41 protein-coding genes are annotated in these 43,641 nt (G+C 61.9%); 28 read left to right on the top strand and 13 right to left on the bottom strand.

Going from position 1 to position 43,641, the window contains the following annotated elements:
* Positions 1 to 214: 214 nt before the first annotated feature.
* The 9 genes from D1646_RS04315 to D1646_RS04275 all read left to right on the top strand — a co-directional run bounded on the left by D1646_RS04315 (position 215) and on the right by D1646_RS04275 (position 11,282).
* Complete coding sequence (locus D1646_RS04315) at positions 215 to 1,993, top strand: ATP-binding protein (RefSeq protein ID WP_160635267.1); 1,779 nt, start codon at positions 215 to 217, stop codon at positions 1,991 to 1,993.
* Complete coding sequence (locus D1646_RS04310; RefSeq protein WP_160635266.1) at positions 1,983 to 3,305, top strand: hypothetical protein; 1,323 nt, start codon at positions 1,983 to 1,985, stop codon at positions 3,303 to 3,305. Before D1646_RS04315 ends, D1646_RS04310 begins: the two co-directional genes overlap by 11 nt.
* 4 nt (positions 3,306 to 3,309) lie before the next feature.
* The gene (locus tag D1646_RS04305) at positions 3,310 to 4,125 is read left to right on the top strand and encodes a hypothetical protein (protein WP_160635265.1); all 816 of its coding nucleotides are present in this window, start codon (positions 3,310 to 3,312) and stop codon (positions 4,123 to 4,125) included.
* 80 nt (positions 4,126 to 4,205) lie between these two features.
* Complete coding sequence (gene murI, locus D1646_RS04300; RefSeq protein WP_160635264.1) at positions 4,206 to 5,027, top strand: glutamate racemase; 822 nt, start codon at positions 4,206 to 4,208, stop codon at positions 5,025 to 5,027.
* A gap of 37 nt (positions 5,028 to 5,064) precedes the next feature.
* Positions 5,065 to 6,180, top strand: coding sequence for a class I SAM-dependent RNA methyltransferase (locus D1646_RS04295; RefSeq protein WP_347565128.1), 1,116 nt, complete (start codon positions 5,065 to 5,067; stop codon positions 6,178 to 6,180).
* On the top strand, positions 6,177 to 7,103 hold the full coding sequence (locus D1646_RS04290; protein ID WP_160635262.1) for a YegS/Rv2252/BmrU family lipid kinase: 927 nt from the start codon (positions 6,177 to 6,179) through the stop codon (positions 7,101 to 7,103). The genes D1646_RS04295 and D1646_RS04290 overlap by 4 nt, the downstream gene beginning before the upstream one ends.
* A 117-nt stretch (positions 7,104 to 7,220) precedes the next feature.
* On the top strand, positions 7,221 to 8,234 hold the full coding sequence (asnA, locus tag D1646_RS04285) for an aspartate--ammonia ligase (RefSeq protein ID WP_160635261.1): 1,014 nt from the start codon (positions 7,221 to 7,223) through the stop codon (positions 8,232 to 8,234).
* On the top strand, positions 8,231 to 8,905 hold the full coding sequence (locus D1646_RS04280; RefSeq protein ID WP_160635260.1) for a methionine synthase: 675 nt from the start codon (positions 8,231 to 8,233) through the stop codon (positions 8,903 to 8,905). The genes asnA and D1646_RS04280 overlap by 4 nt, the downstream gene beginning before the upstream one ends.
* On the top strand, positions 8,892 to 11,282 hold the full coding sequence (locus D1646_RS04275) for a homocysteine S-methyltransferase family protein (RefSeq protein WP_160635259.1): 2,391 nt from the start codon (positions 8,892 to 8,894) through the stop codon (positions 11,280 to 11,282). Before D1646_RS04280 ends, D1646_RS04275 begins: the two co-directional genes overlap by 14 nt.
* 25 nt (positions 11,283 to 11,307) lie before the next feature.
* Here the strand turns inward: D1646_RS04275 and D1646_RS04270 are convergent, their stop codons facing one another.
* On the bottom strand, positions 11,308 to 11,787 hold the full coding sequence (locus tag D1646_RS04270; protein ID WP_160635258.1) for an SLOG family protein: 480 nt from the start codon (positions 11,785 to 11,787) through the stop codon (positions 11,308 to 11,310).
* Between the two features lie 140 nt (positions 11,788 to 11,927).
* Between D1646_RS04270 and D1646_RS04265 the strand changes: the two genes are divergently transcribed.
* The 4 genes from D1646_RS04265 to D1646_RS04250 all read left to right on the top strand — a co-directional run bounded on the left by D1646_RS04265 (position 11,928) and on the right by D1646_RS04250 (position 15,635).
* Positions 11,928 to 12,248, top strand: a complete 321-nt coding sequence (locus D1646_RS04265; protein WP_347565127.1) for a helix-turn-helix transcriptional regulator — start codon at positions 11,928 to 11,930, stop codon at positions 12,246 to 12,248.
* Between the two features lie 109 nt (positions 12,249 to 12,357).
* Positions 12,358 to 13,326: a glycoside hydrolase family 25 protein gene (locus tag D1646_RS04260; RefSeq protein ID WP_160635257.1), complete on the top strand. Its 969-nt coding sequence runs from the start codon at positions 12,358 to 12,360 to the stop codon at positions 13,324 to 13,326.
* A gap of 47 nt (positions 13,327 to 13,373) precedes the next feature.
* Positions 13,374 to 14,702, top strand: coding sequence for an HD domain-containing protein (locus tag D1646_RS04255; protein ID WP_160635256.1), 1,329 nt, complete (start codon positions 13,374 to 13,376; stop codon positions 14,700 to 14,702).
* A 126-nt stretch (positions 14,703 to 14,828) separates the two neighbouring features.
* The gene (locus D1646_RS04250) at positions 14,829 to 15,635 is read left to right on the top strand and encodes an HAD-IIA family hydrolase (protein ID WP_243154013.1); all 807 of its coding nucleotides are present in this window, start codon (positions 14,829 to 14,831) and stop codon (positions 15,633 to 15,635) included.
* 289 nt (positions 15,636 to 15,924) lie between these two features.
* On the opposite strand, the gene D1646_RS04245 is transcribed toward D1646_RS04250, so the two are convergent.
* The 9 genes from D1646_RS04245 to D1646_RS04205 form a co-directional block, all read right to left on the bottom strand.
* Positions 15,925 to 17,136, bottom strand: a complete 1,212-nt coding sequence (locus D1646_RS04245; protein WP_160635255.1) for an ion transporter — start codon at positions 17,134 to 17,136, stop codon at positions 15,925 to 15,927.
* Positions 17,137 to 17,182: 46 nt separating this feature from the next.
* Entirely contained in the window at positions 17,183 to 18,424 is a 1,242-nt protein-coding gene (locus tag D1646_RS04240) for a transglutaminase domain-containing protein (RefSeq protein ID WP_160635254.1), read from the bottom strand.
* Between the two features lie 141 nt (positions 18,425 to 18,565).
* Complete coding sequence (locus D1646_RS04235; protein WP_160635253.1) at positions 18,566 to 19,594, bottom strand: aminotransferase class I/II-fold pyridoxal phosphate-dependent enzyme; 1,029 nt, start codon at positions 19,592 to 19,594, stop codon at positions 18,566 to 18,568.
* Positions 19,595 to 19,606: 12 nt separating this feature from the next.
* Entirely contained in the window at positions 19,607 to 22,315 is a 2,709-nt protein-coding gene (gene pheT / locus D1646_RS04230) for a phenylalanine--tRNA ligase subunit beta (protein ID WP_160635252.1), read from the bottom strand.
* Positions 22,316 to 22,350: 35 nt separating this feature from the next.
* Positions 22,351 to 22,710: an Imm51 family immunity protein gene (locus D1646_RS04225; protein WP_160635251.1), complete on the bottom strand. Its 360-nt coding sequence runs from the start codon at positions 22,708 to 22,710 to the stop codon at positions 22,351 to 22,353.
* A 14-nt stretch (positions 22,711 to 22,724) separates the two neighbouring features.
* On the bottom strand, positions 22,725 to 23,750 hold the full coding sequence (gene pheS / locus D1646_RS04220) for a phenylalanine--tRNA ligase subunit alpha (protein WP_160635250.1): 1,026 nt from the start codon (positions 23,748 to 23,750) through the stop codon (positions 22,725 to 22,727).
* Between the two features lie 12 nt (positions 23,751 to 23,762).
* Positions 23,763 to 23,978, bottom strand: a complete 216-nt coding sequence (locus tag D1646_RS04215) for a hypothetical protein (RefSeq protein WP_160635249.1) — start codon at positions 23,976 to 23,978, stop codon at positions 23,763 to 23,765.
* A complete protein-coding gene (locus tag D1646_RS04210) occupies positions 23,975 to 24,586 on the bottom strand; it encodes a DUF1349 domain-containing protein (protein ID WP_160635248.1) in 612 nt (203 codons plus the stop codon). Before D1646_RS04210 ends, D1646_RS04215 begins: the two co-directional genes overlap by 4 nt.
* Positions 24,587 to 24,599: 13 nt before the next feature.
* Complete coding sequence (locus tag D1646_RS04205; RefSeq protein ID WP_160635247.1) at positions 24,600 to 25,649, bottom strand: polysaccharide deacetylase family protein; 1,050 nt, start codon at positions 25,647 to 25,649, stop codon at positions 24,600 to 24,602.
* A 437-nt stretch (positions 25,650 to 26,086) separates the two neighbouring features.
* Here D1646_RS04205 and D1646_RS04200 point away from each other — a divergent pair, with 437 nt between their 5' ends.
* The 11 genes from D1646_RS04200 (at position 26,087) to groL (ending at position 36,696) form a co-directional block, all read left to right on the top strand.
* Positions 26,087 to 26,815, top strand: coding sequence for an ATP-binding cassette domain-containing protein (locus D1646_RS04200; RefSeq protein WP_160635246.1), 729 nt, complete (start codon positions 26,087 to 26,089; stop codon positions 26,813 to 26,815).
* 262 nt (positions 26,816 to 27,077) lie between these two features.
* The gene (locus D1646_RS04195; protein WP_160635245.1) at positions 27,078 to 27,995 is read left to right on the top strand and encodes a SufD family Fe-S cluster assembly protein; all 918 of its coding nucleotides are present in this window, start codon (positions 27,078 to 27,080) and stop codon (positions 27,993 to 27,995) included.
* Positions 27,995 to 28,441: a hypothetical protein gene (locus D1646_RS04190; protein WP_160635244.1), complete on the top strand. Its 447-nt coding sequence runs from the start codon at positions 27,995 to 27,997 to the stop codon at positions 28,439 to 28,441. The genes D1646_RS04195 and D1646_RS04190 overlap by 1 nt, the downstream gene beginning before the upstream one ends.
* A gap of 12 nt (positions 28,442 to 28,453) precedes the next feature.
* On the top strand, positions 28,454 to 30,160 hold the full coding sequence (locus tag D1646_RS04185) for an NAD(P)H-hydrate dehydratase (RefSeq protein WP_160635243.1): 1,707 nt from the start codon (positions 28,454 to 28,456) through the stop codon (positions 30,158 to 30,160).
* Positions 30,161 to 30,179: 19 nt separating this feature from the next.
* Positions 30,180 to 30,761, top strand: a complete 582-nt coding sequence (locus tag D1646_RS04180) for a hypothetical protein (protein WP_347565126.1) — start codon at positions 30,180 to 30,182, stop codon at positions 30,759 to 30,761.
* A 42-nt stretch (positions 30,762 to 30,803) separates the two neighbouring features.
* Positions 30,804 to 31,934, top strand: a complete 1,131-nt coding sequence (gene alr, locus D1646_RS04175; RefSeq protein WP_160635242.1) for an alanine racemase — start codon at positions 30,804 to 30,806, stop codon at positions 31,932 to 31,934.
* Between the two features lie 320 nt (positions 31,935 to 32,254).
* Complete coding sequence (locus D1646_RS04170) at positions 32,255 to 32,620, top strand: type II toxin-antitoxin system PemK/MazF family toxin (RefSeq protein ID WP_160635241.1); 366 nt, start codon at positions 32,255 to 32,257, stop codon at positions 32,618 to 32,620.
* 84 nt (positions 32,621 to 32,704) lie between these two features.
* Positions 32,705 to 33,244 carry a hypothetical protein gene (locus D1646_RS04165; protein WP_160635240.1) on the top strand — a complete coding sequence of 180 codons (540 nt, stop codon included), beginning with the start codon at positions 32,705 to 32,707 and terminating at the stop codon, positions 33,242 to 33,244.
* Between the two features lie 37 nt (positions 33,245 to 33,281).
* Complete coding sequence (locus tag D1646_RS04160) at positions 33,282 to 34,490, top strand: RtcB family protein (RefSeq protein ID WP_160635239.1); 1,209 nt, start codon at positions 33,282 to 33,284, stop codon at positions 34,488 to 34,490.
* 210 nt (positions 34,491 to 34,700) lie between these two features.
* Positions 34,701 to 34,985, top strand: coding sequence for a co-chaperone GroES (locus D1646_RS04155; RefSeq protein ID WP_160635238.1), 285 nt, complete (start codon positions 34,701 to 34,703; stop codon positions 34,983 to 34,985).
* 85 nt (positions 34,986 to 35,070) lie between these two features.
* Complete coding sequence (gene groL / locus D1646_RS04150) at positions 35,071 to 36,696, top strand: chaperonin GroEL (RefSeq protein WP_160635237.1); 1,626 nt, start codon at positions 35,071 to 35,073, stop codon at positions 36,694 to 36,696.
* 66 nt (positions 36,697 to 36,762) lie between these two features.
* On the opposite strand, the gene D1646_RS04145 is transcribed toward groL, so the two are convergent.
* Complete coding sequence (locus D1646_RS04145) at positions 36,763 to 38,202, bottom strand: serpin family protein (RefSeq protein WP_160635269.1); 1,440 nt, start codon at positions 38,200 to 38,202, stop codon at positions 36,763 to 36,765.
* Positions 38,203 to 38,341: 139 nt separating this feature from the next.
* The gene (locus tag D1646_RS04140; protein WP_160635236.1) at positions 38,342 to 38,617 is read right to left on the bottom strand and encodes a late competence development ComFB family protein; all 276 of its coding nucleotides are present in this window, start codon (positions 38,615 to 38,617) and stop codon (positions 38,342 to 38,344) included.
* A 209-nt stretch (positions 38,618 to 38,826) separates the two neighbouring features.
* Between D1646_RS04140 and D1646_RS04135 the strand changes: the two genes are divergently transcribed.
* The 4 genes from D1646_RS04135 (at position 38,827) to D1646_RS04120 (ending at position 42,225) form a co-directional block, all read left to right on the top strand.
* A complete protein-coding gene (locus D1646_RS04135) occupies positions 38,827 to 40,347 on the top strand; it encodes a DUF1538 domain-containing protein (RefSeq protein WP_243154012.1) in 1,521 nt (506 codons plus the stop codon).
* Between the two features lie 15 nt (positions 40,348 to 40,362).
* On the top strand, positions 40,363 to 41,025 hold the full coding sequence (locus tag D1646_RS04130; RefSeq protein WP_160635235.1) for a hypothetical protein: 663 nt from the start codon (positions 40,363 to 40,365) through the stop codon (positions 41,023 to 41,025).
* Between the two features lie 48 nt (positions 41,026 to 41,073).
* Positions 41,074 to 41,643 carry a GNAT family N-acetyltransferase gene (locus tag D1646_RS04125; protein WP_160635234.1) on the top strand — a complete coding sequence of 190 codons (570 nt, stop codon included), beginning with the start codon at positions 41,074 to 41,076 and terminating at the stop codon, positions 41,641 to 41,643.
* Positions 41,644 to 41,796: 153 nt separating this feature from the next.
* A complete protein-coding gene (locus tag D1646_RS04120) occupies positions 41,797 to 42,225 on the top strand; it encodes an RNHCP domain-containing protein (protein ID WP_160635233.1) in 429 nt (142 codons plus the stop codon).
* 667 nt (positions 42,226 to 42,892) lie between these two features.
* On the opposite strand, the gene D1646_RS04115 is transcribed toward D1646_RS04120, so the two are convergent.
* Positions 42,893 to 43,558, bottom strand: a complete 666-nt coding sequence (locus tag D1646_RS04115; protein ID WP_160635232.1) for a hypothetical protein — start codon at positions 43,556 to 43,558, stop codon at positions 42,893 to 42,895.
* Positions 43,559 to 43,641 lie beyond the last annotated feature (83 nt).

The following is a 43,641-nucleotide window of genomic DNA, read 5'->3' as shown; positions in this document are numbered from 1 at the left end:
CTGCCGTTGACAATCCCCCGCCTTCGCTTCGCTCAGGGGCCCCCTTTGCCAAAGGGGGCAAGCGGCTTCGCCGCTTGGGGGCCCTGCGAAGCAGGGCCCATCCCTCGTCCCGCCCCAGTGTACGCACTGGAGAGCCCCCGTTGCCAAATGGTGCTGAGCAGCTGATGCCGCAGCGTATTTTTTGCACGAAAAATAACAGAGGGGAGGGTCCCGAATGCTCCGCAGTCTGCATATGAAGCTGGTTATGATTATGGTCCTGCTGATTATGTCCCTGATGATGATAGTGGGGGCCTTCCTCATCAACTCGGTGACCGCCTTTTATCTGGAGGACTTTTACAGTCAAATGTCCGATGTATTCCAAGACCCGCTGCTCTACCACGACCTGACAACCCCCTCCGGCGAGGAGGAGGACGGGGCGCGGCAGATGTTCCAGGTGCTGGAGGCCTACGCCGGCGAGCTGGGGGTTGACAACCGCAACCGGAAGCTGTACATCCTTGACGGCAGCGGTCTGTGCCTGGTCTCCCCCGACGGGGAGGAGGCGCAGCTGGACTACACGGAAAATCTGGTCTTTGCGCTGACCACCGGCCTGGAGACGGGGGAGGCGGGGGACGAGAGCAGTCTGACCCAGGACTTCATGGACGTGGCCATCCCCATCCACCGGGGCGGGGAGAGCTATATCATCTACATCCTGGACAACAAGGCCACCTCCAACGACCTGACCAACCAGATGCTGGTGCTGATTATTGAGGCGCTGGCCTTTGGACTGGTCATCTCCATCCTCCTCTCCTTCCTGCTGTCTAAGACCATGGTGACCCCCATTCAGAAGCTGACCGAGGGGGCCATGCGGGTTGCGGAGCGGGACTTTTCCCGGAAAATCGAGGTGCTGTCCCAGGACGAGATCGGCGTACTCACCGATACCTTCAACGATATGGCCGGCCAGCTCCAGGACACCCTGCGCCAGGTGGAGAACGAGCGCAACAAGCTGGACACCCTGTTTCTCCACATGACCGACGGGGTTGTGGCCTTTTCCCGGGAGGGGACGGTGATCCACTCCAACCCCGCCGCCTCCCGGATGCTCCGCCGCACCATCGGGCCCGAGACCACCTTTGAGGAGCTGTTTACCGGGGGGGCGACCCTGGACCAGGTCCTCACCGCCGACGACCACCTGGAGGAGGAGCGGCAGGTGCGGGACAGCTTTTTCCAGCTGCTGATGGCCCCCTTTGACCGGGGCCGGGCAGGCGGAGGCGCTCTGGTGGTCCTCCACGACGTCACCGAGCAGCGGAAGAACGAGGAGATGCGCCGGGAGTTTGTGGCCAACGTCTCCCACGAGCTGCGAACCCCCCTGACCAACATCCGCTCCTACGCCGAGACCCTCACCGACAACGCAGGAGAGCTGCCGCCGGATATGGAGAAGAAGTTTCTGGGGGTCATCCTCAACGAGAGCGACCGCATGACCCACATCGTCCAGGACCTGCTGACCCTGTCCCGGTTCGACTCGGAGCGCAGCGAGCTGAAGCTGGCCCGCTTCCCCTTCGGCGAGGCGGTGCGGGATATCTACAACGCCGTCTATATGGAGTCCCAGAAGCACGACCACACTCTGACTCTGGATATCGAGCCCGACCTGCCCGAGATTCTGGCCGACCGGGAGCGTATCCTTCAGGTGATGATGAATATTGTCTCAAACTCCATCAAATATACTCCTAACGGGGGACACATTGACATTTACGCCGGACGGAAGCGGAACCGGGTCTGGATGATTGTGGACGATGACGGCATCGGCATCCCCGAGGAGGACCGCCCCCGCATTTTTGAGCGGTTTTACCGGGTTGACAAGGCCCGCTCCCGCCAGTCGGGGGGCACCGGTCTGGGGCTGTCCATCGCCAAAGAGATTGTGGAGCGCCACCGCGGCCAGATCACCCTGCTGGACAAAGAGCAGCCGGGGCTGGCCATCCGGCTGGAGCTGAATATTGAGGGACCGGGCTATGGACAATAGGAAACGCCGGGCCATTGAGCTGGCCAAGGACGTACTCATTGTGCTGCTCACCTGCTCCGCCCTGTGGCTGGTGGCCCAGACCCCCCTGGTAGGACCCCTGAGCGGGCTGTTCCGGGAGGAGGGGATTCAGGCCGCCCCAGGCCAGAGCCAGAGCGTCAGCCGGGGCACCGGCGCGGTACCGCTGGCAATGGCGGTAAATCTGCCGGCCAGCTCTGAGCTGGAGTCCGGAGAGGTGCGCTGGGGGATCCGCTACGACCAGGGGACCTGCCAGGAGCTGTTCCAGCAGGTGGCCGGCCCTCTGGTAGAGGCGCTGTCCAGCGCGGGAGCCCCCGAGGCCGTCAGCCGGGGGCATTGGGAGCGGGCCCTGACTGAAATGCAGAGCGTGTATATGGACTTTCAGGGGGAGGTCCCTCTGCCCGTGCTGCTGGGCTGGCTGTCGGGGAGCGAGACCGGCCTGACCGCCAGCGTCCGCCGCATTGTGCTCACGGTGTGGGAGGACGGGGTCGACCTGTACTACCAGGACGTGGGGGACGGGCGGTATTACCGCTGCCGGTCCGAGGTGGCCGACCCCTTCTCCCTGGCTGAGGCTCTGTCTGGCGTGACCGGCAACGGGGCCTTCTACGCCTTTGAGTCGGAGCTCTACCAGGAGCTGGACCCGGATACCCTGCTGCTGCCCCAGGCCCCGGCCCCCATGATCTACACCGCCTCTAACCCCGTGGCGGGACAGGGGGCCCTCCAGTCCCTGGTCCAAGATCTGGGCTTCTCCCTGAACTCCACCAGCTTCTACTCCACCGACGAGCAGGTGGCCCGCAGCGGGGACGACAGCGTCCGTCTGTCCGACCGGGGCGTGGCCCAGTACCTGTACGAGGGCCGGAGCGAGAGCGGCCTATTCCCTGTAATAAGCCAGGGGGAGAGCGGCGCTTTGTTCAACAGCGTGGAGACCTGCCGCCAGCTGGCCCTGTCGGTGACGGCCAGTCGCTGCGGGGAGGCCCGGCTCTATCTGCTGTCGGTGTCGGAGCGGCCCGAGGGCTGGGAGATCGAGTTTGGATACAGTCTGAACGGCGTTCCGGTCCAGCTGGAGGGAAACTGTGCCGCCCGCTTTCTGGTGGAGCGGGGACAGATTGTCCAGTTTGTCATCTGCCTGCGCAGCTACGCCGCCAGCGGGACCACCTCCCTGGTGCTTCCCCCCCGGCAGGCGGCGGCGGCGCTGGTGGCCCAGGGACTGGAGGGGGAGGAGCTGCTGCTCACCTACGACGACAGCGGCGAGGACACGGTGACCGCCGGCTGGTCGGCCCGGGACAGGGAGGACTGACGCCATGCCTTGGAGCAAGCTGAAAAATATCATTCTGGCCATTCTGGCGGTGACCAACCTGTGTCTGCTGGTGCTGGTGGCCGGCCAGGCCCTGCGGAGCGGTCGAATGCGGGAGCAGGCCCGGGAGAACGCCATTCTCTTTTTGCGGAACCGGGGGGTCGAGGTAGATGAGAGCATGATCCCCCAGAAGATGAACCTGCCGCCGCTGACGGTGGAGCGGGATCTGGAGGGGGAGGAGCGCACCGCCTCCGCCCTGCTGGGAGGTGCGGTGACTGCCGAGTCCCGGGGGGGCGAGGTGTACCGCTACTATAATCAGTCCGGGGCCGTCCAGTTCCACAGCGACGGCACCTTCTCCGCCCAGCTGGACCCCAGCGCCTTCCCCCTGGGCGCGGACCGGGCGGCGGGCTGTCTGGAGCTGATGGGGAAGGTGGGTTTCACCGGGACGATTTTAGAGGAGAAGGGGGACGACCTGGTCTTTCGCCAGACCTGGCAGGACTGGCCTCTGTTTACCCAACAGGTGGTGCTGGTGTGCAGGCAGGGCAGCCTGTCCGCCATCACCGCGGGCCGCTTGCTGGTGGGCCGTCCCCAGGAGGACGCCGGACGCCAGACCATTTCGGTGGCTACCGCTCTCATTGACTTCCTCAACGGGGTCAGCACCCTGGGAGACGTGTGCAACCGCATTGACGCCATTGAACCGGGCTATGTCACCGCCGTCTCCCTCACCGGGCCCACTGTACTGACGCCGGTGTGGCGGATGACCACCGACACCGGCGCCTATCAGCTGGACCTGGTCACCGGCGGAGTGAGCCGGGCCGCCTGAATCCGCCATAATGAAACCCCGGGCGGCATATCCTGTAGGGTGCGGCGTCCCAGAGGCGCCGCCGGCAAGGAGGACCGCTCATGTCAGAACGAAACCGCCCCATTGGCATCCTGGACTCCGGGATCGGGGGCTTCACCGTGGCGAGACAGGTACAGAAGCTGCTGCCCCGGGAAGATCTGCTCTACTTCGGCGACGGGGCCCACATCCCCTACGGCAACCACACCCGGGAGACCGTGGCGGCCCTGGCCCGGTATATGTTTGACTTTTTAGAACGGCGGCAGGTGAAGGCCATCCTAGCGGCCTGCAACACCATCTCCTGTGTGGTAGACCAGTGCCCCGCCTCCTGCCCCGTGTTCAGCGCCGTTCAGGCGGGGGCGGACGGTGCGGCCCGGCTGGGGGCGGCCAAGGTGGGGGTCATCTCCACTGTGCTGACCCACAACAGCCGCATTTACCCGGAAAAAATCCTGGCCCAGAGCCCTCAGACCAGAGTGGTGCTCAGCTGCGGCTGTCCCGACCTGGCCCGGATGGTGGAGCACAGCCTGGGGGACCCGGCGGGGATGGACCGGGTGGAGGGGGAGCTGCGCCGGGAACTGGCCCCCCTGGTACAGGAGGGGGTGGACTGCTGTGTGCTGGGCTGTACCCACTACCCTCTGGCGGCGGACCGCATCCACAAGCTATACCCCCGCCTGGCCCTGGTGGACCCGGCGGAGGAAATAGCCCGGACGCTGAAAACATACCTGGAGCGGGCAGGGCTGGAAAATCCCCAGGAGAAGGCCGGGACCCTGACCATATACACCACCGGAGATGTGGCGGAGTATACCCTCCGGGCCAGACAGGTGGGACTGGAGCGGGTTGCGGCGGTGGAATTTCATCCGCCCATGGAACTTCGCTCCGGGGGGTAAGTCCCCATGATGTACCATGAAATGCGAGGTGTTTCCTGTGGAGACATTACAATTTGCCATTCCAACCCTCTTTGGACTGGAGGGGATCTGTGCCGACGAGGCCCGGAGGCTGGAGCTGCCCCAGGTCAAGGCGGAAAACGGCCGGGTACTGTGCAGCGGTCAGGCCAAGGACCTGCCCCGGCTCAATTTAAACCTGCGCACCGGAGAGCGGGTCCTGCTGGTGCTGGGGACCTTCCCGGCCCGGGACTTCGACGCCCTGTTTGAGGGGACCCGGGCCCTGCCCTGGGAGCGGTTCATCCCCCGGGAGGGCCAGTTTCCGGTGAAGGGCCACAGTCTAAATTCCGCCCTCCACTCGGTGCCCGCCTGCCAGTCCATTGTCAAAAAGGCCATTGCCGCCCGGCTGGGGAGCAAGTACGGCCTGAACACTCTGCCCGAGACGGGGGCGCTGTACCAGGTGCAGTTCTCCATCATGGGAGATGAGGCGGCGCTGATGCTGGACACCTCCGGTCCCGGCCTCCACAAGCGGGGCTACCGGGCCCAGGGGGTCGCCGCTCCGCTGCGGGAGACTCTGGCCGCCGGCATGGTGCTGCTGTCCCGATACAGGGGCCGGGACCCGCTGTGCGACCCCTTCTGCGGCTCCGGGACCATCCCCATTGAGGCCGCCCTGGTGGCGCGCAACCGGGCCCCGGGGCTGAACCGGTCCTTCTCCGCCCAGAAATGGGGCTGGCTGGACAAAAAGCTGTGGATGTCCGCCGCCGACGAGGCGATGGACAAGGAATTTGACGGGGACTACGAGATCTGGGGCGGCGATATCGACCCCGAGGCGGTGGCGCTGGCCCGGCACAACGCCCAGCTGGCCGAGGTGGACGACCTGGTCCGCTTCGAGGCGGACGACGCGACCCGCTTCCACTGGGGCGGGCTGTACGGGCGAGTTGTGACCAATCCCCCCTATGGCGAGCGGGTCATGGAGCGAAAGGAGGCGGAGGAGCTGTACCGGGCCTTCGGAGGGGCCTGGAACAAGCTGCCGGAGGGCTGGAAGCTGTATCTGCTCTCCTCCCACACCGAGTTTGAGCGCACCTTTGGCAGGCGTGCGGACAAGAAACGGAAGCTGTATAACGGAATGCTGAAGTGCGACCTGTTTATGTACCTATGAGGCATCTGTTCATCATCAACCCCGCCGCCGGGAAGCGGAGGAGCAGCGCCCGGCTGGAGGAGCTGCTGGGCAAGCTGTCCTTTCCCTGCGAGCGGGTCTACACCAGCCAGGCGGGAGACGCCCGGCGGTTTGCGGAGGAGGCGGTCCGCCAAGGGGAGCCCGTCCGCATCTACGCCTGCGGGGGCGATGGGACCCTGAACGAGGTGGTCAACGGGGCGGCTGGCTTTCCCCAGGCGGCCATTACCAATGTACCCAAGGGGACGGGGAACGACTTTCTAAAGCTGTTCGGGCCCAACTACCGGGAGCGTTTTTTCGACCTGGAGGCTCTGGCGGCGGGCCCTCAGACCCCCTTCGACCTGATGGACTGCAACGGCCATTTGGGGATTGACGTGGTATGTGCCGGAGTTGACGCCCGGGTCGCCGCCGGGGTACACCGGTACAAGGACCTGCCTCTGGTGTCGGGGATGGGCGCCTACCTCCTCTCCCTGGGAGAAACCCTGCTGTTTGGGGGCATCAGCCGGCCCATGGAGGTCCATATGGGCGGGCTAAACTGGGCGGACGAGACCTCACTGCTGTGCATCTGCAATGGGCGACACTACGGCGGCGGCTTTATGCCCGTGCCCGAGGCCATGCCCGACGACGGCGTGCTGGATATGCTTCTGGTGCGCCGGGTTGGACTGCTTACCTTCCTGCGGCTGGTGGGCCGGTACGCCAAGGGGCGGTACAGGGATTACCCAGAGCTGATTTTTGACTACCACGGCCAGGAGGTCTCCTTCTCCGCGCAGACGCCCATCACCGTGGTGGTGGACGGGGAGGTCATGGAGGACACCGCCTTCACCGTCCGGCTGTCGGAGAAAAAGGTAAACTTCTTCTACCCCGCCGGGACCAGCTACCGGCCCGCCGGCGCGGACAGGACCTCTTGAGGCAGCCTGAGCAGCGCGCCACAGTATGAAATCCCCTCCCGGTCGAGGGGATTTTTTATTGCAATTGAATGAGCTAACGAGTATAATAGGAAAATCCGAGGAAAAGGAGTTTTTTCTATGAAAGATATGAAGCTACCCCAGGGATACAAGCCCCTGCTTTCCATTTACGAGACCCAGAAGGCCATCGACCTGGGCAACCGCCTCTTTGCCGACAAGCTGTCTGGCGCTCTGCGGCTGCACCGGGTGTCCGCCCCGCTGTTTGTTTCGGTGGAGTCCGGCCTGAACGACGACCTGAACGGCGTGGAACGGGCGGTGGACTTTGACGTCAACGGGGTTGAGAGCCAGGCGGCGGTGGTCCACTCTTTGGCCAAGTGGAAGCGGTTCGCCCTGAAGCGCTACCAGTTCCACGTGGGCGAGGGGCTGTACGCCAACATGAACGCCATCCGCCGGGACGAGGAACTGGACTCTCTCCACTCCGCCTATGTGGACCAGTGGGACTGGGAGAAGATCATAACCCGGGAGCAGCGCAATGTGGACTATCTGAAGCAGACGGTGTGTTCCATTGTCAACGCCCTGTTTGAGACCCAGTCCTTCCTGCGCACCGTCTTCCCTCAGCTGAACGTGCTGCCTCAGGTGTCCACCGACATCGCCTTTCTCACCGCCCAGGAGCTGGAGGACCTGTTTCCTGACAAGACCCCCAAGGAGCGGGAAAACGCCTTTGTGAAGGACCATCCCACCACATTTCTGATAGGCATTGGCAAAAAGCTGCGCTCCGGGAAGCCCCACGACGGCCGGGCCCCCGACTACGACGACTGGGACCTGAACGGCGACCTGCTGGTGTGGGACAGCGTGGGACAGCGCTCCTTCGAGGTGTCCTCCATGGGTATCCGGGTCGATGAGGAGAGTCTGGCCCGTCAGCTCCAGCTGGCCGGCTGTGAGGAGCGGCGGGAGCTGCCCTTCCACAAAATGCTCCTCAACGGCGAGCTGCCCCTGACCATGGGCGGCGGCATCGGCCAGAGCCGGGTCTCCATGCTGCTGCTGGGCAAGGCCCACATCGGCGAGGTCCAGTCCTCCCTGTGGGACGAGGACAACATCAGGGCCGCCGAGGCGGCGGGGATCACGCTGCTGTGATAACGATAACCCGACTGAACATCGACGAGGTCCTCCGTTACATGGGCTGTCCCCCGGACAAGGCGGACGAGGCCCTGCGGGGGCAGGCGGAGGCCTGCGCCCGGGAGGTGCTGGCGGTCATCCGGCCCCGGTGGAGCTGGCGGGCGCTGTCCATAACTCTGGAGGCGGAGGGGGTCCGGCTGGAGGGCGGTCTGCTCCTGCCCGGGGCGGACCTGAGGGCCCATCTGGGGGGCTGTGAGCGGGCGGCGGTGTTCTGCGCGACCCTGGGGGCGGAGACCGACGCCCTCATCCGCCGGGCGGAGCAGCTGGACATGGTCCGGGCTCTGGCGCTGGACTGCTGCGCCTCGGCGGCGGTGGAGGGGGTGTGCGATCAGATCGAGCTCCAGCTCCAGGGGAAGTTTCCCGGCTGCTCCTTCCCCTTCCGCTACAGCCCCGGCTACGGCGACCTGCCTCTGGATGTCCAGAGCGGCCTGCTGGAGCTGCTGGACGCCCCCCGGCGGGTTGGGCTGTGCGCCACGGCAAATCATCTGCTGACCCCCCGCAAGTCGGTGACCGCCATTTTGGGGGTGGCCAGCGGGGAGATTGAACAAAGCCAAAAAAGCTGCCTGGGCTGTCCCGCTCAGGAGAGCTGTCAATACCGAAAGGCGGGCGGACACTGTGGAATTTCGTGAACTGTTAAGGGCCTCCGGCCCAGTTATTCTGGACGGCGGCATGGGGACCATGCTCCAGGCCAAGGGACTCAAGCTGGGGGGACACCCTGAGCTGGCCGCCCTGGAGCACCCGGATTGGCTGCTGGACATTCACCGGGCCTATGTGGAGGCGGGGACGCAGATCCTTTGCGCCAACACCTTCGGGGCCAACCGGGAGAAGCTGAGACGTACCGGCAAAACGGTGGAGGAGGTGATCCCTCCCTCCATCGCCATTGCCAGGCAGGCGGCGGGAGGAAAGGCGCTGGTGGCCCTGGACCTGGGTCCCACAGGGCAGCTGCTGGAGCCCACCGGGACCCTGGACTTTGAGGCGGCGGTGGATATTTTCGCCCAGGAGGTGCGCTGTGCCGTCTCCGCCGGGGCCGACCTGGTGATGATCGAGACCATGACCGACCTCCAGGAGTGCCGGGCCGCCCTGCTGGCGGTGAAGGAGAACAGCGATTTGCCCGTACTGGTCTCCCTCACCTACGAGGAGCGGGGCCGTACCTTCCTGGGCCACGCCCCCGCCTGCGCCGCTCTGACGTTGGAGGGCATGGGGGCGGACGCCATTGGCATTAACTGCTCCCTGGGCCCCCGGGAGATGCCCGGCCTGGTGGAGGAGCTGACCCGCTGGACCACACTGCCCATCTTGGTGAAGCCCAACGCCGGCCTGCCTGACCCCAGCGGGGCGGGCTACGACATTACAGCGGACCAGTTTGCCGACGCTATGGCCCAGCTGACAGAGTTGGGGGTGAAGTGCTACGGCGGCTGCTGCGGCACCACGCCGGAGTACATTGCCAAGCTGTGCAGGGCCCTGGAGGGGCGGACCATCCGGGAGATCCCCAGGCAGGTCCCCGCCGCCGTGTGCAGTCCGGTGTGCGCCGTGCCCATCGACCGGGTCCGGGTCATCGGCGAGCGCATCAACCCCACTGGCAAAAAGCGGATGAAGGAGGCCCTGGTCCGGGAGGACATCGACTATATGCTGGGCCAAGCCCTGGAACAGACTCAGGCCGGGGCGGACATTCTGGACGTGAACGTGGGGCTGCCCGAGATTGACGAGAGGGCCATGATGGTCAAGGTGGTAAAGGCCCTCCAGGGGGTCACCGACGCCCCCCTCCAACTGGACTCCACCCGGCCCGAGGTGCTGGAGGGGGCTCTGCGGGTCTACTGCGGCAAGGCCATTGTCAACTCGGTAAACGGAGAGGAGGCCGTCCTGGACGCCATTCTCCCCCTGGTGAAGAAGTACGGCGCGGCGGTGGTGGGGCTGACTCTGGACCAGAACGGTATCCCCAAGACCTCCCAGGCCCGGTTTGACATTGCCAGGCGGATCCTTGACAAGGCCCTTTCCTACGGCATCCGGCGGGAGGACGTTTATATCGACTGCCTCACCCTCACCGTGTCGGCGGAGCAGGCGGCGGCCTCCCAGACGCTGGAGGCCCTCCACCGGGTCAAGACGGAGCTGGGGCTGAAAACGGTGCTGGGGGTGTCCAACATCTCCTTCGGCCTGCCCGCCCGGCCCCTGGTGAACCAGAATTTTCTCATGATGGCCATGACCCAGGGGCTGGACCTGCCCATCATCAACCCCAATCTGGAGGCCATGATGGCGGCGGTGCGGTGCTACCATCTGCTGATGAACCTGGACACCGACGCCCGGGAGTACATCGCCGCCTACGGCAATGCCACCGTATCCACCTCTATCACCGGCGGCGCCGCCCAGTCCGCCGCGGCCCTCCAGGGGGAGCGGACGCTGGAGCAGATTGTGCTGGCTGGTCTGAAGGGGGAGGCCGGTGGGGCAGCCCGAACGCTGCTGGAGACCACCGCCCCTATGGAGGTGGTGGACGGCGTCCTCATCCCCGCCCTGGACAAGGTGGGGGCGGATTTTGAGGCGGGGCGGGTCTTTCTGCCCCAGCTCATCCAGGCTGCCGGAGCCGCTCAGGCCGCCTTCGAGGTCATCCGGGAACACCTGTCCGCCCAGCCGGGAGGGCAGACCCAGCCCAAGGGGACGATAGTGCTGGCCACCGTCAAGGGGGATATCCACGACATTGGCAAGAACATCGTCAAGGTGTTATTGGAGAACTATGGCTATCCGGTCATCGACCTGGGCCGGGACGTGGACCCCGCCGCCGTGGTGGAGGCGGTGAAAAAGCACGCCGCTCCCCTGGTGGGCCTGTCCGCGCTGATGACCACGACCCTGGGCAGCATGGAGGAGACCATTCGTCAGCTGCGCCAGGCCGATCTGCCCTGCAAGGTGGTGGTAGGCGGCGCGGTGCTCACAGCGGACTATGCCCAAAAAATCGGGGCCGACTTCTACGCCAAGGACGCTAAGGAGTCTGTGGATGTGGCCCGGCAGGTAATTGGGTGATATAAAACAGGGGCGAACCGGTACTTTATCGGTTCGCCCCTGCCAGGTTGATGATGTTCAGCCCGCAGGCTTTTGCGTAGTCCACAGTATAGGCGGTACCGCCGGTCTGCTGGGTCAGATAGCAGACACAGACACTGCTGTGGTCTACCAGGTGGCGGTTGCGTTTGTGCATACAGCCGGAGAAATACTCTCTGGAGGTATAGACGACTTTATTCGCCTGAGTCTTGATGGATTCATACAGGTCAATATCCCTGTTTAACCAGCCCCGGGCCTGGGACAGGCAGGGCAGGACCAGGATCAGCTTCATGCCTGGGCAGGTCTTCCGCAGGCGCAGGACTGTCAGCGCGGCCAGGGTGTCGAAGCCCCGCACGCCCCCCGCTCCATAATAGCATACACCTCTTTGATACAGGCTGGTGACGGTTGTCTCCAGTCTTTTTTGAATGACTTCTGCCTCCCGCGCCGGGATCTGGCGGTGTCCGGTGAAGCAGCAGGTTTTTTCTCGCATAACGCACCTCGCGACTAGTTGAAGTAGATATTTCTCGTGTTATACTTATTTTAAATATAGATATCAAGAGGGAACTATATTCTAAGAATAGGGAACTGCTTTGCTGCACGGTAGAATGGTACATAAGCGAGGTGGTTTTCGTGTTTGAGAAGCCAGAATTTGGAATGCGGGTAGCCCAGCTTCGGTTAAGCCAGGATGAACAAATTTCTGCAAGAGATATGAGTCTGTCCATTGGGCAGAGCGAAGGGTATATCAGCAGTATTGAAAACGGGCACAACTACCCCTCCATGGAGGCCTTCTTCTATATCTGCGACTTTCTGAAAATCACACCGGTCGAGTTCTTTGATACCCAGCAGAAGGACCCCAGGCGGGTCAACCGTCTGCTGGAGGCGGCGCGGGGACTGGACAGCGAACAGCTGGACCACCTGATTGCCATAGCGAGGGACTTGAAGAGAAGATAAAAACGGCCCGCACCGAGCATTTTGGTGTGGGTTTTCTCTTGCGGCGTCTCGTCTCCTATGGTACAATAGAGGACACAAGAAAACTGTCGAAACAGGGAGGACGCCGCCTATGAACGAGTATCCCGAAGAAAGGAAACCCCAGGAGGAGACCCCGCCCCCCGTCGAACCCCGGCCCCGCCGCCACCAGGAGGCGCTGCCCCACAGACCGCGGCAGTCTGCCCGCAGGGGCGGAAACGGCCTGAGTATACTGTCCCTGGTGATTTCCGCTGCGGCACTGATTGTGGCCTGCGCGGCGCTGTTTTTCACCCTGCGGACGGAGCCGGAGGAGCCCCCTGCCCCGCCGGAGGAACCCGTCACCTTCCAGTTTGGCGACCGGGTGATGACCCCGCTGGACGGAATGCCCCTGAACCCCTACGACCGGAACGCCTTCTCCCTGGATGAAAAGGGACGGGTCACCTACGAGAAGGACGGGAAGCGGGCAAAAACGGGGATTGATGTGTCCGCCTATCAGCAGGAGATCGACTGGGCCGCCGTAGCCGCAGACGGCATTGACTTTGCCATCCTCCGGGTGGGCTACCGGGGCTATACCGAGGGCGGGCTCTTCCTGGACCAGACCTTTGAGCAGAACCTGCGGGGGGCCACCAGCGCCGGATTGGATGTGGGCGTCTATTTCTTCTCCCAGGCCATCACTCCCCAGGAGGCCCGGCAGGAGGCGGACTATGTACTCAGCGCGATAGAGGGCTATGAGATTACCTGGCCCCTGGCTTTCGACTGGGAACCCATCTCCGCCGGCAGCAACGCCCGCACCGACGGCCTGGATAACGATACGCTGACCCAGTGTGCCGCCGCCTTCTGCGAGCGGGTGCGGGACGCGGGACTTCAGCCGGCGGTCTACTTCAACCAGAGCCTGGGCTATCTGCGCTACGACCTGCGGGAGCTGACGGAGTATAACCTGTGGCTGGCGGAGTACGACACCAAACCGGATTTCTACTACCACTTTGACCTGTGGCAGTACACCCACACCGGCCAGGTGGACGGTATCGAAGGAAATGTGGATCTGGACCTGGATCTGCGATAACACCAGCGGGCTTTCGAAGGCCCGCTTTTTCATCAGGAGGCAGTTGGATGAATTTTGAGATTCCCTCTGGGGCAGAGTATATTTTGAAAACCCTCACCGGCGCGGGCTATGAGGCCTGGCTGGTGGGGGGCTGTGTTCGGGACCTGCTCCGAGGTGTGCCGCCCCACGACTGGGACATCTGCACCTCCGCCCGCCCGGAGGAGACGGAGGCCTGTTTTGCCGGCCGGCGGATCATTGAAGCCGGCCTCCAGCACGGCACCGTCACCATTTTGGAGGGGGGCGAGGCCTACGAGGTCACCACCTACCGCACCGAAGGCCCCTACTCCGACAGCCGCCGCCCGGACTATGTGCGCTTTGTCGCCAGCCTGGAGGCCGACCTGGCCCGACGGGATTTCACCATGAACGCCATCGCCCTGGGGCTGGACGGGGATATCCGGGACCCCTTCGGCGGAGAGAAGGATATCCGGGCCGGCCTGCTCCGCTGCGTGGGCGACCCTGCTCAGCGCTTCCAGGAGGACGGCCTGCGCGTCATGCGGGCGCTGCGCTTTGGAGCGGTGTTCGGCTGCCAGGTGGAGGAGAAAACGGCCAGAGCCATCCATGAAAACCGCCACGTACTGGAGCACGTGGCGGCGGAGCGGATCAATGTGGAGCTGTGCAGACTGCTGGAGGGGGAGCAGGCGGGGGAGATTTTGCGGCAATACCCCGATGTGCTGTGTGTCTTCTGGCCGGAGCTGGAGCCTCTGGTGGCACTGGAGCAGAACACCCCTTGGCACTGCTGGGGCGGCTGGGAGCACACCATTCATGCGGTGGAGGCGGTCCCGGCGCAGACCGTGCTGCGGCTGGCTGTGCTCCTTCACGACATTGGCAAGCCCGGCTGCAAGACGACCGATGAGAATGGGATCGACCACTTCTACGGCCACCCGGCTGTCAGCGCGGAGCTGGCAAAGGGGATGCTCCGGGCGCTGAAATTCGACAACGAGACCCGAAAACAGGTGGTCACGCTGGTGGAATACCACGACGTGCAGATCCCTCTTCGGGAGAGCTCCATCCGCAGGTGGCTGGGCCGCCTGGGCCCGGAGCGGTTTTTTCAGCTGCTGGCGGTGAAGCGGGCGGACGCCATGGGGCAGGCCTATGAAAAGGTGCAGGGCCGTCTGGCGGAGCTGGAGGAGATGAGGGCGCTGGCGGAGAAGATTGTAGCCCAGGGGCAGTGCTTCTCTCTAAAGGACCTGGCGGTAAACGGCCGGGATGTGATTGCGGCAGGGATTGCTCCAGGGCCGGAGGTGGGCCGGGTACTCAGCGGACTGCTGGAGCGGGTGGTCAGCGGGGAACTGCCCAACCAGCGGGAAAGGCTGCTGGCGCTGCTGAGGGACCTGTGAGCCCCCAGTGTGCCCACTGGAGCGCCTTGGATCCTCATGCCGCTTGCACAGTTCCCCGCAATTTGATATACTGGCGGGGAATACAATGCCCACTGGGAACAGCGGGACAGAAATGGGGAAATGATTATGTATTCCATTGACTTTCAGAAGAAAAAGGGCTTTATCTGCGACATGGACGGTGTTATCTACCACGGCAATCAACTTCTGCCCGGCGTTCCGGAGTTTCTCCGGTGGCTCCACGAGGAGAAAAAGTCCTACCTTTTTTTGACCAACAACAGCGGCTCCACTCCCCGGGAACTCCAGCAGAAGCTGGGCCGCATGGGGCTGGACGTCCCGGAGGAGCACTTTTACACCAGCGCCCTGGCCACAGCGGCCTTTCTGAAGGCGCAGGCGCCGGGCTGCTCCGCCTATGTGATTGGAGAGGCCGGACTGCTCAACGCCCTTTACGATGTGGGCATCACCATGAACGATGTGGACCCGGACTATGTGGTGGTGGGTGAGAGCAAGTCCTACTCTCTGGAGACGGTGACTAAGGCCATTAACCTGGTTCTGGGTGGGGCCAAGCTGATTGGGGCCAACTCGGACGTTTCAGCCCCGGGGGAGCACACCACCATTCCGGCCTGCGGCGCTCTGGTGGCTCCCATTGAGATGGCCACCGGCACCAGGGCCTATTTCTGCGGCAAGCCCAATCCGCTGATGATGCGCACCGGCCTGCGTCTGCTGAAATGTCACTCCGAGGACGCGGTGATGGTGGGCGACCGGATGGACACCGATGTGATCTCCGGCCTGGAGAGCGGTATGTCAACCGTGCTGGTCCTTTCGGGCATCTCCACGCCGGAGACGCTGAAAACCTTCTCCTACCGCCCCTCCATGATCCTGAGCGGAGTTGGGGAGATTGTCCGCACGGCCCGGGGAGACAGTTCGGACGCCTGACTGCGCCCGCTGGTCCTCCTTGCTCAGTTGTGTATCGTTGCGGCGCCTCCCTCAAGGCACAGCCGCGAGAATGAACATGACAATGCCTTTGCCGGCAAAACAGCAAAGGCATTATTTTCGGAGTTCTTTTGTGAGCCAGGCTGTGACAGTCCGGCGGATCGTCTCGCAGGAGGGATGGGCTCGCCCCTCTCTAACACCAGCGTTATTTTCTTCATCAAATCACCTCCGGCCCACACTATGATAACAACTGCAAAAATATGAAAAAGGAGCTGGTAACAGCCCCTTTTTTTCACACCTCAATTGTACTGTCGGCACGGATGTAGCTCTGGGAGTAGAGGATGATCCGGTCCCCCTCCTTCAGCGTCAAATCGCCGTTGGGGATCAGAACCCTTCCTCTGCGCTTGACCATAATGATAATGGTCTGCCGGGAGATATCCAGGTCCCGAATGCGCAGGCCGTTCCAGGGATGCTGCCTGCGCAGGACCACCTCCTTCAGGTCGATATGCCGGTCGTCCCCCATGGACTCGGCCCCCAGCACCAGGGTGTCGCCGGGGAGGAGCGCCACGCCCCCTCTGGGGACAATGATCCCCTCGTCCCGCTGGATGGCGGCCACAATAATGCCGGCGGGCAGACCCAGCTCCTGGATGGTCTGCCGGGCCCAGGGGTCCTTGGAGGAGAGATGGACCTTGATGAAGTGGATATCGGCCTCGTGGGCGTACTCGCTGATGCGCTTGATGCGGGAGTACTGGTCTACGAAGCCGGCGGAGATAATGCCGGTGGGAATGGCCACGATCCCTACGCCTAGAAAGGCGATGCCGATGCCAAAGAGCTTTCCCAGGGTCGTAATGGGGTAGATATCCCCATAGCCCACCGTGAGCAGGGTTGACATGGACCACCAGATACCGGAAAAGGCGTTGGTAAACACCTCCGGCTGGGCCTCATGCTCCAGACTGTACATACACAGGCTGGAGGCCAGCATCAGGATCAGGATAATAAACACTGAGGACATGAGTTGCTGGCGCTTGCTAGCAATGACCTCCGTGATCACATTCAGGGAGTCATAGTAGGCGTTGATGCGGAACAGCCGGAAAATACGCATGACCCGGAACATCCGGAAGGCCACCGTCCCCGAGGGAAAAAACACAGGCAGGTAGTAGGGCAGGAAGGAGAGAAGGTCCACAATGCCGCTGAAGGAACAGATATACTTCACCGCCGCCTTGCCGGGGGCCAGCTTGGGGTGCAGGCAGGGGGAGGTCCACAGCCGCAGGCAGTAGTCCACGGCGAAGAAGGCCACTGTGACTCCCTCCACGGCGGTCAGCCAAGAGCCATACTGCCCCCGCAGCTCCACAAAGGTATAGAGGATGCTTACCGTCAGGTTGACCACAATGGCTAGGGAATTCAAAATGTCATACAGACGGCTGGTCAGGTCCTCTGCGGCCCCCACCTCTATAATCTCCAGCAGCCGTTTTTTGCGGCTGAGCAGCTTTTCCTGTTTGGACATATCCACACTCCTGACGGCCCCAAAGCCGGGGGCTGGGAGTATTGTATCAATTTCCCGCCTCAGTTGTCAATATCTGTCCGCCGTCCTCCGCCGTGGCCTCGGGGACGCTGTCGTAGTCCCACTGGTGGTCGGTGTGGGCCATAAGGTCACTGGTGACGTTGAAATAGGAGAGAAATTGGTCCAATCCCAGCTCCTGGTACTCCTGGAATCCGCCGTCAAAGTCGTTGTGGTCCCAGGTGGGGTCCGTGCAGTACCACTCCCCGTTGAGGCGCACCATGTTCCAGGCGTGATTTTCCCGGTTCCGGAAGGCCGCCCCGGTGACGGTAATGCACTCGATGCCCGCCATATCCATCAGCAGGCGGAAGGTCTCGGCGTAACCCAGGCAGACCCCCTTGCCGTTTACCAGCGGGCCGTAGGGCTCATAGGAGGTGCGGGGCACCCCTTTTTTCTCGTAGTGGGTCTGGTCGTAGCTGACGTGGGTTGTCAGCCAGGCGTAGAGGGCCAGCTCCTTGTCATAATCGCTCATGCCCGGCCGGGTCCACTCCTCCAGTACCCGGGCGGCGGCGTCCAGTACCCGTTTGTCCTCCCTGGACAGCCGGGAGTCGTCCCCGCTCTCCCAGGCGTCCAGGATGGCGGAGCTGTCAAAGAGGGTCATGTCGTCGCTCTTGGGGTCTGTATAGACATAGCGCCCGTCGGGACGCTGTTCTGGCTCAGGGCGGAGAAACTCCGGGACCCCCTCGGCGAAGATGCCGTCGCCATAGCAGCGTTCAAAGGCCTGTCGGACGTTTCGTACGTCCTCGCAGATGATCAAGGCCACCTCCTGACCGCAGGTGAGGACCTTGCCGTTCTCCACCAGAGCGGCCTGTTCGGGCTCGTAGCCGGTGAAGTCCCCCTGCCGGTCCAGCAGGTGCTCCTGAAAGGCGGTCACAACGGTCTTTTGCTCCTCCCTGGGCACCGAGAGGACGGCCAGCTCAAAGGCTCGGGCCCCCTCCATGCGGACAAAGGCGGCGTCGAACCACTTCAGGTCCTCCAGGCCGTAGAGGTCGGAGAGAAGAGCATTCATCTCCTCGTCACTGTAGTACTCATCTTCCTCGCCAAAGCCCTGTTGCTTCATCCCGTCATAGAGATACCAGCGAAAGAGGTCGATGCCCTCAGCGGCCTCGGGCGCACCGAACCACATGACCCGGGCTATGACCTCGCAGGGCTGTGTGGTGGTCTCATTCTGTTTTCCGGCGCACCCGGGCAGCAGCAGAATCAGGGCCAGCAGCAGAGAGAAAAATTTTTTCATGGGTATGACCTCCCGTGGATTATGTAACGCGGGACGATTCTGACCCGCCGTATCCCAGTATAGCAGGGATTTCTTACAAAAAGCAGGACAAAATCCTTAAATTTTTATGAAGACAGGGGCGGCCGTAGGCCGCCCCTGTCATTACAACCGCTGAATATCGGCAATCAGCGCATCCACGTCGGCGTCGGTGGTGGACCAGGAGGTGCAGAAGCGGACGGCGGTGTGGGCCTGGTCGATCTTTTCCCAGACCTCAAAGGAGTACTTGGTCCCCAGCACAGACACCGCGCCGTTGGACAGAATGGGGAACTGCTGGTTGGTGGGTGAGTCCATAAACAGGGCGCAGCCCCGGGCCAGGAAGGCATCCCGAATGCGCAGGGCCTGGGCCACCTCCTGCCTGCCGATCTCCAGAAACAGCCCGTCCTGGAGGAAGGCCTCAAACTGGACCCCCAGCAGCCGCCCCTTGGCCAGCATCCCGCCGTGCTGCTTGATGAGGTAGCGAAAGTCGTGGTTCAGGTTGGGGTTGGGAATGACCACCGCCTCGCCGAAGAGGAGGCCCGCCTTGGTGCCCCCCAGGTAGAACACGTCGCACAGCCGGGCCAGGTCGGGCAGGGTCACGTCGGACGCCGCCAAACCGGCCGCCAGCCTGGCCCCGTCCACAAAGAGGGGCAGCTTCCACCGGCGGCAGTTTTCCGCGATCTCCTCCAGCTCAGCCAGGGTGTACACCGTCCCTACCTCGGTGGGCAGGGACAGGTAGACCATCCCCGGCTGGACCATGTGCTCCCAGGCGGGGTCGTCATAGTGGGCCTGACAGTATTTGTCAATCTGTCCGGCGGTGATTTTGCCGTCGCTGGAGGGCAGGGCCAGCACCTTATGTCCGGTGGACTCGATGGCTCCGGTCTCATGGACGTTGATATGGCCGGTCCCGGCGCACAGCACCCCCTGGTGAGGGCGGAGGGCGGCGGCGATGATGGTGGTGTTGGCCTGGGTGCCCCCCACCAGGAAGTGGACCCCCGCCTCCGGAGCCTGACACAGCTCCCGAAGCATGGCCCTGGCCCGCTCGCAGTGGAGATCAACCCCATAGCCGGGGGTTGCCTCACCGTTGGTGTTCACCAGGGCCTCCAGAATTTTGGGGTGGGCCCCGGTGGTATAGTCGCATTCAAATCGGATCATAAACCATCCTCCTTACCGCAGCTTGGCTCCGCACTCCCGCTCCAGGGCGGCCAGAATGGACTTCACATCCTCGTCTGCCTCTTCGGAGGTGAGGGAGCGGTCCTCCGCCCGGAGGACCAGGTTGAAGGCCACCGACTTTTTGCCCTCGTCAATGCCCTTGCCCCGGTAGATATCGAAGAGGGAAACCTCCTTGAGCAGCCCCTGGGCCCCCTTGCGGATAGCTTTCTCCAGGGCCCCCACTGTGACCGCCTCGCCGCACACCACGGCGATGTCCCGGGTTACCGAGGGGAACTTGGGCAGGGGGACATACTCCGGGTCAGTCCCTTTGGCGTTCATCAGCTCGTCGAAGTCCAGCTCGGCGCAGTACAGTTCGGTGTCCACGCCGAAGTTCTTGGCCACGTTGGGGTGAATCTGGCCCATGCGGCCCACCTCCGTGCCGCCCACCCACACGGTGGCGAAGCGGCCGGAGTGGTAGGCGTTGCCGCCAATGCGCCAACCCTTAAATCCGACATCCTCTGCCCGGATCTCTCTCAGGATGGCCTCCACGGCCCCTTTCAGGTCGTAGAAGTCGAAGCCCTCGCCGTAAGCCCCCAGGGTGAGCACCTTGTTTTCAACCGCCAGGCCGTCCTCCCCGCCGGGCAGGTAGATGCGGCCCAGCTCGTACAGGCGCACGTCCTTGTTCCGGTAGTTGTAATTCCGGGCCAGAATGTCCAGCATGGAGGGCAGGGTGGTGGTGCGCATGATGGAGGTGTCCTCCCCCAGGGGGTTCAGGATTTTGAAGGATTTGCGGTGGAAGTCGTCCGCAGGCCAGCCGATCTTGTCGTACCAGGTGGGGGAGATAAAGGAGTAGGTGATGATCTCGTCGTAGCCGTAGGCCCGGCAGACCTCCCCCAGCTTCTGCTCCAGCTTCTGTTCCTCGCTGTAGCCCCCCAGAGTGGTCTGGCCCCGCATGAGGGTTGTTGGGATGTTGTTGTAGCCGAAGAACCGGGCCACCTCCTCGGCCAGGTCGGCCATCTCCTTCACGTCCCCCCGCCAGGAGGGGACCTTCATCATGCCCCGGGTTTTGGTGGTCTCAAAGCCCAGCTTCTGGAGGGTTGTGTACATCACATTCTCCGACACGTCGGTACCCAGCAGGGCGTTGATCTTGTCCGGCTCCAGCTTCAAAACGGTGGGCTGGGGGACGTAGTTGAGAATGTCGATGACCCCGTCCAGCACCTCACCGGCCCCCAGCAGCTCCACCAGCTCACAGGCCCGGTTCACAGCGGGGAGGGTGTTGAGGATATCTAGCCCCTTTTCAAACTTGGCGCTGGCCTCGGTACGCATTCCCAGGGCCAGGGCGGTCTTGCGGATGGTGGTGCCGTCGAAGTTGGCGGATTCAAAGACCACGTCCACCGTGTCCTCTACAATCTCGGAGTTCAGACCGCCCATAATACCGGCCAGACCCACCGCCCGGGTGTCATCGGCGATAACCAGCATATTGGAGTTGAGCTTGCGGACGTTTCCATCCAGAGTCGTAAGCTCCTCCCCGTCCTGGGCCCGGCGGACAATGATCTTTCCGCCCTTCACATAGCGGTAGTCAAAGGCGTGCATGGGCTGACCGTACTCCAGCATGACGTAGTTGGTGATATCCACAATGTTGTTGATGGGCCGCACTCCCATAGCCCGAAGCCGCTCCCGCATCCACTTGGGAGAGGGGCCGATTTTTACATTGCGCACCATCCGGGCGGTGTACCGGGGGCACAGCTCGGGGTCGGGGGTCTCCACATCCAGCAGCTCGGGGAGGACACCCTCCGCCCCGCCCTTGACCACCGGCTGGTGGAAGCGGCAGGGCTTGTTGAAGGTGGCCGCCGCCTCCCGGGCCAGACCGATGACGCTAAGGCAGTCGGGGCGGTTGGGTGTGATTTCAAACTCCACCACGTGGTCATCCAGGCCGGTGACCGTCTTAATGTCGTCCCCCGGCTTGCAGTCCTCCTGGAGGACGAAGATGCCGTCGGGGATGCAGTGGGGGAACTCCTTCTGCTCGGCGTGGAGGTCGGCCAGGGTGCAGATGGTCCGGGTCTTGGTGTTGAAGGCCACCAGGTCCATGGCGTGGATGTTTTGGCACTGGGTTTCCACAGTGGTGCCCACAGGCTGTCCGTCCTCCGCCCAGACCAGGGCCACCGACCAGCGGCCGTCCCCCAGGGATTTCACCTCACCCGCTCCGGCGGCCACCACGGAGCCGAAAATTTTGTGTCCCAGCTCAAGCTCCGCCGGGATGGAGGGCTTGTCCGGGTCGATGGGGTGGTAGTCGTTGAGCAGGGCGGCGGCGGTGATGACGCCGTAGGGGAAGTCCCGCTCGTCCAGGCCCAGCTCCTTCAGGGAGCACAGCATCCCGTTGGACAGCACCCCCCGCAGCTTGCCCTTCTCAATCTTCTTGCCCCCGGGCAGAGTGGACTTGTGCAGGGCCACGGGCACCAGGTCGCCTGCGTGGATGTTCCAGGCCCCGGTGACAATCTGGACGGGCTCCTCCCTGCCCACGTCCAGCTGGCACACCCACATATGGTCGGAGTCGGGGTGGCGCTCCATCTTCTCAATGCGTCCTACGACGACGTTGGAAATTTCCCCGCCCATGTCGTGGGTCAGCTCCACCTTGGAGCCGGAGAGGGTCATAGCTTCGGCGAACTCCCGGTCGCCGGCGTCAATCTCGACAAACTCGTTGAGCCATTTTCTGGATAGATTCATATTCAAAACTCCTCGTTTTATAGTGAAAGTGAGCGTCAGTCCCACTCAATCTCGCCGCCGTGTTCCCGGACCAGGCGGCAGAGGGCTTCTTCGTCTTCCGCCAGGGCGCGGATGATATCCTCGAAGCGCTTCGCCCTAGCTTCGTTTTCTGCTGTCAGAGGCCAATAGGCCACATACATCCCTGCCTCCGGGTCCGTCTCCATGTCTGTCAGGATGTCTGGATCATTCTGCTCCAGATAATACTGAAAAAGAGCCTCCCAGTTGTAGCCGTTCATATAGGCATCCTCACATACGGCGTTCATTTTTTCACCGAGGGCAAGGATTTTCTCATGCTCAACACCTAAGAGGACCTCTATTTTTTCCTCAAGGGGGAAGCACTGAACATAGTCTGCCATGTGCCGTGCCTCTATCAAAACTGCTCCAAAAACCGCACATCGTTCTCGAAGATCAGACGCAGGTCGGCGATCTTGAACCGGCGCATAGCGGTGCGCTCCAGGCCCATGCCGAAGGCCCAGCCGGACCACTCCTCCGGGTCGATGTTGGCCATGCGCAGCACATTGGGGTGAATCATCCCCGCGCCCAGCAGCTCGATCCAGCCCTCGCCCTTACAGGTGGGGCAGCCCGCGCCGCCGCACTTGTGGCACTGCACGTCCATCTCACAGGAGGGCTCGGTGAAGGGGAAGTGGTGGGGGCGGAAGCGGGTCACGGTGCCCTTGCCAAACAGCTCCTCGGCCAGCAGGTTCAGGGTCCCCTTCAAGTCGGCCATGGTGACGTTCTTGTCAATGACCATTCCCTCCACCTGGTGGAACATGGGGGAGTGGGTGGCGTCCACCTCGTCCTTGCGGTACACCCGTCCGGGGGCGATAATGCGGATGGCCAGGGGCATGGAGTCCATAGCCCGCACCTGCATGGGAGAGGTCTGGCTGCGGAGCATCACCCGGCTGTCCTGGTCGAAGTAGAAGGTGTCCGACCAGTCCCGGCTGGGGTGGCCCTCCTCGGCGTTGAGGCGGTCGAAGTTAAGCTCGGCCAGCTCGATCTCAGGGCCGTCCAGCACAGTGAAGCCCATGCCCACAAAGATGTTCTTGATCTCGTCCAGAGCGATATACATGGGGTGCTTGTGCCCCAGCTTGGGGGCTTTGCCGGGGACGGTGACGTCCAGGGCCTCCGCCTTCAGCCGGGCCTCCAGAGCGGCGGCCTCCAGCTTCTGGGAGGCGGACTCGATGGCGCTCTCCAGGGCGGCGCGGACCTCGTTGGCCAGCTGTCCCATGGCGGGGCGCTCCTCGGCGGACAGGCGGCCCATCTGCTTCAAGACGGCGGTAAGCTCCCCCTTCTTGCCCAGGTATTTCACCCGCAGCTCATCCAGGGCGGCAGGGGCGGCCACCTGGTCAAATGCGGCCAGGGCCTCACTTTTGATTTTTGCCAGCTGTTCTTTCATTGGTAAAACTCCTTATTTGATTTTGGATTTGAAATATGCGGGGTCCTCCACAAAGGAGCGGACCACCGTGCCGCAGCGCAGGCAGATCAGGTAAAACACGGGCCTGCCGTTGGCAAAAAGGCTGTCATAGCGGCAGAGCCTGCCGTAGCTGGCCGCATTCTTTGCCTTGGCCAGCTCCGTTCCCCGCAGTGGGCGTTCTGTTTTTGTTCCATCGTCCTCTCCTCTCACAGGTCCGCGTCCGGAGGCTGGCCGTCGTGGGCCCCCCACTGGCAGGGGAGCAGGGCCATATGGGTCAGGACGGCGGTGAAGGAGGAGTCCTCCGGACTGCAGGCGTAGACGCCGAAGGATATCTCCCCCTGGGCGGCCTGGAGGTGACAGACCCGCATCTGCTGAAAGACGGTCCCGTCCCGGGAGCACTCAATGCAGAAATCGTCCTCTCTGCGGCTCAGCCGGTACCACATGGACCGGACGGAGGCGTTGATCTCGGTGGTGGCCCAGTCGGACCAGCCGCCGTTGGTGACCACGCTGCCCAGGTGCTGGAAGGTCTCGTTTTCGTACTCCACGGAGGCCTTCAGCCAGTTCTCACTGTCCAGGTAGACCACCACGCCGCACTGGTCGAAGCGGCGCCTGCCGTCAAATTGGGTCCGCACCACAAAGGAGAAAAATTTCTCCCGGGTCGTCATCTGGAGCACCGGGGCGCTGTCGTTGCGGAAGTGGTAGTAGGTCCGCTGCCACAGGTCGGTGTGAGGGGCGGTAACGATTTCTATTTTGTCGGGGTTTATGGTACAGCTCCGGGGCTGCCGGGTCCACTTGAGAAGACTGGTATCCAGCTGCATGGCAAACACTCCTTTAAGCCGGCAGGATATCGCTGAGGGAACCGTCCATGGACACGTTGTACCTCTGCATACTGTACAATCCCTTGGAGATGTCACAGTGTCCCCATACGGTCGTGAGGGTGATGGCAAAGTGTTCCTGAATAAATCCGGCGGCCCAGGAGTCCTTGATGCCGTTGGGATAGGTGAAGAGCTGGGGAGCCGTCCCCAGGTGTTCCGTTATCAGGTCGATGCTGGTTTGGATATCCGGAAGGATCCGCGCCTCATACTCCTCCCGGCTCTCCCCCTTGTGCCGTTTGATCCCGCACTCACCCTCGCCGTGAGAGGCGTGGGTGTGGGAGCCGAACTCCACCAAGCCGGAATCGGCCATCTCCCGGCACATATCCCAGGTGAGATAGAGGGGATCCTCGTCCTGCGTGTACTGGGTTATGAGGGAGATCACCGCTTTGGCCTGGAACTCCTGGAGCAGCGGGAAGGCCAGCCGGTAGTTGCTGGCATAGCCGTCGTCCATGGTAATCATCACCGCCCGCGCCGGCAGAGGCTGGCCCGCCGCCAGCTCGCTGGGCAGGACGGTGGTATAGTTGTGGTCGGCCAGCCACTGCAGGTCCTCCCGAAAGCGCACGTCGGTGAGGATCCAGGGGTTGCACTTCGCCCCCTCCTCCACAAAGTGGTGGTACATGAGCACGTACAGCTTGTAGTTCTTCTTCGCCGGCTCCTGAGGCTGGACGGGCTGAGGCTCGGAATCCGTCTGGAGCGCGGACTGAGAGGCGTCGGGCTGGGAGACAGGCTGAGAGGCGTCGGGCTGGGGCGCAGACTGAGAGGAGTCAGGCTGGGAAGCGTCGGGCTGGGGCGCAGACAGGGATGCGTCAGCGGAGGAGGACACATCTGCGGGCTCCTCCGGGTCGACCGCGGCTTCAAACTGACTCCCTAAAGTTTGTGCCGGAAGGGGATCAGCCACTGCGGAGCCATCCGCAGTGGCGCTGGCTGAGCCAGCGCCGCCGGTATGACAGGCGGTCAGACACAGTGCAAGGGACAGCAGGATCAGCAGTTTTTCTATTTTTTTCATTGCTAAGACCTCTTTTTTCATTGAGATTTGGAACAATAAAAAAAGCCCCCGTCCCCAACGCCGGGACGAAAGGCAAACCCTCCGCGGTACCACCCGCATTCCCGCATAGACACGGGCGCTTCAAGCCCCGATAACGGAGGGCAGCCGTCCCCCTCTCAGGGGCCGCTCCCGGGCGAACCAAGGGGGCTTCTCTCAGACGGGCTTTCAGCCGGCGGCCCGTCCTCTCTGCCAGAGAATCATTCCCTATTTTCCCGCTCCACGCATTTTCCAGGAGACCGCCAACACCGGCGGCCTCTTACAAATAAGATTTATATCACAAATCATCTTGTAATGCAAGAGGAAAAGGGGTATAATTTCTGAAAATAGTCTATGACGAATATTGTAGACAGAATTAGTGCTCTATAGTATAATGGAGAAAAAAACAGGGAGGTATCCCCATGCTGGAGCTACAGCACATCAGCTACAACGTAGAGCAGGACGGCAACAATAAGGGCATCCTGCACGATATCAATCTCACCATCAGCGAGCGGTTCGTGGCCATCACCGGGCCCAACGGCGGCGGCAAATCAACCCTGGCCAAGGTGATTGCCGGAATCTTCACCCCGACTCAGGGCCGCATCCTCTTCAACGGAGAGGACATCACCGGGCTGTCCATCACCGAACGGGCCCGGAAGGGCATCAGCTTTGCGTTCCAGCAGCCGGTGCGCTTTAAGGGCCTGACGGTGAAGGACCTGATAACCCTGGCCAGCGGCAAAAACATCGGCGTGCCCGAGGCCTGCAACTATCTTTCCGAGGTCGGGCTGTGCGCCAAGGACTATATCGACCGGGAGGTGGACGCCTCCCTGTCCGGCGGCGAGCTGAAGCGCATCGAAATCGCCACCATTATGGCCCGCTCCACCGCCCTGTCCGTCTTTGACGAGCCGGAGGCGGGCATCGACCTGTGGTCCTTCTCCAACCTGATCCAGGTCTTTGAGCATCTCCACGAGAAGATCAACGGCTCAATTCTGATCATCTCCCACCAGGAGCGGATTTTGAATATTGCGGACCGGATCATCGTCCTGGCCGAGGGCCGGGTCCAGAACGACGGCCCCCGCAAGGACATCCTGCCTACTCTGCTGGGGGGTGCGCCGGGGGTTTGCTCTGCTCTGACGGACAAGGTGCGGTGATCTGCCCTCGCCGGGCGGGCCTTCTTTTCTTTGAAAAGAAAAGAAGCAAAAGAAACTTTTTCCTCGCTCTGACAGATTTGCAATTTCGCAGGTGCTCCACCCGGTAACGGAGATTGGTATTGTTTTAACATATGTGTAATCAGCAAGTCCCCGTAACCGTGCGGAGTGCCGGAGGTCTCTGGCGGCTGGCGCGGCCCAGGGGAAGTTCTTTCTGCTTCTCTTTTTCACAAGAAGGAGAAGAAAAATAAAGGAGAATATACAGATGGACGCAATTCAGAAGAGCTTACTGGAGCAGGTGGCCGGACTCCATCAGGTCCCCGAAGGGGCCTACAACATTCGGGCCAACGGCCAGAAGGCGGGCCGGAACACCACCGCCAACATCGACATTATCACCAAAACCGACAAGGACGGCATTGACATTATCATCAAGCCGGGGACCCGGAACGAGTCGGTCCACATCCCGGTTGTGCTGAGTATGAGCGGCCTGCACGATATGGTGTACAACGACTTTTTCATCGGCGAGGACAGCGACGTGACCATTGTGGCCGGCTGCGGCATTCACAACTGCGGGGTCCAGGACTCGGAGCACTCGGGCATCCACACCTTCCACGTGGGCAGAAACGCCCGGGTCCGCTATGTGGAAAAGCACTACGGCGAGGGGGACGGCTCCGGCGAGAATATTATGAATCCCACCACCGTGGTGGAGCTGGACGAGGGCAGCTATATGGAGATGGAGACGACCCAGATCAAGGGGGTTGACTCAACCGTCCGCACCACTACCGCCAAACTGGGCCCCAACTCCACCTTGATTATCAAGGAGAAGGTGATGACCCATGGGAAGCAGCTGGCCAAGTCTGACTTCACCGTGGACCTGGACGGGGAGGGCTGTCACACCAACGTCATCTCCCGCTCGGTGGCCCGGGACCAGTCCAAACAGATCTTCCTGGCCCGCATCAACGGCAACGCCGCCTGCTACGGCCACTCCGAGTGCGACGCCATCATTATGGACGAGGGTGTGGTCTCCGCCATCCCCGAGGTCACCGCCAACTGCCTGGACGCCCAGCTGGTCCACGAGGCCGCCATCGGCAAAATCGCCGGGGAGCAGCTCACCAAGCTGATGACCCTGGGCCTCACCGAGAAGGAGGCCGAGGAGCAGATCGTCAACGGATTTTTGAAGTAATGGGCCACCAGATTCAGGCCGTTATTGGCAAGCGGGAGGCCGTCCAGGTCTTTGCGGACTGCTGGGTGCGGGCGGAGATTGTGGACCTGCCCCAGGACTGCGGGCTGGTTTTTCTCACCGACGCCCTCTTTGACGACATTACTGAGCTCTTTGACGAGCCCGACCGGGAGGAGCCGTCACCCCTGACGCTGTTTACCTCCGCCATCCGCTGGGCGTTGGAGGGGAGCGCTTGGCCCGGACCGCTTGCCTACATTGAGACTGACTACGCCGGGGGCTATGGGACCCAGGCCGGGGTTCTGTTGGAACGAGGCCTTATCATCCAGGGACCAGTGGAGGGCGAAGGGACCGTGAACTGTCTGCTGCGGGCAATCGGTGTCTGGCACCGGCCGGGAGAGGACGAGTTCGACGCCTTGGGGTTGGGCCGTTACCGCCATATGCCGGAGTAAGGAGGAATTTTGATGCAGTTAGCCACCGCCGCGCAGATGAAGGAGCTGGACCGCCGGGCCATTGAGGACTGTGGCGTGCCCTCCCTGGAACTGATGGAACACGCCGCCCAGGCCGTTGCGGACGCGGTCTGGGAGCTGATTCAGCCGGACAAGTCAATCTGCGCCTCCTCCTTCGGCGTAATCATCCATCATAAAAAAGACGGCACACCGCCCACCGGTGAGGAACAGCGTCAGGTGGACGAGATACGGGAGATTGTGGAGTCCAAAAACACCGACCCAACTCCCCGGGTTGCCGTCTTCTGCGGCCCGGGCAACAACGGCGGGGACGGGGTAGCCTGCGCCCGCCTGCTGATGGAAAAGGGGGGCTGTTATGTCCGGGCATTCTTCGTAGGGGACCGGACTAAAATGACCCCCGACGAGCGGGCCATGGAGGAAAAGCTGCTGGCCGCCGGGGGCCGTCTGGAGGACTTCCTGGTGGACATGACCAGCCGCAAGACCCTGGAGGCCACCATGGATTTTGAGCAGCAGAAGCTCCTGATGTGGCTGTCCACCTGCGACTGTATGGTGGACGCCCTCTTCGGCATTGGGCTGAGGCGTCCGGTGGAGGGGGTCTTCCGCACCGCCGTTCTTCAGATGCAGAGCGGCCATCGCTGCCCGGTGGTCTCCTGCGATATCCCCTCCGGGGTCAACGCCGACACGGGGGAGATCCTGGGGGAGGCGGTCCAGGCCAAAATGACCGTCACCTTCACCCTGCCCAAGCCGGGGCTGTTCGTGGGAGAGGGGGCCGCCCGGGCCGGGGAGGTGCGCACGGCGGACATCGGCATCCCCGGTGAGGCGATGCACTGGCTGTACCGGGAGGGCCAGCGGCTGGAGACGATGGACCATCCCAACATCGGCCTGCTCCGCCGCCCCCGCAGCGCCCACAAGGGGGATTTTGGAAAACTTTTCATTTTAGCCGGAAGCGAGGGCTTCACCGGCGCCCCTGTTCTGGCGGCAAGGGCCGCTCTGCGCACCGGCGCGGGGCTGGTGTACTTAGGGGTCCCCCGAGACATCTACCCCATTATCGCGGTAAAATGCGACGAGGCCATGCCCTTCCCCCTGCCGGAGGATGCTTCCCTGATTCTGGAGAAGGCAAAGAGCTGCGATATTGCGGTAATCGGTCCCGGCCTTGGGAGAGCCCCGGAGACGCAGGCACTGGTGCTGTCCCTGCTGGAGGAGCTGGACATCCCCGTGGTGCTGGACGCCGATGGCATAAACGCTCTGTCGGGGCATATAGATGTACTGGACAGGCGGAGGGCGCTGACGGTGCTCACCCCCCACGAGGGGGAGTTTTCCCGGCTAACCGGCTGTCCCCTGCCCATCCAGGACCGCCTCACCGCTGCCCGGGACTTTGCCAGGGAACACGGCTGTGTCCTGGTGCTCAAGGGTCCGGGGACGGTCACCGCCGCCCCCGACGGCTCCGCCTATATCAACACCACCGGCAACCCCGGTATGGCCAAGGGGGGTTCCGGGGACGTGCTGGCGGGAATGATCGCCGCCCTGCTGGGGCAGAAGCACCTGCGCTGGAAGGGGGACAACGCCCTGGAGCTGATGGCGGACGCCGTCTTTTACCACGGGGCGGCGGGGGACCTGTGCGCCCAAACGCTGGGGGAGTACGCCATGCTGCCCACCGACCTGATCGAGGCGCTGCCGAACACCCTGGGGCAGTGGTCGGACTAAATCAACTGGAGGTAACACTGTGCGCAGACGGCTGTTTTGCGTACTAATGATGACCCTTCTCCTCACCGGCTGCGGCGAGGCGGGAGTGAGCGAGGGAGAGGAGCTGGCCCTGACCATCCGCGGGGAATACCTGGCTATGGAAAACTGCGCCGCCCACGCCGCGATTACCGCCGACTACGGCCAGCGGGTGTATCAATATGAGATGGAGGTCTCGGTCAGCGGGGAGGATACGGTGCTGACTCTCTCCGCACCGGAGACGGTGGCGGGGCTCACCGGCCGAATCACCGGGGAGGACAGCTTTCTGGAGTTTGACGGCACAGCGGTGGAGACCGGCGCCTTGGACAGCAGCGGCTTAACCCCGGTGTCCGCCCTCCCTGCCCTGCTGGAGGCCGCCCGCTCCGGCTACATCACCGCCTGCGCTCTGGAGGAGGAGGGCGCTCTGCTCCGGGTTGACTGCGGCGACCCCACCGGCTCTCCCGGCCAGGGCACCGAGACGGCGCTGTGGTTCGACGCCGCCGCCCACACTCTGGTCCGGGGTGAAATTAGCGTGGACGGCTTCCGGGCCATCCTGTGTGAATTTTCCAATTTTACCATTTCGTAGGGGCTCCCCTGCACAAAATCGAATGCAAAAGAGGCAATACCTATGACAGACAGAAGAATGGTCCGCACCTGGGCGGAGATCGACCTGGACGCCCTGGCCCACAACTACCGCCTGCTGCGCTCCCTGGCTCCCGGGGCAAAATTCCTGGGGGTCGTAAAATCTAACGCCTACGGCCACGGGGCGGTGCAGGTAGGGCGGAAGCTGGAGCGCCTGGGGGCGGATATGCTGGCGGTGGCCTGTCTGGACGAGGCGGTGGAGCTGCGCCAGGCGGGCATCTCTCTGCCCATTTTGTGCCTGGGCCAGACCCCGGTGGAGCTGGCGGGGGAGCTGCTGGCTTACGACGTGACCCAGACGGTGGGCGACCTGGAGACGGGCAGAGCCCTGTCCGCCGCCGCCGTGGCCGCCGGAAAGAGGCTGAAGATCCACGTAAAGCTGGACACCGGCATGGGCCGGCTGGGCTTTGTGGGCCCTGCCCTCAAGGAGGAGATCAAAACCCTGTGCGCCCTGCCCGGCCTGGAGGCGGAGGGCATTTTTACCCACTTCGCCAACGCGGACGGCGACCCGGTATATACCAGACAACAGGATGACGCCTTCGTGTGTACCATCAATGAGCTGTATCACGAGGAAGGCCTGGCTTTTAAAATTAACCATTGCGCCGCCAGCGCCGCCGTGTTAAACTATCCCTGTACCCATCTGGGCATGATACGCCCCGGCATTGCCCTGTACGGCTGGATGCCAGACCCCTCTATGGAGAACATCGGCCTCAAGCCGGTGATGTCGGTGAAGAGCCGGATCGCCGCTGTCCGGGACCTGCCCGCCGGGTCCTGCATCAGCTACGGCTGCACCGCTGCCCTGGAGCGGGACTCCAAAATCGCCGTACTGCCCATCGGCTACGGGGACGGCTTCCCCCGCTCCCTGTCCAATCGGATGGACGTGCTCATTCACAATACCCCCTGTCCCATCCTGGGGCGGGTGTGCATGGACATGTGCATGGTGGACGTGACCCATCTGGACAGCGTACAGCCCGGCGACACGGCCAACGTCTACGGTCCCGGCCTCACTGAGCGGGCGGCGGCGCTGGACGGCACCATCGTCTACGAACTGCTCTGCCGCGTCTCCCCCCGGGTCCCCCGTATTTATTTGGAAAAAGAGGCCCCAGATTCGGAACGCTGAATCCCGTGACCGCCCGGCCTGTCCCGACATAGAATGAGTTGGAGCGAGGGGCGGCCAGTCCCTGGGCAGCAGGGCGCGGCGGGCGTTGGAGTGGGCCGGGGCCAGATGGTCATGTGACGGCTCAAATTTTCGTTCCGGAAGCGACCCCACCTTGATCCCCGCCTGTTATGGGCAGCTGGATGAAGATGGAAATCCAGAAAAACTCCGTGCTTTCTGGTATAAAGCCCGCCGCCCCGTGGGAGAATCATAGTACAGCGTTACATAAAGGCGTTCCGCCCGGCTGTAACGCGGTGCTATCTTCCAGCGGAGTGTGAGTGTACTTGGATAACAGCGTAAAACGAGGCGACATCTTCTACGCCGATTTGAGCCCCGTGGTGGGCAGTGAGCAGGGGGGTGTGCGCCCTGTCCTCATCGTGCAGAACGACACCGGAAACCGCCACAGCCCCACCGTCATTGCCGCGGCTATTACCTCCCAAACGGGAAAGGCCCGGCTGCCGACCCATATCTCGGTGGCTCCCCTGAGCTGCGGCCTGCCCAAGGAGTCGGTCATCCTTCTGGAGCAGGTGCGCACTTTGGATAAACGCCGCCTGCGGGAGAAGATGGGACGTCTGGACGACAGTGTGATGAAGCAGGTGGACGCCGCCATTGCGGTGAGCTTTGGCCTCCACCCGGAGACCATGGTGTGAATATGCAGGGACGGCCTGCGGGCCGTCCCCGGCTTCTTTACTGTCCCTGGCATACCACATATTACATAAGAAATGGAGGATTTCATGAAAAAGCTGGACAAGCGTTGGACCATCCGCCTGGGGGCGCTGGCCCTGTCCGCCGTGCTGCTGGGCACAGGGGCGGCACTGGCGGAGGGCGGAGATCAGAATGACCCGCTGGTGACCTTGAGCTACTTAAATCAAACCGCTATGCCCCAGATCGTCAAGCAGGTGGAGGAGAAGACCGCTGCCCGCCAGAAGGAGCTGGAGCAGACCTTTGCCAGTCTGATCAGCCAGTACCAGCAGCAGGCGGGGAACAGCGGAAGCGTCAGCTCAGCGGGCTACACTCTGGTGTCGCTGAACGACGGCCAGGTGATGGGCCTGGGCGTGGGCTGTGAGGTCCTTCTCCGAGTCGGGGGCGTCACCGTCCAGGCCGACAGCAGCCCCGCCCTCATCGACCTGACCTCTGGCGGAACGGTAATCGCCGGGACCGCTCTCACCAAAAATCACCTGTATATGGCTACCATTGCCGACCGGACTCTCACCGCCTCCGGCGCGGTAAGGCTGCTGGTCCGGGGCAGCTATTCCGTGATGCAGACAGGATAATTGCCGGCAAGACCCCAAGGAAATGGAGGGAAAACCGGTGCTGGAAGTATCCGGACAGTATAATACCGCAAAAATATTCACAGACGTAGTGGACCAGGCCTCAATTGGTCAGGTCATCGCCCTGTGCAATCAGGAGTTTGTCCAGGGCAGCCGCATCCGCCTGATGCCCGACATTCACGCCGGCGCGGGCTGTACCGTGGGCACCACCATGACCATCACCGACAAGGTGGTCCCCAACCTGGTGGGGGTTGACATCGGCTGCGGCATGGAGACGGTCCGCCTGCGGGAGGAGCGTCTGGAACTGCAAAAGCTGGACAAGGTGATCCGGGAGAGGATTCCCTCCGGCTTTGCCATTCGGGAGAAGCCCCACCGGTACGCCGGGAAAATCGACCTGGAGGAGCTGCGCTGCGCCCGGCATATGGACCTGCTCCGGGCCGAGAAGAGCGTGGGGACCCTGGGGGGCGGCAACCACTTTATCGAGGTGGACCGGGACAGTCAGGGGCGGCTGTATTTGATTATCCACTCAGGCAGCCGGCATCTGGGGCTTCAGGTGGCCAACTGGTATCAGAACGCGGGCTATCAGGTGCTCAACCGCTCCGACCCCCAGACGGAGCAGGAGCTGATTGCGGCGCTGAAGGCCCAGGGCAAAGAGAAATCCATCCAGAAGGAACTGAAAAAGCTGCGCTCCACCAAGCGGACCCCGGTGCCCAAGGTGCTGGCCTACGTCTCGGGGGAGCTGTTTGACGACTACCTCCACGACATGGAGATCGTCCAGCGCTTTGCCGCCTTGAACCGGCAGGCGATGGCGGACGAGATTGTGAAGGGGATGAAGCTCCACCCGGAGGAGGAGTTCACCACCATCCACAACTACATCGACACCCGGGAGATGGTGCTGCGCAAGGGGGCAGTGTCCGCCAAGGCGGGGGAAACGCTGCTGATTCCCATCAACATGCGGGACGGGTCCCTGATCTGCACCGGCCTGGGCAACGAAGATTGGAACTGTTCCGCTCCCCACGGGGCGGGACGGCTGATGAGCCGCGCAGACGCCAAGGCCTCCTTCACCGTCTCCGCCTTTAAGAAGGAGATGGACGGCGTCTACAGCACCTCTGTGGGGGCCGCAACCCTGGACGAGTGCCCCATGGCCTACAAGCCTATGGAGGCCATTCTGGACAACATCTCCCCCACCGTCCGCGTGGAGGAGATCATCCGCCCGGTGTACAACTTCAAGGCCGGGGACGGAGATTGAGGAAAAGCCCCTATTTTTTAGCACTCAAGAAGTCTTTTTGTGAACGAAATGTAAATCCTTTCAAACCGACCCCTATTTTTTTGAATTTAGGGGTTGATTTTTTTGCCGGAAGCGGTTATTATCTTAGATGAAGTTAGCACTCAAAAGATTCAAGTGCTAAATCCAATTTTGTTGATCCAAAAAATTAAGTGATATAAGGAGGAACCCATTATGAAACTCAAACCCCTGGCTGACCGCGTCATTGTGAAACTGGTGGAGGCGGAGGAGACCACCAAGGGCGGCATCATCCTCACCGGCGCTGCCAAGGAGAAGCCCGAGGTGGCCGAGGTCATTGCCGTTGGCCCTGGCGGCATGGTGGACGGCAAGGAGGTCGAAATGACCGTGCAGGTGGGCGACAAGGTCATCACCAGCAAGTACTCCGGGACCCAGGTGAAGCTGGACGGCGAGGAGGTCACCATCGTCCGCCAGAACGATATTCTGGCTATTGTTGAGTAAACAAGGAAGCGTCCGAGCCGTCGTGAGCAGTGCGGCTGGACGGCAAAACATCTTGATTTGTAATTGATATTGGAGGTAATGCTTTATGGCTAAAATTATTTGCTACGGTGAGGATGCCCGCAAGGCGCTGGAGAAGGGCGTCAACCAGCTGGCCGACACCGTGAAGATCACCCTGGGCCCCAAGGGGCGCAACGTGGTGCTGGACAAGAAGTTCGGCGCTCCCCTCATCACCAACGACGGCGTGACCATCGCCAAGGAGATCGAGCTGGAGGACCCCTTTGAGAACATGGGCGCTCAGCTGGTGAAGGAGGTCTCCACCAAGACCAACGACGTGGCCGGCGACGGCACCACCACCGCGACCCTGCTGGCCCAGGCCATTGTGAGCGAGGGTCTGAAGAACCTGGCTGCCGGCGCTAACCCCATGGTAATGAAGAAGGGCATCGCCAAAGCCGCCAAGGCCGCCATCGAGGCCATGAAGAGCAACAGCCAGAAGGTCAACGGCTCTGATGACATCGCCCGTGTTGGCACCGTCTCCTCTGGCGACGAGACCATCGGCAAGCTGATCGCCGAGGCCATGGAGAAGGTGGGCCACGATGGCGTGATTACCATTGAGGAGTCCAAGACCGCTGAGACCTCCTCCGAGGTTGTGGAGGGTATGCAGTTCGACCGGGGCTACATCACCCCCTATATGGTCACTGACACCGAGAAGATGGTGGCTGAACTGGACGACGCTCTGATCCTCATCACCGACAAGAAGATCTCCAACATCCAGGAGCTGCTGCCCATTCTGGAGCAGGTGGTCCAGTCCGGCAAGAAGCTGCTGATTATCGCCGAGGACGTGGAGGGCGACGCCCTGTCCACCCTGATTGTCAACCGGCTCCGCGGGACCCTGAACGTGGTCTGCGTCAAGGCCCCCGGCTTCGGCGACCGCCGCAAGGAGATGCTCCAGGATATCGCCATCCTCACCGGCGGAGAGGTCATTTCCGCCGACGTGGGTCTGGAGCTGAAGGAAGCTCAGATGAACATGCTGGGCTCCGCCCGCCAGGTGAAGATCACCAAGGAGACCACCACCATCGTCAACGGCGCCGGCAGCAGCGACGATATCAAGGCCCGCATCGGCCAGATCAAGAGCCAGATCGAGGTCACCACCTCCGACTACGACAAGGAGAAGCTCCAGGAGCGGCTGGCCAAGCTGTCCGGCGGCGTGGCCGTCATCAAGGTGGGCGCCGCCACCGAGGTGGAGATGAAGGAGAAGAAGCTGCGCATTGAGGACGCCCTGAACGCGACCCGCGCCGCTGTGGAAGAGGGCATTGTGGCCGGCGGCGGCACTGCCTACCTCAACGCCATCCCCGCCGTGGAGAAGCTGCTCTCTGAGACCGAGGGAGACGAGAAGACCGGCGTGCAGATCATCGCCCGGGCCCTCACCGCCCCCGTGAAGCAGATTGCCGCCAACGCCGGCATCGACGGCGCGGTGGTGCTGTCCAAGATTCAGGAGTCCGGCAAGGTGGGCTACGGCTTCGACGCCTACAAGGAGGAGTACTGCGACATGATCCCCGCCGGCATCGTGGACCCCACCAAGGTGACCCGCTCCGCCCTGGAGAACGCCGCCTCCATCGCCTCCGTGCTGCTGACCACCGAGTCCCTGGTGGCCGACAAGCCCCAGCCCCCCGCACCTCCCGCCGCCCCCGCTCCCGACATGGGGATGTACTAAGCAGCGGATATTCCCCCTATTCACACAAAAAATCCCTCCTGACGCCTGTCGGGAGGGATTTTTACACTATGCCAGCTGATTCACAACGCCCACAAACAGGGGGACGCCCTGCCAGCTGCGGATGACAAACAGGAAGGGCCGGTCCAAATCCATGACGCAGACCTCCGGGTCCGGCTCCGGCATGGCGGAGGTCGGCTCCACCATCATAATGGTGACGGCGGCGGCCTCAATCCCCTCCTCGTCCACCTTCACCCGGGCCAGCTGCCGGACCTGGCTAAGGAATGCCTCTATATTGGTGAGGGCGGACAGGTCGGCCTTTTCCGGCTCCAGCAAATCGGTCACACCCAGGGCGGCCAGCGCACTTTTCAAATCCAGGCTGGAGTCCACATCGAACTTGGGCACCGACCACTGCACCTCGCCATAAATGGGGGCCTTGGCGGCGTCCTCCTCGCTGGGAAAGTCCAGCGAAAAATCCAGGTCGGGCAGAAATTCCGGGTCCTGGAGCAGCGTTTCCGGCGCGCCCCCCTCCGCGGGCAGGACGAAGACCATCTCCCCCAGCTCGGTCCCCAGCTGGGCGGCCTGATAGCTCTCCCTGCGGATAAAATGGGCGTCCTGGGTCTGGTGCATGAAGTCAACCCGCACCTCCTGGCCGTCTGCGCCGGTGAAAGTGTCCATCTCTGTCTGGTCATCGTGGAACTCATCTGTCCACCCGGCCCTGTAGTACAGAGAGGAGACCAGCAGAGCCAGGGTACCCGGCTGGAGCTGGACGATTGGGCCCTCCCCGCCGATCAGCCCCCGGGTCTGCTCCCGGACCCAATCGCTCACCGCCTGGTCGGCCTCTGACGTCCCCATGGGCACAGAATAGACCCCGGCATAGTACTTCTGCGCCAGAGCGTCCAGCGTGTCCTGAACATAGCTCTCCTCCATCCCGTCGTTGAGCCAGATGGAATTGCCCAAAATCAGGGCGCTCAGGCCGTCGTCGGTGTACAGGGTCTGCCAGAGGTGGGACACCTGTTCCTGGAGGACCTCCACGCTGTCCACGCCTAGGGCGTCCAGCACCTGCCGTCGGCTCTCCCCTTGGGCGCACTGGGCCGCCATTGCCAGGGCAGACCACAGGGACAGCGGGGAATAGACGGCGTTCTTTCCCTCCTGTTCCGCCAGGGCCAGGGCAATGCTGCGGGCGGCAAAGTCCACCACGGCGGCGCACTCCTCCTCTGTGGGCCTGACTGCCTCGCTCTGCATGGCTATCAGGGCGTCTATGTACTTGTCATAGGCCTCCTGATAGGCGTCCCACTCCTCCTCGGTGCCCGCCCCCTCCGGAAACCGGGGCTGCTGGGGAAAGTCCGGATAGACAGGCTGGGCCAGGGCGTAGCTGAGAAAGGCGGGGTCCTCCACAGGCCGGAGATCGCACAGACCGCTGCTGTCCCCTGACATACTCTGGCCGCCGGCTCTGGCGCAGCCGGTCAGCAGCAGGACAGCCAGAAGCGTAGAGAGCATTCGTTTCATCAGAAATTCTCCTTTCTTTTTCCTCTGATACTACAGACGCTTCTTCTGGGAAAAAGTTTCCTCTGCCGCTGGATTTTTCCAGACATTGAAAACGGCAGGGCACAGCCCCTTCGCCGCTCCCTGCCGTCTCTGTATTGCTTTAGTCCCGTCCGTGCCGGGGGCTCTTGCCCACCACCATCGCCGCCTCGCTGATGGCGGCCACCACGTCAGCCCGGGACTGCATCTCATAGCTCTGCAGCTTCACCATCAGCCGGCCCTGGCGGGTTGCGACATAGTGGGGCGTCAGGTGGTTCAGTGCGTAGGCCGCCACATCGGATTTGCAGGCGTCACAGGTGCAGCAGCCCGCTCCTGTCATCACCGCGTTCAAATTCTGTATGACAAAATCTTCCATCAGGTTTCGGTATTCCACGGCCATAGTTTTATCCTCCTTCTCTGTATCCCATAGGGTCTAACCCATTATATTGCTTTCTTCTCCAAAATACAATCCTCAATTTTATGCCTGAAAAAGATTTATCCTGTTAAAATCTCTCTTCTGGGTGTTAAGATGCCATAAAGTTTCTGGGAACATCCTCTTTTCTCCAGTATAATAGACTGGAAATTTATTTTGAAAAGGGGGCGGAGCCCTTGCACCTCAACAAACAACTGATGGAAAAGATCCAGGAGTCCATGTCCTCGGTGCTCCCCATCACCGCCATCGTCTTTCTGCTGTCCATCTCTATCGCCCCTCTGGACCCGGGGACGCTGGTACTGTTCCTCTTTGGCGCTATCCTGCTGGTGGGCGGCATGGGGCTGTTTACCCTGGGCGTGGATATGTCCATGATCCCCATGGGGGAGGGGGTCGGCATTGTCCTCAGCAAGCGAAAGGGACTGTTCCTGCCCATTCTGGTCTTCTTCCTCCTGGGCGTACTTACCACCATGGCGGAGCCCGACCTCCAGGTGCTGGCCAAGCAGGTGTCCGCCATCCCCAGCCGGGTTCTGATCCTCACCGTGGCGGTGGGCGTCGGCCTGTTCCTGGTGACAGCAACCCTGCGCATCCGCTGGGGCTTTCCTCTGCGGCGGCTGCTGCTGTTCTTCTACGGCCTGGTCTTCCTCCTGGCCTTCCTGGCGCCGGGCAACTTCATCCCGGTCTCCTTCGACTCCGGCGGCGTCACCACCGGCCCCATTACCGTCCCCTTTATCATGTCTCTGGGTCTGGGCATCGCCTCGACCCGCAGCGACAGCAACTCCGCCAGCGACAGCTTTGGCCTGATCTCCCTGTGCTCCATTGGCCCCATCCTGTGCGTACTGCTGCTGGGCATCATCTACCTGCCTGAGCCGGCAACCTCCTCCCTCAACGACATCCCCACCATCTCCACCACCGCCTACGCGGCCCAGTACTTCGCAGGCTCCTTCCCCACCTACCTGAAGGATGTGGCCATGGCTCTGCTCCCGGTGGCCGGGCTGTTTCTGGTCTTCCAGCTGCTCACCCGCCGCTTCAGACGGGGCCAGCTGCTCCGTATCGGGCTGGGACTGCTGTACACCTACGTGGGCCTGGTCCTCTTCCTGTGCGGCGTCAACGCCGGCTTTATGCCCGCCGGCCAGCTCATCGGGGCCACCATCGCCTCCGGCGGCCAGAAGTGGCTTCTGATCCCCATCGGTATGCTCATCGGCTACTACATCGTCAAGGCGGAGCCCGCCGTGGCCGTCCTCACCAAGCAGGTGGAGGAGGTCTCCAACGGCTCCATCTCCCACCGGGCCATGGGACTGGCTCTGTCCATCGGCGTCTGCGTCTCGGTGGGACTGGCTATGGTACGGGTACTCACCGGCCTGAATATTTTCTGGCTCCTGATTCCCGGCTACGCCATCTCTCTGGGGCTGTCCTTCCTGGTACCCAACATCTTTACCGGCATTGCCTTCGACTCGGGCGGCGTGGCCAGCGGGCCAATGACGGCCACCTTCCTGCTCCCCTTTGCCCAGGGGGCCTGCCACGCCCTGGGAGGCAACATGATGGTGGACGCCTTCGGCATTGTGGCAATGGTGGCTATGACCCCCCTGGTCACCATCCAGGTGATGGGTCTGCTCAGCATCGTGCGCCACAAGCTGGCCCGCCGCCGCCTGCGCTCCCGCATGGACCGGGTCGAGGATATGATCCTCTATTTTGACTGAGAGGAGGAAATTTGTATGGAACAGATGAAAGTGATCCTCTCTATTGTAGAGCGGGGCCAGGGCGCCGCCATGCTGCGGCTGTACCGAAAGCGCTATGTGCCCATTCACATCCAGTGCTCCGGAAAAGGCACCGCCACCTCGGAGATCATGGACATCCTGGGCCTGGGCTCCAGTGAAAAGGACGTGCTTATCAGCTTTGCCGCCGCCTCTGCCGCCCGAAAGCTGCTCCATGACCTGGATAACGAGTTGCGGGGCCATACCGGCGGAGCCGGCATTGTGGTATCCATCCCCGTATCCGGACTGAACAGTCTGGTCGCCAACCTGGCCGCCTATCACGCCGAAAATTTGAAAGAAAAGGGGGAAACTGAGATGGAACGAACGGAAAACAGTTTGATTTTGGTAGTATGCGCCCGGGGCTGCACGGATGACGTCATGTCCACCGCCAAAGCCCACGGTGCCCGGGGAGGAACGGTGATTAAAGGCCGCCTGTCTGGGCGGAAGGAGTTGGAGCAGGCCTATGAGGTGGAGCTGAAAGCCGAGCGGGAAATTGTAGCCATTGTGGTCCCCACCGCTCTGCGCGCCCCCATTATGGAGGCCATCAACGCCCAACACGGTCTGCGCAGTGAGGCGCAGGCGGCGCTTTGCTCTCTGCCCATTGAACAAATTGTTCGATTGTGATAAAATTATGGACGGCCAGCGGCCGTCCATTTGTTTTGAGGTGATGTTATGGAGCAATTTCAGCTGATTGACGCCTGCACAGAGGAGCACTTCCGGGATATGTCCCTCCTTCACGCCCTGGGCTGGCGCGCCGCCTATCAAGACAGCATTCCGTCGGACTATATGTCCCGGGAAATTACTGATGACCGGTGGGTCCCGGTGTTTCGGAACAATGCGGAGGAGGGCGTCTATCACGGACTCCTCCTCTACTCGGCAGGCCGGCCCCTGTGCTGCGCCACCTATGGTCCCGCTCGGGTCGACCAGAGCGCCGGCGACACCATCTGTTCCTTCAGCTCCCCTGACCTGGCCGCCTGGGGGGAACTGGTCTCCCTCTACACCCACCCAGGCTGTTGGGGGCAGGGGTACGGCTCCATTGTGATGGAGGAAGTCCTCCGCCGTCTGCGCACGCAGGGCTATCCCGGCTGTTTTCTCTATGTTCTCCGGGAAAATGACCGCGCCCGACGCTTCTATGAAACACTGGACTTCATCTGGGACGGGCACAGCCTGGAGGTAACGCTGACACCGGAAACTCTTTTGACAGATTTACGGTATTGCAAAGAATTTGAAGTTATGCTATAATACGTCACGTTGTGGCCGGCACAACAATAACAGTTAGAATTGAGGAACATCCATGAAAAATTATTTTGATTCGGTGCTTGCGGGTTAAACCGGGAGGTTTGCACCCAAAGGCCGACCTCCCAAAAGAATCATAACTTTTAGGAGGAAATTCCCATGAATCGGGAAAATAAGAGAAAAACATTCGAAAAGGGTTACTATAAAACTCATCCCTGCCGCGACAGCTTCCTCTGCAAGGTGTGCGGGCGACCTGTGGTCCCCGATGCGGCAGGCAGCGCCCACCGCAACCACTGCCCCAACTGTCTGAGCAGCCTCCATGTGGACGAGGAACCCGGGGACCGTGCCGCTGACTGCGGCGGCATCATGGAGCCCATCGGGGTCTGGGTCCGCAAGGGCGGAGAGTGGGCGGTCATCCATCGTTGCAGGCGCTGCGGCAAACTGGACTCAAACCGGGTCGCCGCCGACGACAACCCCATGAAGCTGATGTCCATCGCCCTGAAGCCCCTCACCCTGCCGCCCTTCCCTCTGGAGCACATCGAAAAGCTTACCGCTCTGATGGGCGGCTCCGGCAGTCTATCTGAATAAGTTAAATTTCCCATCCTGCTTTTGGATGGGAAATTTTTATAAAAAATTACAGATTGTTTTGATAACCCAATATACGATGCGCCCAGCAAGTACAGCCTCTCCCAGAACCAGTAACCCTCATGCCACCGGGAGGCTCTGGGCTTGAGCAGCTCCCTCTCTCGCTGGGGCCTTTCCCGGTACCACTCCTTAGTGCGGTGAGGCGGGCCGCTGGACTTCTCCAACGCCTCCATTTGCACAACAATCTTACTCCGAGGCAAATAGGTCAGCGTCATACGGCCGCTCAGCAGCCCCCTTCCAGGACCAGATTGGAACAATACCAGCTTGAGAATGCCCGCCTCCGTATCCACGGAGAGGTACTCGACCCATAAAAACTTCAGGCTGTCTGCCACCTCCCGGCCAAGGACGGAGCCACAGACGGTCTCCGTGCTTCCCTCCAGGAGATCACGGACCACCGCCCTCTTGACCCACAGCGATGCCATTGCCGCCGCCGCAAAAAATATCAGCAGCGGGGTCAATTCTCTGCCCTCCGGCCCTGCCGCAAGCCCTACTATAAGGACGAAAAACAGCAGAATGAAATACCAATGCAGGAACGTAAAGGATGCTCTGGCAGCACAATACATTTCCCGTCGAGTCACGTCGCGGCCTCCTCTCACGCCCAGCAAAGATCTCATTTCAGCATATCCGCTGTGAAATTCGCACCTTGCAAATTCAACTTCTTCAAAGCCGTCAGACCGGACAGCACCTTATAATCTTCAATATGAACATTACAAACGGTCAAGGAGTGAAGCCGCTTCATCCGTCCCAACGCAGTCCAATCTCCGGGGCTATAATAGAAATGCGAGGACAATACAGGCAGAGCATCCAAATCCGTCAGGAGATATTTCCCACGCCATAGAATATGTGTCCCAAGATAGGGGGAATGGTAATAATTGGGGCTGTTTACCACTAAGGTCTTGATCTGAAACAAATCATCTGGTATCTGGGGCAGTTTGCCAGTGGAAAGACGAATGGACTCCGCCAACAGTGGGGACAGCGGGATCGCTCCCCGAGCCTCACCGCTCTTTTGTGTGTCCGCTGCAATTTTTGCATGGTCCGAATAGATGCACTCCAAAAAGGGCGGTTCCCAGAGCAAGTCCTCTTTGTCATAGTGCTGGTCGAGATATTTACGCATGGCCAGATGCGTACCACACTCGATTGGATAGACATAGAGGAGTTGTCCCACCTGCTCTGGGCGCGCTTTTTCGTCCGTGCTTGGAATTTTCAAATCGTGGCGCTTCCTGATTCCGGTGTCAATTTCGTCCTTAGATCGACGCAGGGATTCCAGGTGATTCATATACAGCCCTCCTATTGTTGTGGCGCAATTATGATATAAAAAAACGGAACAGTCACTAGAACTGTTCCGCTTTGTGTAGGCAC

This window comes from Pseudoflavonifractor sp. 60, assembly GCF_009911645.1.
Lineage (GTDB): Bacteria > Bacillota > Clostridia > Oscillospirales > Oscillospiraceae > Lawsonibacter.
This window is presented reverse-complemented; position numbering and strand designations above follow the sequence as displayed.

Excerpts from the sequence above, each read along its gene's own strand:
- D1646_RS04270 (WP_160635258.1), bottom strand. The coding sequence starts at position 11,787 with ATGCGAGAAAAAACCTGCTGCTTCACCGGACACCGCCAGATCCCGGCG.
- D1646_RS04185 (WP_160635243.1), top strand. The coding sequence starts at position 28,454 with ATGCAGTTAGCCACCGCCGCGCAGATGAAGGAGCTGGACCGCCGGGCC.
- D1646_RS04155 (WP_160635238.1), top strand. The coding sequence starts at position 34,701 with ATGAAACTCAAACCCCTGGCTGACCGCGTCATTGTGAAACTGGTGGAG.
- D1646_RS04190 (WP_160635244.1), top strand. The coding sequence starts at position 27,995 with ATGGGCCACCAGATTCAGGCCGTTATTGGCAAGCGGGAGGCCGTCCAG.
- murI (WP_160635264.1), top strand. The coding sequence starts at position 4,206 with ATGTCAGAACGAAACCGCCCCATTGGCATCCTGGACTCCGGGATCGGG.
- asnA (WP_160635261.1), top strand. The coding sequence starts at position 7,221 with ATGAAAGATATGAAGCTACCCCAGGGATACAAGCCCCTGCTTTCCATT.
- D1646_RS04240 (WP_160635254.1), bottom strand. The coding sequence starts at position 18,424 with ATGAAAAAATTTTTCTCTCTGCTGCTGGCCCTGATTCTGCTGCTGCCC.
- D1646_RS04290 (WP_160635262.1), top strand. The coding sequence starts at position 6,177 with ATGAGGCATCTGTTCATCATCAACCCCGCCGCCGGGAAGCGGAGGAGC.
- D1646_RS04165 (WP_160635240.1), top strand. The coding sequence starts at position 32,705 with ATGAAAAAGCTGGACAAGCGTTGGACCATCCGCCTGGGGGCGCTGGCC.
- D1646_RS04315 (WP_160635267.1), top strand. The coding sequence starts at position 215 with ATGCTCCGCAGTCTGCATATGAAGCTGGTTATGATTATGGTCCTGCTG.
- D1646_RS04195 (WP_160635245.1), top strand. The coding sequence starts at position 27,078 with ATGGACGCAATTCAGAAGAGCTTACTGGAGCAGGTGGCCGGACTCCAT.
- D1646_RS04115 (WP_160635232.1), bottom strand. The coding sequence starts at position 43,558 with ATGAATCACCTGGAATCCCTGCGTCGATCTAAGGACGAAATTGACACC.
- D1646_RS04260 (WP_160635257.1), top strand. The coding sequence starts at position 12,358 with ATGAACGAGTATCCCGAAGAAAGGAAACCCCAGGAGGAGACCCCGCCC.
- D1646_RS04255 (WP_160635256.1), top strand. The coding sequence starts at position 13,374 with ATGAATTTTGAGATTCCCTCTGGGGCAGAGTATATTTTGAAAACCCTC.
- D1646_RS04205 (WP_160635247.1), bottom strand. The coding sequence starts at position 25,649 with ATGAAAAAAATAGAAAAACTGCTGATCCTGCTGTCCCTTGCACTGTGT.
- D1646_RS04145 (WP_160635269.1), bottom strand. The coding sequence starts at position 38,202 with ATGAAACGAATGCTCTCTACGCTTCTGGCTGTCCTGCTGCTGACCGGC.
- D1646_RS04310 (WP_160635266.1), top strand. The coding sequence starts at position 1,983 with ATGGACAATAGGAAACGCCGGGCCATTGAGCTGGCCAAGGACGTACTC.
- D1646_RS04245 (WP_160635255.1), bottom strand. The coding sequence starts at position 17,136 with ATGTCCAAACAGGAAAAGCTGCTCAGCCGCAAAAAACGGCTGCTGGAG.
- D1646_RS04130 (WP_160635235.1), top strand. The coding sequence starts at position 40,363 with ATGGAACAGATGAAAGTGATCCTCTCTATTGTAGAGCGGGGCCAGGGC.
- pheT (WP_160635252.1), bottom strand. The coding sequence starts at position 22,315 with ATGAATCTATCCAGAAAATGGCTCAACGAGTTTGTCGAGATTGACGCC.
- D1646_RS04200 (WP_160635246.1), top strand. The coding sequence starts at position 26,087 with ATGCTGGAGCTACAGCACATCAGCTACAACGTAGAGCAGGACGGCAAC.
- D1646_RS04250 (WP_243154013.1), top strand. The coding sequence starts at position 14,829 with ATGTATTCCATTGACTTTCAGAAGAAAAAGGGCTTTATCTGCGACATG.
- groL (WP_160635237.1), top strand. The coding sequence starts at position 35,071 with ATGGCTAAAATTATTTGCTACGGTGAGGATGCCCGCAAGGCGCTGGAG.
- D1646_RS04210 (WP_160635248.1), bottom strand. The coding sequence starts at position 24,586 with ATGCAGCTGGATACCAGTCTTCTCAAGTGGACCCGGCAGCCCCGGAGC.
- alr (WP_160635242.1), top strand. The coding sequence starts at position 30,804 with ATGACAGACAGAAGAATGGTCCGCACCTGGGCGGAGATCGACCTGGAC.
- D1646_RS04120 (WP_160635233.1), top strand. The coding sequence starts at position 41,797 with ATGAATCGGGAAAATAAGAGAAAAACATTCGAAAAGGGTTACTATAAA.
- D1646_RS04125 (WP_160635234.1), top strand. The coding sequence starts at position 41,074 with ATGGAGCAATTTCAGCTGATTGACGCCTGCACAGAGGAGCACTTCCGG.
- D1646_RS04140 (WP_160635236.1), bottom strand. The coding sequence starts at position 38,617 with ATGGCCGTGGAATACCGAAACCTGATGGAAGATTTTGTCATACAGAAT.
- D1646_RS04235 (WP_160635253.1), bottom strand. The coding sequence starts at position 19,594 with ATGATCCGATTTGAATGCGACTATACCACCGGGGCCCACCCCAAAATT.
- D1646_RS04305 (WP_160635265.1), top strand. The coding sequence starts at position 3,310 with ATGCCTTGGAGCAAGCTGAAAAATATCATTCTGGCCATTCTGGCGGTG.
- pheS (WP_160635250.1), bottom strand. The coding sequence starts at position 23,750 with ATGAAAGAACAGCTGGCAAAAATCAAAAGTGAGGCCCTGGCCGCATTT.
- D1646_RS04225 (WP_160635251.1), bottom strand. The coding sequence starts at position 22,710 with ATGGCAGACTATGTTCAGTGCTTCCCCCTTGAGGAAAAAATAGAGGTC.